Raw genomic sequence first — 57,500 nt, 5'->3', positions numbered from 1 at the left:
GGTGCCGGTGGCGGATGCCCGGGTGAGAGCCAGCGAGATGTCGGTGGACTTCGAGGGGTGGTCCCAGTCCATCGGTGCCGTCGCAGTGGCGCACTGCTGACTCTGGCCGCAGCTCTTCCAGTCGAGAACCTGGTGATAGTAGGGGGCTTCCGCCGCCGGCACCTTCTCGCCGGTGGGCATCGAGCGGTGCTCGACGCTCGGAAAGAGTGTGGTCGTGCACCCCCCGAGAAACAACATCCCGACCGCGATGACGGCAAGGGTCACGGACTTCCTCAACACTGCGGATCCTTCTTCGGCACGGTTCCCCGGACGAAGAATTCGTCGACGGCGTTGTTCACGCAGGAATTGGACTTGTTGTAGGCCGTGTGGCCTTCGCCCTTGTAGGTGACGAGATGGCCATTCTGCAGCTCTTTCGCGAGTGCCTTCGCCCAGACATAGGGGGTCGCCGGGTCGTTCGTGGTGCCAACGACGAGGATGGGCGCCGAACCATCCGCGGCGATCGGACCGCGCTGGCGGGTGGGCTGGAACGGCCAGGACGCACAGGAGGTGTCATACGAGAGCTGCGGCCCCAGGGTGGGGGCGAGGGCGGCCAGCCGTGCGGCATCCGCTCTCAGGCTCGCATCGGTGGTGGACTCGGCTGCGTAGTCGAGGCAGTTGATGCCGATGAAGGCCTCGGTGGAGTTGTCTTTGTACGTGCCCTTGGCCGTGCGGCCGTAATAGCTGTCGGCCAGCTGGAAGGCCACAGTGGGATCGCCCTGCATCACCGAGCTGAACAACTGCGAGAGGTACGGCCAGTTCGTCTTGTTGTAGAGCGGGAAGATGATCGCGTTGAACATCACGCTGCTGGAGAGCTCGCGGCCGTCGTCCGCGCGCAGTGGGCTGGCATTCAGGCTGTCGAGCAGGGAGCGAATGTCGGTCATGGCGCTGCCGACGGACCCGCTGAACGGGCAGTCCTTGCCGGTGAGGCAGTCCTTGATGTAGGCCCGCAGCGCGCTCTCGAAGCCCTGCGCCTGGGTCGCCCCCACCTCGAAACTGGTGGTCGCCGGATCGAGGGCACCGTCGAGCACCAGGTGGCCGGTCTTCTTCGGGTAGAGCTCGGCATAGGTGGCGCCGAGCAGGGTGCCGTAGGAGTAGCCGAGATAGTTGAGCTTCTTGTCGCCGAGCGTGGCGCGCAACAGGTCGAGATCGCGGGCGGCACTGTCGGTGTCGATGAAACCGAGCAGGTCACCGGTGTACTTGAGGCAGGCCGCACCGAACGCGGTATTGCTGGCCCGTTGGTCGGCGATCCAGGCATCGGAGCCGAAGGGATTGGGCGAGACACCGAAGAGGAACTTGTCCATCTCTGCGGGGTCCTGGTAGCACTTGACCGCCGAGGACTTGTTGACCCCGCGCGGGTCGAAGCCCACGATGTCGTAGTTCTGCCGGAGCTTTGCGTCGACCGCGTAGTCGAGGCTGTCGCGGATGAAGTCGTAGCCGGAGCCGCCCGGACCCCCCGGGTTGACCAGGAGCGAACCGATGGCCGTGCCGGTGGCGGTCTTGCGGATGAGCGCGAGATCGATCGACTTGGCCGCCGGATTCTTCCAGTCCATCGGCGCCTTGGCGGTCGCACACTGGAAGTCGCCGCCCTCGCAGGACTTCCACGTCAGCACCTGGCTGTAGAAGGGTTCGAGATCCGTGGCCACGGTCTCGCTGGTGGGAGTGGACTTCGTGGCGGGCGTCTTCGGCAGGAACGACGCGACACAACCACTGAGCGGAAGGATGACGGCGAGCGCAGCCGCAATGAACAGCGTGCGGGTGGTTCTGGTGGTCACGGGAATCCCTCAGCGAGCGGTGGAGATCAGCATGGCTTCGAGGGCGAGGGCCGGGGCCACGTTTCCCTCGATGCGCTTGCGAGCAGTGGCGATGGCGTCCATCGTGGCGAGCGTCTCGGCGGCCGTCGAAGCGGCACTCGCGGTAGTCAGCCGGGAGAGGATCGCCAGGTTGATCGGTTCGGTATCGACTCCCAGCTGCAGCAGCAGGATGTCCCGGTACAGCGAGAGCAGATCGACCATGATGCGGTCGATGCCGTCGCGAAGGCTGCGGGTGGCGCGCCTCTTCTGGTCCTCCTCGAGCGTGCGCAACTGGGCGCGGAGGGCCGGAGGGATCGTGCCGCCCGGCTCGATCCCGAGGGATCGCAGCGCACTTTCGCGCTCCTCGGCATCGCGCTCCTCTGTGATGGCCTTGGCGTCTTGCCCGGCGAGCTCGAGGAGCTTCGCCGCGGCGATCACCGCCCCCGAGACGGTATGGATGCCGAGCGCGATATCGAGGGTCTGCTCGCGACGGCGGCGGGCATCCTCATTGGTGGCGAGGCGGTGGGCCATGCCGATGTGACTCTGCGACTCGCGGGCAGCCCGGGTGGCTGTGGCGATGTCAACGTCGTCGCGCTGGGCGATGAGTTCTGCGACCTCGGCGACATCCGGAACCCGCAGTCGAACGGTGCGCACCCGGGAACGGATGGTCGGGAGCAGGTCTGCTTCACTCGGCGCGCAGAGGATCCACACGGTTCTCGGCGGCGGCTCCTCGAGCGCCTTCAGCAAGACGTTGGAGGTGCGCTCCTGCATGCGATCGGCGTCCTCGATGACGATCACGCGATAGCGGCTCACCGAGGGAGAGAAGTTGGAGCTGGAGACCAGTCGGCGCACATCGTCCATCTTGATGATCACGCCCTCGGTGCTGAGCACCGCGAGGTCGGGGTGAGTGCGGGCGGCGACCTGCCGGCGGGTGGCCTCGTCGCCGTCGCCAGGCTCGACGCCGCCGCCGTTCGCGGGCGGACTGAGCAGGGCGGTCGCGAAGGCGTAGGCCAGGTTCGATCGTCCGGAGCCGGGTGGGCCCGAGATGAGCCAGGAGTGGGTCATCGCCGAGTCGCCGATGGGCGAATCACCCAGCGTCGAGTCGGCTGCGGCAGCGCGGAAGATCGCGATCGCCTCCGACTGGCCGGTCAATTCGTCCCACACGGTCATGGGGCTAAGCCTAAGTGGAGCGGCTGACCGGAGCCGCCCGCGCTAGCGGTGGGAGCCAACGATGGTGAGGGCCAACAGGGGGCACAGCGCGACGGCATCCGTCGCCGCATCCAGGTGTCGGGGCCCGATCGTGACGTCGGACCGGGCTGCCGGCGCACCGGTGATCGCCACCGGATAGCCCCACTTGTCACGAGCGAGAAGCTCCGGCAGCAGTTCGGTGCAGAGACCGCGGCCGTCGCACCGCGTCCAATCGATGTGGAGCGCGGGACCGGGAGGTGGCTCAGCCATCGCTTCTCCGCGACGGCTGCGCGGCACGCAGGCACCTTCCGGTGAGATGGGCATCCACATCGGCCGCAAACACCGACAGCGTGCTCAGCACGAGACCGGCGGTGCCATCGGGATGGTGGCATGAGCCTCGCCCGATCACCGATTCGGTGAGGGCCTCGAGCTGGCGACGAAGGCCGCGCTCGCGATCCCCCGTAGCCAGGCGTTCGAGAATGCTCGCCATCTCCGGCAGGCCGAACAGGCACGGGCCGCACTGCTTCGCCGATTCGCCCGCGAGATAGTGCACGATCGATGCCGAAGCGACAAGGGGGCACTCGTGCCGTCCGAGCACGTACAGGATGCCGGCGCCGGGTCGGGCTCCGAGCGGTGCAAGGCCGCCGGCCGAGAGGTTCGCGGAGAGGTTCGCTCGCGCGATCCAGGCCCCGTGGTATCCCCCGACGAGCACCGCCGCGACGCTATCGAGGGACACACCACAGGACTCGAGGATGTCGGCGATTGACGTGTGGCCCGCGACCTCCATCACCCGCTCCTGCGGCACGAACCCCGACACCGTCACCAACCGGGTCCCGGGGTCTCGCTCGGATCCGAGCGACCGGAACCACGCTGCCCCGAATCGGGCTATGAGCCCCACCTGAGCGAGCGTCTCCACATTGTGCACGAGCGTGGGAAGCCGCCGGAGCCCCGTCGTCGTGAGTCGAACGATCCGATCGGTCGGAAGAGCGATCCCGTTCTCGATGGCATTGACGACCGCGCTCGCTTCACCGGAGATGAAACTGTCTTTCGCTTCGACGAAGGCGATCGACCGGGCATCCTTGCGTTCCCGCGCGGCGGCTCGCGCATAGTCGATCGAACCGGCCGGCGCGTAGAGGTAGAGCTTCGACGCTCCCACCGCGGCACCGGCGGCGAGGAGCCCGTCGATCACCAGGTGTGGAGCGTGTCGCAGGAGAGTCGAATCCTTGATACTCCGCGGCTCCCCCTCCGCTCCGTTCGCGATGACGACCGGGCTGCGAGCCCAGAGTCGGTCGCCCGGACGGGTCACCGCGCCGACCTTGCGTGCGACCGGGAATCCCGCCCCACCCCGCCCCGAGAGCCCGGATCGCGCCAGCTCATCCACCAGCCCCGGTGCGAGGCTGGAGGGCGCCATCGCACCGAATGTTGCGAGGTGCGTGCGATAGTCGGCATCCTGGCCGGCCAGGAAGAGCCGGTTGAGCCCCCCGGGCGGTCGGACCGCCCCCGCCACTGCCGTGCCGCTCATCGGAGTGACCGCGCCCGGGCCGTTGCCGTTTCGAGGAACCGCACCGAGGTGCGCCACATCACCGAGACGATGACGGCGAGGGTGCAGGCGGCCGCGATGATCAGGAACCAGCCGCTCGTGCCATTGGTGCCGTTGCCGATGGCGTGGGCCATCGCGACCGGCCACATCGCATAGGTGAACCAGTGCACGAAGGTGGCGACTCGCACCCCGATCCTCCGACGGAGCAGGCTCGTGACCACGATGGCGATCACCAGATCGAGGGCCACGGTGCCGAGACCCTGCCAGAACGGCTTGAACACCCCACGGAACGGAACGAGGATGTCGACCACCGTCAGCTTCGCGTAGGTGTCGAGCAGCAGCGTGCCCACGTGGAGCACGAGGAAGGTGCTCGCGATCAGCGCGACATTGCGATGGACGAGAGAGATCGAGAATCGCGGCAGACCGGGAAGCGGGCGACCCGACCGCGTGATGATCCCGAGCACGACGGAGGCGGTGAACAGGAGGATCGAGACGACGCCGCTGACCCGCCCGAAGGCCCACAGCAGCTCAGACATCCCCCACTACCACCAGGTGCGCCTGCGACACTTCCGTCGGCCACGAGCCGGTGGTGATGACGCGCCCGGCGCGGTCCACCAGCCTCGCACTCACCCCCGAGCCCTCGAGCCAGGAGACAGCGGCGTGGCCGCGCACTATCGAGGCGGTGCTGTAGGCATTTGCCAGGAGGCAGTCGCCGGCAGCGACGGAGACACTGCGCCAGACCGGCTCCACCGGGAGTCCGGATCGAGGGTCGAGGATGTGGTGACGCAGGTATCCGCCCTGTGCCCAGGTGCGCCTCTGGGTGCTGGAGGTCGCGATCGCCGCGCCCTCGCCGACCGACACCTGCTGGGCGGGGTCCGCGGCGAGGTCCTGCACGAGCACCTGCCATCCGCCCGGAAGGGGAGCGCCAGAGGTCTTGAGGTCGCCGCCGATGTTCACCAGCACGGAGCATCCGAGTCGCGTCGCCACCCTCTCTGCGGCGAGGTCGACAGCGATCGCCTTTGCGGTCGCCCCGAGGTCGAGCGCCAGGTCGGCGGGCACTCTGAGACGCCGCTGTTCGAGCATCACGCGCGTCCAGCCCGGGGTGCGCCGCGTGACCACGGTCACTCGCGGATCGATCTGCTCGCCGGGCACCGCGGTCGGCAGCTCCGACAGGTCGCGGTCGTAGCCGACGGCCCGAAGGGCGCTCCCGAGAGTGGGGTCGACATCCCCCTCGGTGAGCGCGGCAACATCGAGGGCGGACCGCACGAGGCGTGCAAGCAGCTCGCTCACGTCGGCTCCGCCGGGCAGTTGCGAGGCGACGATCGACAGCTCGGAATCGGGACGAAACCGGCTGCACGCCTGGGAGACGTCATCCATGACCTGCCGGACGATGCTTTCTGCGAGCTCGACATCGACGGATGCCGACACCACGACGGAGACATCGCAGCTCCAGTCGCGCCAATCGCGGCGCACGGTCATCAGTTCACGACCCGGATGACTGCGCGTGGGAGCCGCCGCCCTGACCCGGACCGACGGGCGTGACCTGCTGCTGCTGCTGCGTGAATCCCCCGTCGTCGTTGCGTTGGTTCGAGACGTCTGGGCTCTGGTTCGTGCCATCCTGCTCGCTGGTGCTGCCGGGCGAATTGTGGCTCACCGTCTGCTGCCAGAGGGCGATCGACGCGACTCCGGTGACCGCGAGGCTGACGACACCGACACTCGTGGTGACACGCAGGGCTAGCCTCTTGCCCTCTGCCCGAATACTCATGTCACCCTCGCTCTCTTCTCGATCACTTCTCGATCACCGTGCCGCACACGCTCCCACCCGATTCTCTGCACTTGCTTGGATAGTCAGGTGTAGATGCTGACAGCATCCGGAGACATCCCGGATACCCCGAACACCCGCGAACGGTCGGCAGGAGCATGCACCGTCGACGATGCCATCGGCGCCACCAGAATCGTCTAAGACTGCGGTCTGGCTCGGGGGACTCTCAGGACCCGCCCGACTTCGAATGCGGGGGTGGCGGGGGCGCAGGCGCGGGCTGCGCCGGCGCGACCGGGGCTGGCGCCGGGACGACCGGGGCTGGGCGCGGCGCCACCGGGGCCGGGGCGACGACCGCAGGCGCCACCGGGGCCGGGTCGCTCGAGGGCACGATGCGTGGGGAGGGCGTCGCGCTCATCGTCGGCGCGGGAAGAGGCGGTGGAGCAGTGGATTGCGCGGGTGACACCGCCGGCACCAGCGCGGCGGCCACGCGCGCCTTCGCCTTGGCCACCAGAGTGTCCTGCCACAGCACGACCGACCCGGCGGTCGTCGCCACCAGGCTGGTCACGCCCACGACGGTCGTGATTGTCGCGGCGATTCGTCTTCCCCTGCGATGCAGCCCCATCCGGTGCCCTCCCTCTCGGTACGCCAAGGCTCGCAGCATCCTCTGTAAGGAATCGCTAAGAATCGCCGTGCGTGAGTTGCGAGTGAGACCGGTTGCGAGCAGCGGCGCAGGTCAGCCGAGAAGTGCAGTGACCCGATCGCGGATGGCGGCGGCGATCGACTCGATCGAGTCGGTTGCCGGAAGCACGAGGAAGCGCTCCGGGTCGGCCGCCGCGAGCGCGAGGAATCCGGCGCGCACCCGCGCGTGGAACTCGCCATGCTCGGCCTCGAGCCGGTCGTACGCGGTGCGTGCCTGGTCAAGCCGCTGCCGACCGATCGCCTCATCGAGGTCGAGCAGGATGGTCAGGTTCGGCATGAATCCTTCGGTCGCCCAGAGGGAGATGTCCCGCACCTCCGTGGGGTCGAGCACCCGCCCGGCGCCCTGATAGGCCACGGAGGAGTCGAGGTAGCGGTCCTGGATGACGATCTCGCCGCGCTCGACGGCCGGGCGCACCTTCGTGGCGATATTGTGTGCGCGATCTGCCGCATAGATCAGGGCCTCGGCGCGCGGGGCGATATGCCCTCGCCGATGGAGCACGATCTCGCGCAGCTCGAGCCCGAGCTCGGTTCCACCCGGCTCGCGCGAGCGCTCGACCGCGTGACCGGATGCCGTGAGCCAGTCGGCGAGCAGGCTCGCCTGGGTCGATTTGCCCGATCCGTCCCCGCCCTCGAAGGTGATGAACAGGCCGGTTACGCTGCGATCCACCCGGGCGCCTACTGCGCAGACTCGGAGGTGACGGGCGACTTCGCTGCGACCGTCCGCTTCGCTACCGGCTTCTTCGCCGCCGGCTTCGAGGCGACAGCGCTTTTCACGACGGCTTTCTTCACCACGGCCTTTTTCACCACGGGCTTCTTGACGGCGGGCTTCTTCGCTGCCGGCTTCTTGGCAGCGGTCTTCTTGACCGTCGGACCCTTTGCACGCTTGTCGGCCAGCATCTGCACCGCGCGCTCGAAGTCGATCTCCTCGATCGTCTCGCCGCGCGGAATCGTCACATTGGTGACGCCGTCGGTGACGTAGGCGCCGAAACGCCCGTCCTTGATGCGGATCGGCTTGCCGCTCTCGGGATCGGCATCGAACTCCTTGAGCGCACTGGATGCCCGGCGCGCGCCGTACTTCGGCTGCGCGTACAGTTCGATGGCCCCGGGAAGGTCGATCTCGAAGATCTGGTCCTCTTCGGTGAGCGAGCGGGTGTCGGCACCCTTCTTGAGATATGGGCCGAACTTGCCGTTCTGGGCGGTGATCTCCTCGCCGCTCTCGGGGTCCTGGCCGACGATGCGGGGCAGGGAGAGCAGGCGAAGCGCTGTGTCGATATCGACGGTCGCGAGATCCATCGACTTGAAGATGGATGCGGTGCGCGCCTTCACCGCCGCTGCCTTCTTCGGCGCGGCCCGCTTCTTCTTCGGCTCGATGATCTCGCCGGTGGCGGGATCGACGACCGGCTCCGCTGCCGGGGTCTCGACCGCTTCGACGACGGGTTCGGGATCCACCTCGGTGATGTACGGCCCAAAACGACCGTCCTTGGCGACGACGTTCTTGCCGTTCTCGGGGTTGACCCCGATCACCCGGTCCACCACGACCGGTGCATCGATCAGCTCATGGGCCTTCACGATGGTGAGCTCGTCGGGGGCGAGCTCCGGCGGGATGTTCACGCGACGCGGTGTCGCCTCGGGGGCTGCATCCTCATCCACGACTTCGAGGTAGGGACCGTACTTGCCGATGCGCAGCGTGACCTCGTCGTCGAGCTTTATCGAGTTGATGCTCTTCGCGTCGATCTCACCGAGGTTGTCGATGACGCTGCGCAAGCCGCGGTGCTTCTCGCTGCCGAAATAGAAGCTGTTGAGCCAGTCGACCCGGTCTTCCTTGCCATCGGCGATGCGGTCGAGGTCATCCTCCATGCCCGCGGTGAAGTGATACTCCACCAGGTCGGAGAAGAACTCCTCGAGCAGCCGCACGACCGAGAAGGCGATCCAGTTCGGCACCAGCGCTGTGCCGCGTGGCGTGACATACCCGCGGTCGATGATGGTCGAGATGATCGACGCGTAGGTGGACGGGCGCCCGATCCCCAACTCTTCGAGGGTCTTCACGAGGCTCGCCTCGGTGTACCGGGGCGGCGCGCTGGTCTCGTGGCCCTTGGCCTCGACATCCGCGACGGTCAGTTTCTGGCCGACGGTCAGCGGAGGCAGTTTCGCCTCGGCGGGCTCGGCAGTATCGTTGCGCTCCTCATCCCGGCTCTCCTCATAGGCCTGGAGGAATCCGCGGAACGTGATGACCGTGCCACTGGCCGCGAACTCGGCCATCGTCGTGCCCTGCACGGGACCGGCGGTGATGACCACGGACGCGGTCATGCCCTTGGCATCGGCCATCTGCGAGGCGACGGTGCGCTTCCAGATGAGGTCGTAGAGCTTCCAGTCGTTGCCCCGCAGTGTGCCCTCGAGCTGGGACGGAGTGCGGAAGGTATCCCCGGCCGGCCGGATCGCCTCGTGCGCTTCCTGGGCGTTCTTGCTCTTGCTGGCGTAGGTCCGCGGCTTCTCGGAGACGCTCTCCGCGCCGTAGAGGGATGCCGCCTGGCTGCGGGCGGCAGACAACGCCTGCTGCGACAGATTGAGAGAGTCGGTACGCATATAGGTGATGTACCCGTTTTCGTACAGCCCCTGCGCAACACTCATCGTCTGGCGGGCGGAGAAACGCAGCTTGCGCGCGGCCTCCTGCTGCAGGGTGGAGGTGCTGAAGGGCGCCGCCGGGCGACGGGTGTACGGCTTGGAATCGACCGAAGAGACGATCACCGGCACGGCGGGATCGCGCAGCGCCTCGGCGAGTGCGGTCGCGGCCTGCTCGTCGAGCGCGACGGCATCCGCCTTGCCGCTCGTGGATGCCTTGAGCTGGCCCTTGTCGTCGAAGTCGCGGCCGGTGGCGACGCGAACCCCGTCGAGGCGGGCGAGACGGGATTCGAACGGGCTGGAGGAATCGGAGGCTGCGAGCAGCGCCGAGAGGTCCCAGTAGCCGGCCGCGACGAAGGCGAGACGTTCGCGCTCCCGGTCGACGACGAGACGGGTGGCGGCGGACTGCACGCGACCGGCGGAGAGCCCGGGACCGACCTTGCGCCACAGCACCGGCGAGATCTCGTAGCCGTAGAGACGGTCGAGGATGCGCCGGGTCTCCTGCGCGTCGACGAGAGCGGTATCGATGTCGCGGGTGTTGTCGCGGGCACGTTCGATCGCCTCTTTGGTGATCTCGTGGAACACCATGCGCTTGACCGGGACCTTGGGCTTCAGCTCGTCGAGGAGGTGCCACGCGATGGCTTCACCCTCGCGGTCCTCATCAGTTGCGAGGTAGAGCTCGTCGGCACCCTTGAGCGCGCGCTTCAGTTCGGCGACCGTCTTCTTCTTCTGATCAGACACCACGTAGTAGGGGAGGAAGCCGTTCTCGACGTCGATGGAGAACTTGCCGAGAGATCCCTTCTTGAGCTCCGGCGGCAGGTTTTTCGGCTCGATGAGGTCGCGGATGTGACCGACCGAGGCCAGCACCTCGTATCCGTCGCCCAGGTACTGGGCAATCGTCTTCGCCTTCGCGGGCGACTCGACTATGACCAGCTTCTTCGTGCCAGGCACTTGACTCCTTGACTACTGCGACTGCCGCCGCCTCTATGGGTCTCCGGGTGAAACGAAACCTCGCCCAGCCTAGGGCGGCCCCGCTGATGCTCTTCACCGGGCATCGGAGATATCGGTGGTGGTCCCGACACGCACACCATACACACAGAAACCTGACGGCCGCTTCATCCACCACCCCCAGTTAGCCCGGCTCGCTCCGCTATCTCACTGGGCGGACGCCCCGCGGTGGCACGGGCGGACACCACGAAACCGAGCACCGAGGCCGTGACACGCACGGTCGCGGTGGTGTCCTCGACGAGGCATCCGTCCAGTCGTGTCGTGTTCGCGACAGCGACGGTGGATGCCGTCTCACACGGGCTTCCCGAGCGGATGCCCACCGCGACATCCGCCGCGGCGAGCGCCGCCGCATCCGCCGCCCCGGCCGCGCGCTGCTGCACCGAAAACACTGTCACGACCGGCAACAGAAGGGAGAACAGCATCAGCATCGCCGCGACGATTGCGACGGCGAGCACCGATCCGGACCCGCTTTCGCCCTCGATCGCCCACGTCATCAGGGAGCGGTGCATCGAAGAGCGCCGCATCAGAAATCGCCGCATCAGAAATCGCCGCATCAGCGTCCGCCGTCTAGCGCACAGCTCACGGCGCTCACCGTGACCGCACCGATCACCCCCGCGGCGCTGGAACCGGGAGCGGATGCCGTGACGCAGGCGAACTCTCCCCGGTGCTCCACCCGAAGGGTCGCTCCCCGCACGAGACCGCCCGCGGCGCCGACCGGCTCGCCGCGGGCGACCGCGCGCGCTGCCATCGCCGCCACCTGCTGGAGCCTCAGCTGCTGGCTGGAGAGCTGCAGCCCGCCCAGGCAGGCAGCCAGCACCAGCAGCGCAGCCGGGATGACCGTGGCGAACTCCGCCGTCACACTGCCCCGCTCGGCGTCGGCCAACCTGCGCGCCACCTCACCCGGTGAACGTGAGCGCACGATGCACGAGCTCGGTGAGCATCCCCCGCACCTCGTCGCTGCGCAGGATGGCGACGAGCAGCCCCGCGAATCCGACAGCGGCCAGCGTGGCAATTGCGTATTCGGCGGTCGCCGCCCCGTCTTCTTCGTGGAGCCTCGAACGCAGTTTCTTCCCCATCGACCATTCCTTCCGTGAATTGCCCGGCGGGCTGCCGTGCACCATCAGCGTGCAGCCGGAGGCGACTGCCAGGTGTCGGCGCTCGTCCATCGGTGCACCGGCGTCACAACCCGGTCACTGTGGACGAGAGGACGGCGATGAGCAGCGGCGCCACCCCGAGCACCATGAAGGCGGGGAGGATGCACACGCCGAGCGGCAGCATGAGCGTGACCCCGAGCGTCGCGGCCGCCCGCTCCCCCGCGCTCCGGGCGGAACGGCGAGCCTCGACCGCCTCCGCGTGCAACAATGCCGCCGCCGGCACGCCCGCCCTTCGACTGAGTTCGAGCACCTCCGCGATCGCCGCGTCGCTGTCGTCGGGATCGATGCCGCAGACCTCGCGAGCATCCGCGACCGCACGCTCCGCCCGCGACAGTGATGCGCCGCCCGACACCGCGATCGCCATGAGGTCGAGCGCGAGGCCCGGGGTGAGGTTGGTCGGCCGGGCCCCGCGGAGCAGCCGCCGGTTCCACAGCTGGGCCAGCACGATCAGCAGTGTTCCGAGTGCGAGACACACCAGCCCGGGCGGCGTGGCGAAGAGCACGTGGAGCGAGTCGAACCCGAGGGCCAGGCCGAACAGGATTCCCACGAGCGGCAGCACCATCACCATTCGGGCCGTCGCCACCGGACCGGCGAGCGCCGTTTCGACATCCCGCTGGTTCTGGGCGAGTGAACGGAGCGTTGCGGACAGTTCGGAGAGGGTCGGTGCCAGCGGTGCGCCTGCATCGGTGGCGACGAGCCACGCAGCGGCGAGACCGCGCCAGGCCGCACGATCCGCGCGACGCGCTGAGGCGACAGAGACGATCGCGTCAGTGACCGATCCACCGCGGGCCGCGACATCGGCCACTGCTCGGGCTCCGGCGGCGGCGGGGCCCCGGGCGGCTTCCGCGACATACGCCCAGCCCGATGCGGGAGCGACTCCCGCGGCGAGCAGCACTCCGAGGCGCTGCACGACGGCGGCGAGCGGTTCGAGATCGGCCGGGCGGTCACGCCTCGCCATGGGACTCCACCATGCACAGGCGATCGCGCCGATCGAGCGCGAATCGCCCGATCTGCGCCAACCGCCTGGTGTCGCGATCGCGCTCGAGGTGCAACACGGTGCCGATCGCACTCACCGTCTGCCTCGCGATGGCCGTCGCGGTCATCCCGGCGAGCGCACCGAGCGCTTCGATGCGCGCGGGCACATCGTCCAGGGAGTTGGCATGCAGGGTGCCCGCTCCCCCGTCGTGACCGGTGTTGAGCGCCGCGAGCAGCTCCCGGATCTCCGCGCCGCGACACTCACCGAGTACGAGGCGGTCGGGGCGCATCCGCAAGGCCTCCCGCACCAGGCGTTCGAGACCGAGGTGCCCGGCACCCTCCAGATTCGCTTGGCGGGCCTCGAGTGAGACGAAGTGCGGATGCGTCACCCGCAGCTCTCCGACATCCTCGATGGCGATGATCCGATCGCCGGCGTGCGCACTCGAGAGCAACGCCGCGAGCAGTGTGGTCTTGCCGCTTCCGCCCGCTCCGGTGATGAGCAGGTTCTCGCGTCTGGCAACCAACTGCGACACGGTTCCGAGGTCAATCAGCGAGAAGAAGCCGGCCGCGTCGAGGTCAGCGAGCCCGAGTCTTTCCACCCGGGGAAGGCGGATAGAGAGGAGCGTGCCAGCCGGGGAGATCGGGGGAAGAACCGAGTGGATGCGGATGCCGTCGTGCAGTCGCACATCGACACAGGGAGTGGCTTCGTCGATGTGGCGTCCGCCCCGCCCGATCAGACGCACGGCGAGATCGCGCAGCACGCCTTCGTCCCATGCGAAGGGCTCCTGTCGCACGGCGCCGTGGCCGCGGTCGACCCAGACTTCCGTCGGCCCGTTCACGAAGACATCCGTGACCGCCGCGTCGGCGACGAAGTCGGAAAGCGGCCCGAATTCGTCGAGCTCGAAGCCGGCGAGAGTTCGCCGCCGCACGGTCGGTGCGGGCTCCGCCCCCGGCCGGCGTGCGACGAAACGCTCCTTGCCCGAGGCGAGCGATATGGACGGATCGAACGGAGCGGCGGACGGCATGACACGACGGTAGGGCCAACCCCCGGGGCATCCGGTGGCCTCGATCCCCGACCGGGGAGAACTCGCAACAAGGCACGCTGGGGGAGGAAGAGAGAGATGGGCGTTAAAAGAAGAGGGGCGGCGCCTGTTGGGGGGAACCGGCGCCGCCACAGCAACGCTGGATTGGGGGGAATCACTGCGCGTTGCTTATCGAATTTGCATTCAACGCCCCTAGTGTACTCCGGCAGAACCCCGGCGCAAGAGACAAACCCCCGCGATCAGGGGACACTCCCAGAATGGTCGCAACGGAGCGCAACCCGCGAGCGGCTTAGTATCGGATCACTACTCTGCTCGGGCATCGACGCCCGCCGCCTTCGCGAGGGATACCGATGTCCAACACTTCCATTGACAGCTTGCAGCACGAAGAGCGACGCTTCCCGCCCAGCCCGGAATTCCGAGCCGACGCGGTCGCAACCGCGGCCCTGTACAACGACGCCTTCGCCGATCGTCTCGCCTTCTGGGCCGCCCAGTCCCGCGAATTGCTTCACTGGAACAAGGACTTCACCAAGGACCTCGACTGGTCTAACGCCCCCTTCGCCACCTGGTTCGAAGACGGCGAGTTGAACGTCGCGTTCAACTGCCTCGACCGGCATGTGCTCGCCGGAAACGGCGACCGGATCGCCCTCCACTGGGAGGGAGAGCCCGGCGACAGCCGCGACATCAGCTACGCGGAACTCACCGCGGAGGTCAAGCGCGCGGCCAACCTTCTCACCTCCCTCGGCATCGAGAAGGGCGACCGTGTGGCGGTCTACCTTCCGATGATCCCGGAGGCCGTGATCGCGATGCTCGCCGTGGCCCGGATCGGAGCGGTTCACTCGGTGATCTTCGGCGGCTTCAGTGCCGACAGCATCCGTTCCCGCGTCGATGACGCGAGCGCCAAGCTCGTGATCACCGCGGACGGCGGATGGCGCAAGGGCAAGGTCAGCGCCCTGAAGCCCGCGGTGGATGCCGCCCTCGCCAAGGAAGGCGAACACACGGTCGAGAACGTGCTCGTCGTCAAACGCGGCGAGAACGAGATCGGCTGGGTCGAAGGTCGTGACCTCTGGTGGCACGAGGCGATGGCCGGCGTGGAGGCCGAACACGAGGCCGAGGGCTTCCCCGCCGAGACGCCGCTGTTCATCCTCTACACCTCCGGTACCACGGGCAAGCCGAAGGGCATCCTTCACACGAGCGGCGGCTACCTCACCCAGGCGGCGTTCACCCACAAGAACGTGTTCGACCTCAACCCGGCGACGGATGTCTACTGGTGCACCGCCGACGTGGGGTGGATCACCGGCCACAGCTACGTCGTCTACGGACCGCTCGCCAACGGTGCGACCCAGGTGCTCTACGAGGGCACCCCGGATGCGCCGCACGGCGGCCGGTGGTGGGAGATCATCCAGAAATACGGGGTGACCATCTTCTACACGGCACCCACCGCCATCCGCTCGTTCATGAAGCTCGGACGACAGGTGCCGGATGATTTCGACCTCAGCTCGCTGCGCGTGCTCGGCAGCGTGGGAGAGCCGATCAACCCGGAGGCCTGGGTCTGGTACCGCGATGTCATCGGTGGAGGAACGACTCCGATCGTCGACACCTGGTGGCAGACCGAGACCGGCGCGATCATGGTCTCAGCGCTGCCCGGCGTCACGATCCTGAAGCCGGGTTCCGCGCAGGTGGCGCTGCCGGGCATCTCGATCGATGTGCTCGATGAGGCGGGACATCCGGTGCCGGCCGGAGGCGGTGGACTTCTCGTCGTGACCGAGCCCTGGCCGTCGATGCTGCGCGGAATCTGGGGAGACCCGGATCGCTTCGTCGAAACCTACTGGTCGAAGTTCGCGGACGCCCCTGGCGGCCCGCTGTACTTCGCCGGCGACGGCGCCCGTCTCGACGAAGACGGCGACATCTGGCTGCTCGGACGCGTCGACGATGTGATGAACGTCTCCGGTCACCGCCTCTCGACCGCCGAGATCGAGTCGGCCCTCGTGTCGCATCCGATCGTCGCGGAGTCGGCGGTCGTCGGAGCCGCGGATGAGACGACCGGCCAGGCCGTCGTCGCCTTCGTGATCCTGCGCAGCGAACACGCTGAGGCCTACAGCGCGGATGACGCCAGTGCGCTGCTGCGCGGCCACGTCGCCGAGCAGATCGGTGCGATTGCCCGCCCGCGCGAGATCTTCATCGTCGCCGAATTACCGAAGACGCGCTCCGGCAAGATCATGCGGCGGCTGCTGCAGGATGTCGCGGAGGGCCGGGACATCGGCGATACGACCACGCTCGCCGACACGTCGGTCATGCAGATCATCAGCGACCGGCTGAAGTGATCTCGATACGCCCGCTGGGCGGCCTACTCGATCGCCGAATCACGGTGCTCGAGTACCGCCGTCCACGGCGGCTGGTCGAGTAGCGCCGTCTACGGCGCGTATCGAGACCGGCTCAAGCGAACTCGACGATCAACTCCACCTCGACCGGCGAGTCGAGCGGCAACACCGCCACGCCCACCGCGCTCCGGGCGTGCACCCCCCGGTCACCGAAGATCTCCCCGAGCAGTTCGGATGCCCCGTTGATGACGCCAGGCTGGCCGGTGAACGCCGGGTCGGACGACACGAAGCCGACGACCTTCACGACGCGGGTGACCCGATCCAGCGACCCGATCGCGGATTCCACGGCAGCGAGCGCGTTCAGCACACAGGTCGCGGCGTAGGTCTTGGCGTCCTCGGCAGTGACGGCCGCACCGACCTTGCCGGTAGCGGGAAGCGCACCTGCGGTGAAGGGCAGCTGCCCCGACGTGAACACGAGGTTGCCGCTGACGACAGCGGGGATGTAGACCCCGGCGGGAGCGGCGAGCGCGGGCAGTTCGAGCCCGAGCTCAGTCAGACGGTCGGCAATGACAGACATCAGTTCTCCTCGTTCTTGGCACGCTTCAGGTAGGCGACGAGGCCGCCTTCGGGTCCGGTGACCACCTGCACGAGCTCCCAGCCCTCCGAACCCCAGTTGTTCAGAATCGCGGCGGTATTGTGCACGATAAGCGGAGTGGTGACGTATTCCCACGTGGTCATCCCGGCATCCCTTCAGGTTCGACAGGGCGATCATCCCTTACCCTGATTCTATGTCTGCCCAAAAATTGAAGCCGTCCGGCGTGCTCGGAGGTCTGCTCGGCCTCCTCGGCTTCAGCGTTCTCGCCGGCGTTCTGGTCACCGCGATGGTCACCCCTGCCATCGCCGTCACCAGCATGACGGCGCAGGGCTCCATCGACATCTTCGAGAACCTGCCCGACTCGATCAAGATCAGCGCTCCCTCGCAGCAGAACCAGATCTTCGCCATGCGCGGAGGACAGCCCGAGAAGATCGCGACGATTTACAAGCAGAATCGCCAGGTCGTGGGATGGGATGCCGTCTCGCCGTTCCTCAAACAGGGCGCAGTAGACGGTGAAGACCGTCGCTTCTACGATCACGGCGGGGTGGATGTGCCGTCGATCGCGCGCGCCGCCATCACGAACACCCAGGGCGGCCAACAGAGCGGAAGCTCGACCCTCGACATGCAGCTCGTGAAGAACATCCTGGTGCAGGAAGCCTTCACGACGAAGACCGGCAAGGAGCGGGACGCCGCGATCAAGGCGGCGAGCGGATACTCCATCGACCGCAAGCTCAAGGAGATGAAGCTCGCGATCGGCCTCGACAAGGCCTACACGAAGAAGGAGATCCTGCTCGGTTATCTCAACATCGTGGGAATGGGCTCGAACACCTACGGTGTGGAGTCCGCGGCCCAGCTCTATTACGGCGTGTCCGCGAAAGACGTGACGCTTCCGCAGGCCGCCAGCCTGATCGCGATCGTGCAGCAGCCCACCGCTCAGAATCTCCTCGATCCGAAGCGGTATCCGGCGAACAAGTTGCGCCGTGACCAGATCCTCAACGCCATGCTCGCGGAGAAAGACATCACCCAGAAGCAGCACGAGGACGCGATCGCCACCACGATCGAGTCGTACGTCAAGCTCACCCCCCAGTTCAATGGATGCCGCAACGCCATCGAGGTCAACGCGAAGTGGCCCTGCGACTACGTCTCGAAGGTCATCACGGCCGACGCCAAGAAGTTCCCCGGAGCGGCTCCGGTGCTCGAGTCGCTCGGAGCCACTGCCGCCGAACGCCAGGCGAACTGGGATAAGGGCGGCTACAAGATCTACACGTCCATCGACCTCGACCTGCAGGACGCCGCGTCCGCGAGTATCGCGCAGCAGGCCCCACCGAGCGAGGCGCGCTTCCCGCTCGGCGCAGCGGCCGACACCGTCGAGGGCGGCACTGGCCGCATCCTGGTGATGACTCAGAACAAGCTCTTCGACGACGCGCCGGGCGCGGATCCGCAGACCACCACCGCGGTCAACTTCAGCACTGACTTCCCCTACGGCGGATCGCGCGGATTCCCCACCGGGTCCACCTACAAGGTCTTCGACCTCGCCAACTGGCTCCAGACCGGACACGGCCTCAACGACCTGGTCGACGGTCACAGCCCGCAGACCTACAAGTTCTCCAGCTTCAACTGCGGAGGCGTTCCGCTGGCCAACGGTGGTACGTTCCTCCTCAAGAACGACAGCGGCAGCGGCAGTTACATGACCGTCAAGTCCGCCCTGATCGGCTCGGTCAACAACTCGTTCATGCAAATGGCCCAGCGGCAGGACCTCTGCTCGATCCGAGACACCGCCGCGAGTCTCGGTGCGCATCGAGCCGACGGAACTCCGCTGAACACCAATCCGAACACCATCCTCGGCTCCAACGAGCAGGCGCCGCTGACCATCGCCGCGGCCGCCGCAGCCGTCGGAGCAAACGGCAACCACTGCGAGCCGATCATCATCGACAGCGTGGTGGATGCCGCGGGCAAGACCCTGGCGGGCCAGACCAAGACCTGCAACCAGGGCATCTCCGCCGACGTCGCCGCTGGCACGCTCAACGCGATGGCCGGAAGCATGCAGAGTGGCACCAGCTCCCCCGGCAACCCTCGCGACGGGCTGGCGATCGGTGGAAAGACCGGCACGAGCGACACGGCGGATCACGTGTGGATCATGGGAACGACGACCAAGATCGGCACCGCGGTCTGGACCGGCAACATCTCGGGACACACCAGCCTTCGAAAGAACACCAACCCGATCACCCGCCAGAACTACGCCTCCTACGCGCGCTTCAACATCTTCAAGGCCATCATGAAGCCGGCGGACGCCAAGTACGGCGGGGAGAAGTCGTTCCCCGCGGCGTCCGCTGCAATGCTCGGTGGCTCGTCGGCGATCGTGCCGAGCCTCACCGGCCAGACCACGGACCAGGCCCAGAAGCTGCTGACCAGCCTCAAGTTCCAGTACACGGATGGCGGCCCGGAAGCCTCTGGACTGCCCGCCGGTCGTATCACCCGCACCGATCCCGCCGCGGGCTCGAAGGTGCCCTCCGGCGCGAACATCACCGTCTTCACCAGTGATGGCAGCCTGTCCACCACGATGCCGAACGTGACCGGGCTCACCCGCCAGGTCGCGGATGCGGCGATCGCGAGCGCGGGCTTCGACCCGAGCAAGATCAGCTACCAGTGGGCGAAGGGCAATCCGCTGCCCGGCCAGAGCGACAGCGTCTGTATCGTGCAAGCCTCGAACCCCTCGTCGGGATCGCCGGCCACCAAGACCGATCCGGTCACCCTCACGGTGTATGGCAAGCCCGACGGAAGCGACCCGGGCGGGGTCTGCCCCAAGTGAGCAGGGCATCCGAACGGGCGGTCTCGGCTGCCCTGGCTGTCGCTGCGGTCGGACTCGGCAGTCTCGCGTGGGGCGCCCTGGTGGAGCGCAACCGGTTCACGTTGCGCACTCACACCGTGCCGGTGCTGCAGCCGGGGGCGCGTCCCCTCACCGTCTTGCATCTCGCAGACCTTCACATGGCCCCGTGGCAGCGCGACAAGCAGGAGTGGATCCGCGGCCTAGCGGTGTATGAGCCCGACCTCGTGGTCGACACCGGCGACAACCTCGGCCACGAACGGGGGATCGAGGGTGTGGAGTACGCCCTCGAGCCCTTCCGCGGCATCCCTGGCGTGTTCGTGCACGGCTCCAACGACTATTTCGGGCCCGTAGCCAAGAATCCGTTCACCTACTTCACCGCACCGTCGAAGGCGGACCACACGCAGGCCCGCCTGGACAACGGCAGGCTCACCTCCTATCTCGAAGGACTCGGCTGGCTCGACCTCAACAACACCGCCAGGGCGATGAGCATCAAGGGCTCGCGCCTCGAATTCCTCGGGGTGAACGACGCCCACGTCGGGTGGGACAAGCTCGCGAAGCTCCCGGGCGCGATGGACGAGATGCGCGAAAACGTGGGCTGGGCGGATGAATCGGGCGGGCCGAATCCCGTGACCATCGGCCTCACCCACTCGCCGTACCAGCGCGTACTCAACTCCCTCGTCAACTACGGCTCCGAGCTCATCTTCGCCGGCCACACCCACGGCGGGCAGGTCTGCGTGCCCGGCTATGGTGCCCTGGTGACCAACTGCGACATCCCGCGGGACCAGGTGAAGGGCCTCAGCCTCTGGACGCACGCCCGTCGCACCGCGTATCTCAACGTGTCGGCCGGGCTCGGAACATCCATCTACGCGCCGGTCCGCTTCGCCTGCCGGCCAGAGGCGACGCTGTTGACACTCACTGCCCGAGATATCAGCTATTCTTGACAAGGTCCGTTTTGCGGACCGGCTCGTTTCTTGGGCATCGGGGTGTGGCGCAGTTTGGTAGCGCGCTTCGTTCGGGACGAAGAGGTCGCAGGTTCAAATCCTGTTACCCCGACAGTAGTGACACAGCAGGGCCGCACAGTGTGCGGCCCTGCTGTCGTTTGTGCACGCCGCTGCGTCGAGTTGCCCGAATGTGTCGCGATCCCTGGTGGATAGCGACCATTCCGGGCGACTCGGCGACTCGGCCATAAAGCGACCCGGCCACCAAGCGACACGGCGACTACCGCAATCCCGCAGCGGTGACGGCTACTCGAAGTCCATGTCGGGAGCCGACCCGTAGGCGGAATCGGGCTGGTCCACGAGCACTCGCCGTCGACCGCTGCCGAGCAGGCCGTGACTCTCCTCGAGGTAACAGGCTCCGCAGAGGGACTCGTAGGTCACCTCGAGCGCCCCGTCGATGGCCACCTGGTCTCCGTCGAAGATGAACCGGCCGTCGATCTTCCGCGCGTTGAACATGGCCTTGCGACCACACCGGCAGATCGTCTTGAGCTCCTCGAGCGAATGCGCGACCTCGAGCAGGCGCCGGCTTCCCGGAAAGGCGACGGTCTGGAAGTCGGTGCGGATGCCGTACGCCATCACCGGCACCGCCTCCACGATCGCGATGCGCAACAGGTCATCCACCTGCGTCTCGCTCAGAAACTGCGCCTCATCGACGAGGAGGCAACTCACGTTCACCCCGGTCTCCGCGAGCACCCGCGCACGCTCGCGCTCGAACAGGGAGTACACGTCGTCATCCGGGGCGATCACGAAGTCCACCGGGCGCGTGACCCCGAGCCGGGAGACGATATCGCCCTCCCCGCGCGTATCGACGGAGGGCTTCGCCAGCAGCACCTGCTGCCCGCGTTCCTCGTAGTTGTAGGCGGCCTGGAGCATCGCCGTGCTCTTGCCACTGTTCATCGCGCCATAGCGAAAATAGAGCTTTGCCACTACTGGAGGTATCCGTCCTCGGCAGCGCGGCGGATGAGATCCGCCTTCTTGCTCGCCGGTCTGTTTGCTTTGGCGTATTTCTCCCGCACCCGACGCAGGTAGGTCTTCGCGGTCTCGTACTGCACGTTCATCTGGCTGGCGACCTCGGTGGTGCTGAAGCCGACAACGTAAAGCTTAAAGGCCTCCTCCTCGCCGTGGCTCAACTTGGGACGGGACTGGTGCATCGCACCGACAGGCAGCGGACGCCAGTCCTTCTGCAGGTTCTCGCCGGCCTCCACGCCCATCACCTCCCGCGCGCTGTCCATGACCTCCCGCATCGGGATGGCCTTGGAGAGGAAAGCGGATGCCCCGGCATCCAGTGCCCGCTCGCGGGCCTCTCGCGTGTCGAGGCTCGAGAGCACGATCACCTTCGCGCCGGCTGCCCGGCAGGTGCGCACCCGTGCCTCGATGGAGACCGACTCCTTGAGCTGGAAGTCGATGAAGACCAGTTCCGTCGGAAAGTTCTCGCTGTGCACGAGCTGCAGCCAGGTGCCCGCACTCAACACGAGGTCGAAGTCGGGCGCATTGGCGCTGATCCAGCTCGACAGGCTGTCGAGCAGAACCTCGTGGTCGTCGAGGATCGCGAGCCGCACGCGGCGCCCGGTGCGACCGCTGGCCGGGCTAATCGAGGTCATAGGAGAACCTCAGGGTGAGTTCGGGTTGCATGAAATCGACCTCCAGATGAGTGAAAACGGCACGCAGTACCGCCAGGAACGGAGCGAAGGTAGAGCGCAGGACAGAATCGGCGACGGGCAGGTGGGCGGTGATGACGCCGTGACCGCGCCCGCCGTAGTCCGAGAGCACGATTCGCAACTGGTCGCGGGTGAACCCGGGGATATTGGTGAAGGCCACGAGCAGAGCGCGAATCGCGGTGCGCTGGCCGATGCTCATCGCCCCGGCGACGCGACGCGGATCTTCCACCACCACGCCAGCGGCTCCGCGCCTGTTCGTGCTCTCCACCCCGGTGAGCTCCATGAGCGACTCCAACCAGGAGCGGTCCACCTCTTCGACCATCACGCTGCGAATCGAGTCGGCGATCGAGCGCGCGCGCTCGCGGTCCGCATCGGTGATCGTGTCGCTCGCGAGCACCTCCGTGAAGAACGGCAGTACGTCTCGGTTGAGGATGGTCACACGGTCCTGCTGCACCGATCGGGCGATCCCTTCCCGGAACTCGCGCACCAGACTCATGGATGCCGCCTGCGCCCGTTGCTGCCAGCGCTCGATGGAGGCGACGACCCCCTGGGAGAACATCGCCGCCGAGAGGCTGAGCGCGAGCATCGGCGTGACGGCCAGCACGATGAAGGCGAGCGGCGGACCGGGGGTGACGAGCGACGGGACCTCGAAGTAGGTGACAATCCCGATGGAGATCGCCGAGATCAGGCCACCGGCCGCGATCTCCCGGGCGGGACGGTAAGGGCCGAGCGCCACCAGCAGTATCCCCAGCGTGGCCGGCCCCCAGTCGTCGCGGATGTACGCGTTCGATCCGGCCTGGCCGACCGCCTCGCACACGATGGCGGCCATGGCCGTCACGTGCACTGCCGTATGGCTGGCTGCGGTCAGGGGGGCACGGTTGGGGCTCGAGCACGCGATGAGGATCGCTCCGGCGATTGCGAGGAGGGCAAGGGCGAGGATGGCGAACAGCGGGTTGGAGATTTCGGCCCGACCGCCGATCGTCATGAAGACCGCGTAGAGGAATGCCCCGACGGCGAGGAAGATCGCGACCGGGCCTACCCCGGTGGTGCCGGCCGGGTCGAGTTGCTGGCGGGTGCGTTCGACGGTGGTCACGAGGCATCAACCTCCGACGAGCGTTCGGAGGATCGCGCGGGCACGCGGATCATGATCGATGTTCCCCGTCCGGGAGTCGACCAGATCTGCACCGCGCCGCCCACCTCTTCGATGCGCTGGCGCACCGAATGCCGGATGCCGAGCCGGTCGGGTGCGGTCTCAGCCTCGGTGAAGCCGCGACCCGCGTCGATGACCATCACCGAGACATCCGACTCCGAACCGAAGACGGCAACCTCTGCCCGGGTGAGCCCCGAGTGGCGAAGCACATTGACCAGGCACTGTTTCACCGCGAGCCCGAGGGAGACGGAGGTCTCCGCATCGAGGCCGGAGATCGCGTCGAAGTCTCCGGTGGATTCGATGTCGAGTCCGAGGAGACGAGACTCGGCGATCGCGCCGAAGAGGGGGGTCTGCTCCCATCGGCGCCGGAGTGCCGGGTCGACAACGGGCTCCGGCTCGGTAAGCCACTCCTCCCCCACCAGGGTCTCGAGATCACGCTGCACCACGGTGCGCAGATGTGGGTCGAGGCTGTCCCCGACCGAGCCGGCGATAGCGGCAAGGTGGCTCAGGACCGTGTCGTGCAGGAGCGAAGCGGCCTTCACCTCAATGCGATGGCGCATCGCCGCAAGCTGCTCATCCCGAGCCGCTCGATGAAGCATGGGCTGGGTCCGGCGCGAGCTGCGGCGGCTGAGGCTGCCGACGATGAAGATGATCGCCGTGACCGCATAGGCAAGGAAGGTCGTGAGGAAGAACTCCCAGCGCTGTCCCGCGACGACCATCGCCGCGCCCGCCGAGATCTCGGCGGCGAGATAACCGGCGGTGCACCACGCCAGCCTCGGCACGATATGGGGGGCCGAGCCGCCCACCATCACGAGCGCGATCTTGGGGAGAGACAGCGACAGCGCATCGCTTTCGAGGATCGGGGGGCTCTGCGAGTAGAAGGTGAGAACGAACCAGTAGGTGCAGGCCGCCCCCACCACGAGGTAGGCGACCGAATAGAGAGTGTCCCGGGTGCGCGCGCTCAGGTAGAGCAGAATGAGCATCGGGACGATCGCGACCATCGCGGGCCACAGCACCGCCGAGGTGCGGGAGAACTGGAAGGCTGCGACGCTCACGAGAGCGGCGACCAGGCAGGTGTAAGCGACCGCATTGAGAGACCGGCCGAACGATCGGCTCACCGTGCGCGTTGCTAGATGGGACGGCAATCCGAGGGACATGCAGTTCCCTCCGTTGGCCGCCAGAGGTTCAGTATCTCATCGCATCCGCCGCATTTGTACCCCGTTGCGCGGATGATTCTTGCAAATTCCGCCTCGATAAGACGAAAATGTCCCCTCCTGCAGCCCGGGACAGCAAAATGTCCCCAGGTTCAGAAGAGTGTCGGTTGCTCGGCGGGAGACCGTGCGGGTTGGCCGGCGGCCTGCGCATCGATCAGCGAGGACGCACGCCCGAGTGCGGCCGTGCGTCCGGCGGCACTCGACCGGATGGCACCGGTGGCCGGGTCCACCCGACCTCGCTCCAGCCCGTGGGCTCGGATGAGCGGGGAGATCACGTCGGTGAGTCGCCGTCGATACTGCTCCGTCGCGTAAGCGCCGGTTCCGTAGAGCTCCCGGTAGCGCGGCACGAGGTGGGGATGAGCGAGACCAAGCCAGGCCAGGTACCACTCCCGGGCACCCGGCCGCAGATGGAGCGCGGTGAACATCACCGAGGTCGCACCGGCGCCCGCGATGCGAGCAAGCGCCCGGTCCAGCTGCTGCCGGGAATCCGTGAGGAAGGGCAGGATCGGCATCATGAACACCGAGCAGTCGAGCCCGAGTTGCCGCGCGGCGGTCACCGTCGCGAGCCGCGCCTCCGTACTCGGAGTGCCCGGCTCGACGGATTGCTGAAGTTCGTCGTCGAAGATGGCGATCGAGAGCGCGAGATCGACGGGCACCCGCTCATTCGCCTCCGCCAGAATGGCGAGGTCTCGCCGCAGGAGCGTGCCCTTGGTGAGGATGCTGAACGGCGTGCCCGACCGCACGAGGGCCGCGATGATGCCGGGCATCAAGCGATAACGCCCTTCGGCGCGCTGGTAGGGGTCGGTGTTGGTGCCGAGGGCGACCGGATGCCGCAGCCACGTCGGCTTGGCCAGCTCCTTGGCCAACACCTCGGCCACGTTCACCTTGACGATGATCTCGCTGTCGAAATCCTTGCCGGAGTCGAGGTCGAGATACTCGTGTGTGCGGCGAGCGAAGCAGTAGGTGCAGGCATGGCTGCACCCCCGGTAGGGATTGATCGTCCACCCGAAGGGCAGTGCCTTCGTCTCACCGGGAACGCGATTGAGTGCGCTCTTGGCCAACACTTCGTGAAACGTGATGCCGGCGAATTCCGGCGTCTGCACGCTGCGCACCAGGTTGGACAGTCTCACCAGCCCGGGCAAGGCAGTGGGGACCTCCGCTGCCAGTTCTTGACCACTCCATCGCATCGAGTCATTCGAACATATGTTCGAATATGTGTCAACCGTGAACGCTACTGGGCGATCTCGAGCACCTTCTGCGTCGACCCGAGGGTCTTCTTGGCGAGTGTCGGATCATCCGAAAGCAGCGTGCCATAGGTCGGCACCATCTCCCGGAGTTTCGGCGTCCACGCCTCGATTCGGTCCGGGAAGCAGCGTTTCAGCACATCCAGCATGATCGGGACTGCCGTGGATGCTCCGGGCGATGCCCCGAGGAGTCCCGCGATGGAGCCGTCGGCTGAGCTGATCACCTCGGTACCGAACTGCAGCACGCCACCCTTCTCCTTGTCCTTCTTGATCACCTGCACGCGCTGCCCGGCGGTGATGCTGTACCAGTCCTTCGGATCGGCGGTGGGCATGAACTCCTGCAGCTCCTTGAACTTCGCGGACTTCGAGGCGGCGAGCTGGGAGACCAGGTAGCGAACGAGTCCGAGATTCGATGCACCGGCTGCGAGCATCGGAATCAGGTTGTGCGGGCGGATCGTTGCGAAGAGATCGAACCACGAGCCGTTCTTGAGGAACTTGGTATTGAACCCCGCGTACGGCCCGAACATGAGACTGGCCTCGCCGTCGACGACGCGCGTGTCGAGGTGCGGCATCGACATCGGCGGAGCGCCGAGAGCCGGCTTGCCGTAGACCTTCGCCTGGTGGCGTGCCACGACCTCGGGGTTGTCGGTGCGGAGGAACTCCCCGCTGACCGGGAAACCGCCGAACCCGCGGATCTCGGGGATGCCGGACTTCTGGAGCAACTTGAGGGCTCCACCGCCAGCGCCCACGAAGACGAACCGGGCACGCACTTCCTGGGGCGTGCCCCCGACCTCGTGAACGACGTGCAGGCGCCAGAGGCCGTCCTTCTGGCGCGTGATGTTCTTGATGCTGTGTTCGGTGAGCAGCGCGGCGCCGTTGGAGGTGAGGTAGTCCATCAGTCCATTGGTCAGAGCGCCGAAGTCGACATCGGTGCCCGCGTCGATGCGGGTGGCAGCGATGGGCTGGTCCTTGCGGCGTCCCGGGATCATGGCGGGCGCCCAGGAGCGGATCACCGCAGGGTCGTCGCTGAACTCCATGCCGGCGAACAGCGGATGCCCGGCGAGCGCCTCTTGCCGACGGCGCAGGTAGTCGACATTCTCGGCACCCCAGACGAAGCTCATGTGCGGCACGGGGTTGATGAAGGCCTGCGGATCGGGAAGCAGGTCCTTGCCGACGAGGTACGACCAGAACTGGCGCGACACCTGGAACTGCTCGTTCACCTTCACGGCACTCGTGATCTCGATGGTGCCATCCGCCTTCTCTGGCGTGTAGTTGAGCTCACACAGGGCGGAGTGACCGGTGCCCGCGTTATTCCACGGGTTGGAGCTCTCGAGCGCGACATCCCCGAGTCTCTCGAAGATCTGGATGCTCCAGTCGGGCTGGAGCTGCTTGATGAAGGCGCCGAGGGTGGCGCTCATGATGCCGCCGCCAATCAGCGCGACGTCGACGGGTCTGCCTGGTAAAGTCACGCATCCAGTTTACGGTGGCGAATCTGCCCGCTCTCCCTGAGCGGCCACGCGACGGCGTTAAAGCCCCGGATTCTTAACCTCGGCTTCGTGCGGTCGGCACGCGTGCTGCGCCTCAATCGCCCTTGACGGCGTCGCCGAAACCGAGGGCTTCGATGGTGCGGATCTCGGGTGCCGCGGCAAGGAGCGAGCCGGCCCGAGCGAGCAGCGCCGTCACCGCCGGCGCCGCCAGGTGCGCTTCGAGCGCGTCCGGGCTCGCCCAGCGCTCGATCGTCACGATGACCGAGCCATCCGAGTAGAGCGCGTACTGCTCGCATCCCGGCTCCTGTTGCACGAGCGGGGTCGCCTCTTCGAAAGCGGCGGTCAGCTCGGGCAGTTTGCCGTCCTGCGGGGTGATGGTGGCGATGACGACGATAGACATGCTGTTCTCCTTTGAATGATGGCTAGTGACATCTTCCCCCACGTCCCGGGGAGAAGCGCGCGCCGCTGTGGCGCCCGGTCAGAGGCCGAGTTTGTGCAACTCCGACTCCATGCGCTTCGCCATCTGCGCATAACCGGTGTCGTTGGGGTGAAGGCCGTCGCTGGCCATCCATTCCGGGTGGTGCTCGATCCAGTGCGAGGCTCCGGGGATATAGTCCGCGTGGATGGCCGCTGCCGCGTCCTTCACCCAGCCCGAGATCACAGCCAGTGACGCCGGCCGGGCATCCGTGTACCAGAACGGCTCAACGACGATGAAGCGCGCATCGGGCAGCGCAGTCTTGAGCCGCTGGAAATCCGTGGTGATCTGGGCCTCGATGCGGTCGGCGGCGACGTCGTAGGAGAAGTTGTCGTTGAGACCCATGGTGATGAAGACGATTTCGGGCTTCGACGCGATCACCTCGCCGGGTTCGTCGATCGCGCTCGAGCGGTTGTTCACGAAGCCGAGTCCATTCACGCTCGGGTTGAACTCGTTCCAGTTGCGTGCCTTCGAGATCACCGTCGACCAGCGTTTGGCGGGATCGCTCGCCCCGGTGCCGAGGGTATAGGAGTCGCCGTAGAACGAGACTCGAGTGCCCGTTCCGGTGGACTCCGGTCGATCGGACCCGCGCTGACCGGTGCCGGCCGAGATCGCAACGAGAGCCGCAATGAGCAGGACGGCCGCGCACAGGCCGGCGACGAGGAGGGTGATTCGACTCATACCGGTGGTTCGGCGCGGTCGCGACCGCGGCTTGGTACCGCCGGCGGGGCTACCGTGAAACGGGAAGCTGCGCCGCGACGAGTTCCGCGATCTGCACGGCGTTGAGCGCCGCACCCTTGCGCAGGTTGTCGTTGCTGACGAACAGCGCGAGGCCGCGGTTGTTCGGCACTCCTTCGTCCTGGCGGATGCGGCCGACATACGAGGGATCGGTGCCGGCCGCGGCGAGCGGGGTCGGGATGTCGGAGAGCTCGACGCCCGGGGCATCCGCCAGCAGTTGCTTTGCACGCTCCACCGTGAGGGGGTTGCCGAACTCCGCGTTGATCGAGAGCGAGTGGCCGGTGAAGACCGGCACGCGCACGCAGGTGCCGCTCACCAGGAGCTCCGGAAGCTCGAGGATCTTGCGGCTTTCGTTGCGCAGCTTCTTCTCCTCGTCGGTCTCGAAGAGCCCGTCGTCCACGAGATTTCCGGCAAAGGGGATCACGTCGAAGGCGATCGTCTTCGGGAAGGTGGCAGCCGGGGGGAAGTCGATGGATGAACCGTCGTGCACGAGACTGCGCGGATCCTGTTCGATCGCCGCCTTCGCCTGATCGTAGAGTTCTTCGCCACCGACCAGGCCGGCTCCGGACACGGCCTGGTAGGTGGACACGATCAGTCGCTGAAGGCCGGCCTCGGCATCCAGCACCTTGAGGATCGGCATGGCCGCCATGGTCGTGCAGTTCGGGTTGGCGATGATGCCCTTGCCCGCCTCGGCGATCGCGTGCGGGTTGACCTCGCTCACGACGAGGGGCACGTCGGGATCCATGCGGAATCCCGACGAGTTGTCGATGACGGTGACACCGGCCGCGGCGAAGCGGGGCGCCTGCGCCTTGGACGTGGTGGCACCCGCGGAGAAGATGGCGATGTCGATGCCGGACGGATCCGCGGTCGACGCGTCCTCCACGACGATGTCTTCGCCCTTCCAGGGCAGGGTGCTGCCGGCGGAACGCGACGACGCGAAGAAGCGGATTCCCGCCACGGGGAAGTCCCGCTCCTCCAGGAGGCGACGAACCACGGCGCCGACCTGGCCGGTGGCTCCGACAACCGCGATGTTCACTCCGACAGTCATCGTCCCGTTCCTCCGTGAACCTTCGCGACCTCATCGGCGTCGAGGCCGAAGGCGCGGTGCACGACCCGCACGGCCTCATTGATGGTGTCGGCGCGCGTGACGACACTGATACGGATCTCGCTGGTGGAGATCATCTCGATGTTGATCCCTGCTTCGAACAAGGCGGTGAAAAGCCGGGCGGATACGCCGGCATTGGTGCGCATCCCGGCACCGACGAGAGCGAGCTTGCCGATCTGATCGTCGTACTGCAGGGAGTGGAAGCCGGTTTCGCCCTTGCTGTCTTCGAGCGCTTTCAGAACGCGGGCGCCGTCCGACTTGGGAAGGGTGAAGGAGATGTCGGCGAGGCCGGTCGCGGCCGTGGACACGTTCTGCACGATCATGTCGATGTTGGCATCGGTGGCGGCGACGATCGTGAAGATCTGTGCGGCCTTGCCGGGGACATCCGGCACGCCGACGACCGTGATCTTCGCTTCGCTCAGGTCGGCTGCCACCCCGGAGATGATGGGCTCTTCCACGTTTTCGCCTTCTTTCGGATTGACCACGAGCGTGCCCTCGTTGTTGTTGAACGACGACCGCACATGAAGCGTAACCCCGTGCCGTCGGGCATATTCCACTGCGCGAATATAGAGGACTTTCGCCCCGGCGGCGGCGAGTTCGAGCATCTCTTCGCTGGTGATGCGATCGATCTTGCGGGCGGCGGGCACGACCCGGGGGTCCGCGGTGAAGATGCCGTCGACATCCGTGTAGATCTCGCACACATCCGCGTCCAGTGCGGCAGCGAGCGCCACCGCGGTCGTGTCGGATCCCCCACGACCCAGTGTGGTGATGTCGCCGGTACCACGGTTGAAGCCCTGGAATCCGGCGACGATGGCGATGGCCCCGGCATCGAGAGCGGCGCGCACCCGCGTGGGGGCGACATCCACGATTCGAGCGCTGCCGTGTTTGGCATCGGTGCTGAGCCCAGCCTGGCTTCCGGTGTAGGAGCGGGCCTCCTGGCCCATGCTCTTGATCGCCATGGCGAGCAGCGCCATCGAGATGCGCTCCCCCGCCGTGAGCAGCATGTCGAGTTCGCGGCCAGTGGCGAGCGGAGTGACCTCGTTCGCCAGGTCGAGGAGTTCATCGGTGGTGTCGCCCATGGCCGAGACCACGACGACGACCTCGTTGCCCGCCTTGCGGGTTTCGACGATGCGCTTCGCCACTCGCTTGACGCTCTCCGCATCGGCGAGCGACGAGCCGCCGTACTTCTGCACGATCAAGCTCACTGGTACTCCTGGGGATCGGGATGCCGACTGCTGGCCGACTCCCCATCCTAAATGCTGGGCGTGGATGCGGCTGCTCTGTGACGCAGGGGCCCGGTGCTCGTCCGTTCGGTGGGGCTTCGCGGCGCTGGGCGACACCCGCGCGGGGAAGTGGAGGCGCGCGCGTTCGACGACGCGGAGACTAGTTCTCGACGAGCCGACGGCCCTCGAAGGCGCGACCGAGCGTGACCTCGTCGGCGTACTCGAGGTCACCGCCCACGGGGAGTCCGGAGGCGAGCCGGGTGACCCGCAGGTCGAGATGCATCAGCATCCGTGAGAGATAGGTCGCCGTCGCCTCCCCCTCCAGATTGGGGTCGGTGGCGATGATCACCTCGGTGACCACGCCGTCGGCGAGGCGTTGCATCAGCTGGCGGATGCGCAGGTCGTCAGGCCCGATGCCGTCGATGGGACTGATGGCACCGCCGAGCACGTGATAGAGGCCCTTGAACTCGCGGGTGCGCTCGATCGCCACGACATCCTTCGCCTCTTCGACCACACAGATCGTGGCGGGGGAACGGCGCGGATCGCGGCAAATGTTACAGAGCTCCTGCTCGGTGACGTTGCCGCAGATGTCGCAGAAGCGCACCTTCTCCTTCACCGTCATCAACACCTCAGCGAGGTGGGTCACGTCGAAGGTCTCGGTCTGCAAGATGTGGAAGGCGATGCGCTGTGCTGATTTCGGCCCGATGCCGGGCAGGCGCCCGAGTTCGTCGATCAGTTCCTGGACGATTCCGTCGTACACGCCTACTGCTCTCTCGGGGCGACCCGGGGGGTCACGGTCTGTTCTTCGATGAAGCTCGCGCCGAGGATCTCCCGCACGACGGATTCCCCGTAGCGCTGCTTGCCGTCGGCCATCGCGACCGGTGCGGGGCGTTTGGGAGCCGCGGGCTCGGTCTTCTCGACCGGCGCGATCACCGGCTCGGGCATCCGCTTCTTCTCGGCCACAGGCTTCGGCTTGGTCTCGGGCTCCGAGTCGGTGATGACCGCGGTCTCCCAGGTGGCACCGGAGGGAGCGGGTGGCTCGATGTCGGGCTCGGTCTGCTCGGGCGGCTCCTGCGAAGAGGGCGGGCCATCGGCGACCGGCGGTCGCGCTGCGGCAGGCGCGGGCGGGGCTTCCGCACGGGACGGTTCCGCGCGGGAGGTCTCCGCACGGGCGGTCAGCAGCGGACGGAACCCGAGCACGTCGTAGACGGCCTGCTTGAGGTAGTCCGAGATTCCTTCGCCGGGGGTGGTGCGCTGCTTGAGGGCATCGACGTCGGTCTGGCTGGCGAAAGACAGATCGAGGATGTTGCCGTCACGCAGCGCAAGCGGGGTCGCGGTGTAGACGACCATCCAGGCGGTTCGTTTGGCCTTCTCCACGCGCTCGAGGATCTCGGGCCAGCTGTCCTTCACCTGCTGGAAGGTGACGACGCTCGGGATGATCGGGGGCTCCGTTACCGGCTCGGGAGTCTTTGCTGCGGCACCGAAGCCGTAGACGGGGCCGGCCGGCGGTGCAGGCGTCTCGATGCGCTCGCTGGCGCTGGCTACGCGACCAACGGGCGGCCCGGGGGTCTCGACACGCTCGCTGGCGCTGGCTACGCGACCAACGGGCGGCGCGGGGGTCTCGATACGCTCACTCGCGCTCGCTGCGCGACCAACGGGCGATTCCACAGGTAGAGCAGGGCGCTCCTCGCCCGAATCGAGACCGGACGGCTGCGGCGCGGGGGTCTCGATACGCTCGCTGGCGCTCGCCACTCGAGCATCGGGACTGTCCATACCGATGCGTCGTTCCAGACGCTCGACCCGGGCGAGAGCGCCCCGGTTGCTCTCGTCGCTCGCCGGCACGAGCACGCGGGCGATCATGAGCTCCAGGTGAAGACGCGGGGAGGTGGCACCGGTCATCTCGGTGAGAGCCGAGTTGGCGACATCCGCGGCCCGGGAGAGCTCGGCGGTACCGAACCTAGAGGCCTGCTGGCCCATGCGGTCGAGCTCGTCGGGCTGCACACCGCGCAGAACCGCCGCGGCGCCGTCGCCGGTGGCGCTGACGATGATGAGGTCGCGGAGTCGCTCGAGCAGGTCTTCGACGAAGCGACGCGGATCCTGGCCGGTCTGGATGACGCGGTCGATCGCGGCGAACGCGGCCGAGGCATCCCGGGCGCCGAGCGCGTCGACGACCTCGCCGAGCAACGCACCGTGCGTGTAGCCCAGAAGTGCCACAGCGCGCTCGTACTGCACCGACGAGCCTTCGGAGCCGGCGATGAGCTGGTCGAGAAGTGACAGGGTGTCGCGCACGGAACCACCGCCGGCCCGCACGACGAGCGGCAGCACGCCGGCTTCGACATCCACCTTCTCGCTCACGCAGAGCGACTGCACGTACTCGAGCATCTGCGCAGGAGGAACGAGTCGGAATGGATAGTGGTGGGTTCGCGAACGGATAGTTCCGATCACCTTTTCGGGCTCTGTCGTCGCGAAGATGAACTTGACGTGCTCCGGCGGCTCTTCGACGATCTTCAGCAGCGCGTTGAACCCCTGTGGCGTCACCATGTGCGCCTCGTCGAGAATGAAGATCTTGTAGCGATCCCGGGCCGGCGCGAACACGGCGCGCTCCCGCAGGTCGCGCGCGTCGTCGACACCGTTGTGGCTCGCGGCATCGATCTCCACGACATCCATCGATCCGCCGCCGTCTCGGCTCAGCTCGATGCAGCTCGGGCAGACACCGCACGGAGTGTCGGTGGGGCCCTCGACACAGTTGAGGCACCGGGCCAGGATCCGGGCGGATGTCGTCTTGCCGCAGCCGCGCGGTCCGCTGAAGAGATAGGCGTGGTTGACCCGGTCGTTTCGCAGCGCAGTGCGCAGCGGATCGGTCACCTGCGACTGCCCGATCAGCTCGGCGAAAGTCTCTGGCCGATAACGGCGATACAGGGCGGTGACCACCAGCCAAGACTACCGGCAGCCACCGACCGGGCCCCCGGTGTTCGCCATCGGCCGATGGCCGCACGCTGCCCGGGGATCACCGCCTCGTCCCGCTCCCGCCCGCATGACTCCTGCAGCCTGCTGCGGCCCGGATCAGGGTGCCCGGCATCTCGGGGCCCTCCCTGCCCGATCGCACGGAGTGCAGGAATTATGCGGAGGCGTACGGTGGAGGCATGCGCATAGTCATCGCCGGAGGGCACGGAAAGATCGCCCTACTTCTCTGCCGTCAGCTCGCCGATGCCGGACACGAACCGGTCGGCATCATCCGAAAGCCCGACCAGTCCGACGACCTTCGTGCCGTCGGCGCCACTCCACTGCTGCTCGACCTCGAACATTCGACGGTCGACGAACTGGCTGCCGCGCTCACGGGCGCAGATGCCACAGTCTTCGCCGCCGGAGCGGGACCGGACAGCGGCCCGGATCGCAAGCTGACCCTGGATCGCGACGGCGCGATCCTTCTCGCCGATGCCTCCGTGCGGGCCGGGGTGCGCCGAATGATCGTGATCTCATCGATGGGCGCCGATAGCTTCGACGCCTCCTCCGACGATGGATTCCAGGTCTACCTTCGAGCGAAGAGCGAGGCGGATGCCGCGGTTCGCGAGCGTGACCTCGGCTGGACCATCGTGCGCCCGGGCAGCCTCACCGACTCGGATCCCACCGGTGTCGTGACCCTGGGCGAGTCGGTCGGCCGCGGCAGCATCCCCCGAGCGGATGTCGCCGCTCTCCTCGCCGCGCTGCTGGTCGGTGGCACCGCGGTCGGCCGCCAATTCGAAGCCATCTCGGGGCAGACGCCCCTCGACGACGCGCTCGCCGCGCTGTAGCCGGGCGCGCGAAAGCGCTACCGATCGCCCGCAGCGGTGATCGATCCACCGGTCGGTTTCGCGCTAGCGCGTCACCAGCTCTTCGACCTGGCGCGCGATCTCGAGCTCCTCGTTGGTGGGGATCACCAGCACCGCGACGGGGGAACCGTCCGGGGAGATGAAACGCGGCTTCTTCGAGATGAGTTCGTTTCGGTCGTGGTCGATCGAGATGCCGAGGAACTCGAGTCCGGCGAGCGTTCGACGGCGCAGCAGCACATTGTTCTCCCCGACCCCGGCGGTGAACACCAGGGCATCGAGTCCGCCGAGATGCGCGATGTAGGCCCCGATGTACCGGCGAACGCGGTGACGATAGACCGCGAGCGCGGCTTCGGCAGTCGAATCACCCTTCGACGCGGCATCCTGCACGTCACGCATGTCGCTGGTACCGGTGAGTCCGAGAAGGCCGCTCCGGCGATTGAGGAGGGTATCCAGGTCATCGAAGTCGAGGCCGGCGTGCCGGTGCAGGTGGATCAGCACCGCGGCGTCGATGTCCCCGGAGCGCGTGCCCATCACCAGGCCCTCGAGTGGCGTCATCCCCATGCTCGTCTCGACCGAGATCCCCCCGTCGATTGCGGCGACGGATGCCCCGTTGCCGAGGTGAAGCACGATGGTCTTGAGTTCGCCGAGCGGCCGGTCGAGGAACAGCGCGGCCTGCTCGGAGACGTACTTGTGGGATGTGCCGTGGAAGCCGTAGCGCCGCACGTGATGTTCCTCCGCGAGCTCGGCATCGATCGCGTAGGTGTAGGCGGCGGCAGGCAGCGTCTGGTGAAAAGCCGTGTCGAAGACGGCCACCTGCGGCACGTCCGGCAACGCCTTCCGTGCCGCCCGGATGCCCTGGAGGTTCGCCGGGTTGTGGAGCGGCGCGAGGGCGGAGAGCTGGTCGATCTGCGACTCCACCTCGGCAGTCACGACTGTCGCGCGATCGAAAATCGATCCGCCGTGCACCACCCGGTGGCCGACGGCGACGATCTCGTCCGCCGACCCCAGCCTCTCGAGCACCTGCCGCATCCCGGCCTCATGGTCTTCCACTCCGGAACCGGGCTCGCCGATCCGCTCGATGAGGCCGCTGAGGGCCACGTGCTCGGTCTCGACGTCGATGAGCTGGTACTTGATCGAGGACGAGCCGGAGTTGACGACGAAGATCTGGGTCACGCTGTGTCCGTTCGGATGGGGGTCTCGATACGCTCGTCGGAGCTCGCTACTCGACCAGCAGGGTATTCGCGCACTACTCGACCAGTTGGAGCGTCTGGGCCTGGATCGCCGTGATGGCCACCGTGTTCACGATGTCCTGCACGAGCGCGCCTCGCGACAGGTCGTTGATGGGCTTGCGGAGGCCCTGTAGCACGGGACCGATCGCCACCGCGCCGGCGCTGCGCTGAACGGCCTTGTAGGTGTTGTTGCCGGTGTTGAGGTCGGGGAAGATGAATACCGTCGCCCGGCCGGCCACCTGCGAATCCGGCATCTTCGACTTGCCGACAGCGATGTCGACGGCGGCGTCGTACTGGATCGGCCCCTCCACGAGCAGGTCCGGCCGCCGCGAGCGCACCAGCTCCGTGGCCGTGCGCACCTTGTCGACGTCGGCCCCGGCACCGGAGGCTCCGGTGGAATACGACAGCATCGCGATTCGCGGCTCGATCTGGAACTGCTGGGCGGTGGTCGCCGAGGAGATCGCGATGTCGGCGAGCTGGTCGGCATTCGGATCCGGGTTCACCGCACAGTCGCCGTAGACGAGCACTCGGTCTTCGAGACACATCAGGAACACGCTCGAGACGACCGAGACCCCGGGATTGGTCTTGATGATCTCGAAACCGGGCCGGATGGTGTGCGCGGTGGTGTGGGCGGCACCCGAGACCATTCCATCGGCAAGCCCGAGGTGCACCATCATCGTGCCGAAGTAGGAGACGTCGGTGACGGTCTCGCGGGCCTCTTCGAGTCGCATTCCCTTGTGTGCGCGCAGCCGTGCGTATTCCTCGGCGAACCGCTCCCGCAGCTCCGGATCGAACGGGCTCAGGATGGCGGCCTCCGCGATGTCGAGTCCCAGGTCGGTGGCGCGCGCCCGGATCTCCGACTCGTCACCGAGGATCGTGAGGCGAGCGACCCCGCGGCGCAACAGAGTGGAGGCGGCTCGCAGGATGCGGTCGTCGGTGCCCTCCGGCAGCACGATGTGCTGGGGATTCGCGCGCGCCTGGTCGAGCAGGTCGTATTCGAACATGAGCGGCGTCACCACATCGGAGCGACTCACATCGAGCAGGCGCAGCAGAACATCGGCATCGACGTGCTGTTCGAAGAGCGCGAGGGCGGTGTCGTACTTGCGGGGCGATTCGGGGGCGAGGCGCCCCCGGGTCTGCGTGATCCGCAGGGCGGTGTCGTAGGTCCCGAGCGAATTGCGGATGATCGGAAGTGAGTTGTCGAGTCCGTCGATGAGCAGCGCGATCTGGGGCAGCATCTCGAAGCCCCCGTTGAGGATGATCGCGGAGACGGAGGGGAAGGTCTCGGCCGCGTTCGCCATGAGCACCGCCAGCAGTACATCGGCCCGGTCTCCCGGCACCACGACCACTCCGCCTTCGATGAGGCGGGTGAGCACGTTCTCCATCGACATGGCGGCGACGACGACGCCGAGCGATTCCCGGCCCAGGAGCGCGGGGTCGCCCTTGATCAGGGTGCCGTCGACGGCCTCCATGAGCGAGGCGATGCTCGGGGCGATGAGGAAGCGGTCTTCCGGGATGGCCCAGACCGGCAGTCGATCGCTCTCCTCCTCCACCGCCGCGATGATCTCGTCGATCCGCTGCGGATCGGCACGGTTGACCACGATGCCGAGCACGTGGGCGTGGGCGCTGTCCAGCTCCTGACGGGCGAGGGTGAAGACCTGGCGCAGGTCGTCAGGACTGCGACTGCCCGCGGCATCCGATTGCTGTCCGCCGAGGACGAGGAGCACCGGGGCCCCGAGGTTGGCGGCGATGCGCGCATTGAATCCGAGCTCGGTGGGGCTGCCGACATCCGTGTAGTCCGAACCGAGGATGACGACGGCGTCACACTGCCGCTCGACCGCCTTGAAGCGCGACACGATCTCACTGAGGGCCGCCTCCGGGTCGGCGTGCACGTCGTCGTAGCTCACACCGACGCACTCGTCGTAGTCCAGGTCGACGCCGTCGTGAGCGAGCAGCATCTCGAGCACGTAGTCGCGCTCGTCACTCGAGCGGGCGACCGGGCGGAACACACCGACCCGCTCGGTCTCATGGCTGAGGGTGTCGAGCATTCCGAGGGCCACCGTCGACTTGCCGGCATGCCCTTCGATGGAGGTGATGTAGATGCTGCGGGTCACGAGGCCAGCCTAGGCTCCACAGGTGTGCAGTGGCCGTGCCCTTAACTGAAGTGACTCCTCGCGCACCCGCCAGAGCCCGGTTACCCTTGCTACGTTTCCGTCCTGGGGGAGTTGGCCTGGATGGCGCCACGCGAGGAGCCACTGACAGTTTAGCCGGTCAGATCAGACGGCGTGATGTGCGGCCCGAGGTGAGCGTCGCTACCGTATGGGGCCCGCGATCGTCCTCGGCCCCGGTCCGGGTCGGGTACGATATTGCGAGGCCTGAAGCTCGGGCCGCCCAGGAGAATTCGCCTAGTGGCCTATGGCGCACGCTTGGAAAGCGTGTTGGGTGCAAGCCCTCGGGGGTTCGAATCCCCCATTCTCCGCGCAGGACGTGTCACCCCGCCCGACGGGAATCGGACGGAAGTACAGCGCTACTAGGAGCGCTGGAATCGGCATCGCCCTGTCGCTGCGCCAGTGATCGGCGCTTTCGGGGAGATCGCGTGTCGGATGCGAACGACAGTAACGTCGAAGTCTGGCTTCGACCCCGGCGCAGCCTCCTGTGGAGCGGCATCCTGATCTTGATCATCGTGCCGATCCCGATCGTCGCGATGCTCGTCACCCTCGGCCTTCCCAGCGGGTCCTGGCGGGTGTCAGCGATCACCGAGGCTCTCGTCATCGTTCTGTTCTTCGTCGGTCTCTACCTCCTGAGGACGACCTATGTGGTCATCTCTGCCGACCACTTCACCGAACGTGGGTTCTTCCGCCCCGCGGTGGTCACTCCGATTTCTGAGGTGAGGTCGATGGTTCTCGCCCAGACCTTCAGTTCCTCATCGAGCGAGACCCTTCCGCAACTGATTCTGCGCAACGCCCGGGGGGAGCGGATCCTGCGAATGCGCGGAGTCTTCTGGACGGAAGAGTCCATGCGCCAGGCCGCGACCGCGATCGGCACTCCTCTCGAGGAACCGGCCGAGCCGCTCACCTCGAAGCAGTTCTTCGAGCTGTACGCGGGAACCGCCTACTGGTTCGAGAACCGCCGCAGTCTCACCATCGGCGTCATCGTGCTGATCGGCCTGGTCTGCATCGGGATCGTGCTCGGCCTCATGGTGCTGCTCGGTCTGCCCTTCGTCGCCTGAGCCTCTCCCTCGACAGCCTCAGCGGCGCCGCAGCGTGCCGAAGATGCCCTTCACCACCGAGTTCACTATCGACTTGCCGGCGGATGATCCGAGGAAGTCGGTGATCGGATTCTTCTCCGCCCGCGGGGCCGGCGCCCGGCGGCTCGTGGTCGAGGAGGCACGCGGCTGGGACTTCTGGGCGTCGCGCAGCATCCGCTCGTAATCGGCCTGTTGCTGTTTCGCCGCCGCCGCCTGCTCTGCCGCAGTGTTCGCCGCCGCTGCCGTCGCCGCCGCTGCCGCGAGTTTGCGCCCGAGCATCTCCGTGGCCGATTCGTTGTCGATTGCCGTGCCGTATTTGGGCAGAAGAATGGATGACGCGATCGTCGCCTCGATCAGCTCCGGAGCGCTCGGCGACATCGCGCCCTGTGGCGCCCGGAGCCGTGTCCACGCGACCGGTGTCGGTGCGCCCTTCTCGCCCATGACCGTGACGATCGCCTCCCCGGTGGCGAGGGTGGTGAGCACGCTCCCGAGGTCGTAGTCGGAGTTCGGGTAGGTGGAGACCGTCGCCTTGAGAGCCTTAGCGTCATCCGGGGTGAAGGCACGCAATTGGTGCTGGATGCGCGATCCGAGCTGGGCGAGCACGTCGCCGGGCACATCCTTGGGCGTCTGCGTCACGAAGACGATGCCGACTCCCTTCGACCGGATGAGCCGCACCGTCTGGGTGATCGAGTCGAGGAAGTCCTTCGATGCGTTCTTGAAGAGCAGATGGGCCTCGTCGAAGAAGAACACGAGTTTGGGCTTGTCGAGGTCTCCGACCTCCGGCAGGTCGTTGAACAGGTCGGCGAGCAGCCACATCAGGAAGGTGGAGTAGAGCTCGGGCTTGTCCTGCACCCCCGGCACCTCGAGCAGGCTGATGATCCCGCGGCCGTCCGGGTGGGTGCGAAGGAAGTCGGCGGTGTCGATCTCCGGCTCGCCGAAGAATACGTCGGCACCCTGGTCGGCGAAGGTGATCAGCTCCCGCAGGATCACTCCGACCGTTGCGCTCGAGAGCCCGCCGAGACCGGTGAGCTCGCCCTTTCCGTCGGCACTGGTGAGATAGCTGAGCACGGCCCGGAGATCGGAGAGATCGACGAGCGGCAGTCCGGCCTGGGCCGCGTAGTGGAACACCAGCCCCAGAGAGGACTCCTGGGTGCCGTTGAGACCGAGCACCTTCGAGAGCAGCAAGGGGCCGAAACCCGAGACTGTTGCGCGGACGGGCACCCCCTTGCCCACCCCTCCGAGGGCGAAATACTCGGTGGGGAAGGATGCTCCGGTCCAGTGCTGACCGATGCCGTTGGTGCGATCGATGAGCTTGGGATTCTCCGCGCCGGCCGTCGCCACCCCGGACAGGTCACCCTTGATGTCCGCCGCGAAGACGGGCACTCCCGCCGCAGCGAGCTGCTCGGCGAGCACCTGCAGCGTGCGGGTCTTGCCGGTGCCGGTGGCTCCCGCGACGAGGCCGTGCCGATTGAGCATCGCGATCGGGATGCGCACTTGCACCCGCGGCTGCGCATCCCCGTTGACGAGGGCGCCGATCTCCAGCACGGTGCCGCTGAAGGCGTAGCCGGAACGGATCACTTCGACGGCGGCCGCATCGAGGGGTCCGGCGGGTGAGTGGGACGCGGTGGGGGGACTCGCTGGCGCGGCGGCTGCCTCGGGAGGGTTGGCGGTCGCGGCGGCAGGCTGCGCGGGCGCGGCGGCCGCCTCGGGAGGGTTGGCGGGCGCGGCGGCCGGCTGCGCGGGCGTCGCTGGCGACGCTTCTGGGGGCGTCGAAACTGGAGGCTGCGCTGCTGCGGCGGGCGGCTGTGCAGCTGCGGCTGGCGGCTGTGCAGCGGCAACCGGAGCGCTTGCTCTTTCCGCAGCGAGGGCCGCCTCGGCATCCGCAAGGGCCTTCTTCGCAGCTTCGACCAGGGCAGCAGCATCCGTCATGTCGCCAGCATACTGACCCACCCCGTCAGGCTCTACAGTTGCCGGGCGTGCGCGGACAGTCATACTCAACCGTCACAAACGGCTCCCTCATAGCGCCGAACGGGCAGATTGCGACGGACCGAACGCCGCTTCACTCCCACCTCCAGGGGCCGTGGCCGCCCACCCGTCACAAACCGCTCCCCCACAGCGCCCACCGAGCAACCTGTGACGGATCGGCGAGGCGCCCCGCGCACTGCTCCCGCGCAGACTCGCGGGTGCTGCACAGCGCCCACCGAGCAACCTGTCACGGATCGGCGAGGTACCCCGCGCACTGCTCACGCGCAGACTCGCGGGTGCTGCCACAGCGCCAACACCAGCCCACCCGTCACAAACTGCTCCCCCAGAACGCCCAACGAGCAAACTGTGACGGATGGGCGGGCTAGTCCCCCGCTCAGCCCGCGCGCAGCACCTCGACCGGTCGCTGTGCCCAGGCTCCGAGCAGCTCTTCTCGCACCGTCACTCCGCTCCCCGGACCGGTCGGCACGGTGAGCCGACCGTCGTGGAGCACGAACGGCTCGGTGAGGTCCTCAGCGAAGTAGCGGTCGGATGCCGAGGTGTCGCCCGGCAGCGTGAATCCGGGCAGCGCGGCGAGGGCGACATTCGCGGCACGGCCCACCCCGGTCTCCAGCATCCCTCCACACCAGACCGGAACGCCCTGCTCGACGCACGCATCGTGCAGAGCGAGCGCCTCGAGGTAGCCGCCCATGCGACCCGCTTTGATGTTGATGATGCTGGTGGCCCCACGATCGATCGCGTCGAGCGCGAGCTCGGTGTTGACGATCGACTCGTCGAGGCACACCGGAGTGGAGATGGCCCCGGCCAGAGAGACGTGCGAGCGGATGTCGTCCTCCACGAACGGCTGCTCGATGAGCAGCAGGTTGTACTCGTCGAGCCGCCGGAGATGATCGAGGTCGAGCAGCGTGTAGGCGGTGTTCGCGTCGACCTGGAGCAGGGCATCCGTGCCCAGCAGATCGCGCACTGCGGCAACCGGTTCGAGGTCCCACCCCGGTTTGATCTTGAGCTTGATCCGACGGTATCCCTGCGACACATACAGCGATACCTCGTCGAGCAGCGCCGGGATGGTCGGCGAGATGCCCACCGAGACACCGCAGTCCACCTCGGTACGTTCGGCGCCGAAGTAGCTCGCGAAACTGGTATCGACGGCGCGCAATTGGGCGTCGAGCACCGCTGTCTCCACGGCAGCCTTCGCCATGCGATGTCCGATGACGAAGGCGAAGAGTGCCGCGACACCCTCCGCCGTGACATCATCGGCCGCGAGCATTGCCGGGCCGAGATAGTGACGGATCACGTCTTCGCATCCGTCGACGTACTCGCTCGAGTACACCGGATCCGTTCCCGCGACGCACTCGCCCCAGCCGTCTCCGACATCGGTCCGCACGCGAACCATCAGCACCTGACGCCCGGTCTGGCGACCGAACGAGGTCTCGAACGGACGCACCAGCGGGACGGCCAGACGGTGAAGTTCCAGCGATCGGACTCTCACACCGCCACGGTGCGGTCGTCGAGGCCCCATTCCTGGCCGTATCCGTCATCCGCTTCGGGGCGAGCCATCAGCTCGAGAAACGGCTCGGCGTCGAACGCCTCCGGGCCGAGAACACCGGTGCCCGACCAGGCTCCGGAGGCGAGTAGTTCCAGCGCGATCACCGGGTTCAGCGCGGTCTGCCAGACCACGCACTGAGCCTCGTATTCGGCCATCGTCCACTCGTTGTCAGCCACGTGATACAGGTACACGGCCTTCGGCGCCCCATCGAGCCCGCGTCCGGTCACCCACAGTCCGGCGCAGGTCTTGCCGCTCATCCGTGGCCCGAGGGTTGCCGGATCGGGCAGTCCGGCCGCGACCACATCGCGCGGGGCAACCTCGACCGGGCCGTTGCCGGAGCGCACGCGCACCGGCGCTGTCTTGTCCAGCCCGAGCTGATGCAGCGTCTTGAGGATGCCGATGAATTCGTTGCCGAGACCGTACTTGAAGGTCGCGCGCTTGGCGTCGACCCACCGCGGCATGAGCAGCACCTCCTCGTGCTCCACGTTCACGCACTCGACGGGGCCGATGCCGCCGGGGAAGTCGAAGACCTCCGGCTCGCTGAATGGCTCGGTGGTGTACCACCCGCGATCCTTCTCCCAGATCACCGGGGGGTTCAGGCACTCCTCGATCGTGGTCCAGATGCTGAAGGAGGGCGCGAAGATCTCGTTGCCGAGATCGTCACGCACCACGAGGTTCGCGCCATCGCGCACTCCGAGTTCGTCGATCTCGGTGAACAGGTGGTCGGCGGCATAGCGGGCGAACACGTCGCTCAGCCCCGGCTCGACTCCCATGCCCACGAGGGCGAGGCGACCGGCGGTCTCCCAGTCGGGTGCCTGCGCGAACTGGTCGTCGCCGAGCTTAACGCCGGTCTCGGAATACGGTTCGGTGGGATGCGGCTCGGACAGGCTCATCGCCATGTCGAGGTAGTCCGCTCCGGCGGCGAGGGCGCCCGCGAAGATCGTCGGCACGAACTTCGGCTCCACGGCGTTCATCACGTGGCTGATGCTGTGCGCTGTCGCCACCGCCGCCACGTCATCCGGGTCGGAGGCATCGATCTTTGCGGCGACGAAACGGTCCCCCTGTGGGCCGTGCTTTGCCTCGATCCAGGCGATCGTCGCCTCGGCGCGGGCGAGGTCGTAGTCGCACACGACCATGGTCTCGAAAAAGGTTCGGCGGGCGGCGATCTTCGCGATCGCATTGCCGACGCCTCCGGCGCCGACGAGGAGGATTCTCATGCCATAACGCTAGCGGGTGGTTGCCGGTTCGGTCTCGGTCGGTTTGACGGGCCCGATGCGCCGCTCCCGCTCGATGAGCAGCCGATGGGCGAGGGGCGCCCAGACGATCACGGCGACGGCGCTGCCGAGCACGAGACCGCCGATGGTGTCGCTCAGCCAGTGCGCGCCGAGGTAGGTGCGGCTGAGCAACATGATGACCGTATAGACGGTGCCCGCGGCCCAGATCCAGACCCGACGGAGCACGAGCGCGAGCACCACCGCCATCGTCGCCGCGTTCGCGGTATGCCCGGAGGGGAATGAACCGGGATCCGCGGTGACCAGGATGTCTTGCGGACGCGGTCGATCGAAGGTGCTCTTGAGAAGCTGCACGAGGCCCGCGCTCACGATCGTCGCGATCAGGAAGTAGAGAGCGGCCCACTTCATCCGGAACAGCAGGAAGAGCAGCGAGATGGCGATCGGCACGATGAAGACGCCGATGATTCCAGCGCCGATGTTGTTCATCACCAGTGCCGGCACGGTCCAGAACGGCGAGCGGTGTTCCACCAGCTCACCGAGGAAGGCGAGATCGAAGGAGAACGGGAGATTGTTGTCGCGGTAAGCGATGATCGCGCCGAGAGCAGCGACGAGCAGCACCGCCATGCCGCCGCTCACCAGCGGCCAGCGGCGGCTGACGCGCGCAGCCTGTTGCTCGGGAGCGGACGCGGGTCGAACGACTTCAGCCATACGGTAACGCTACAGAACAACCCGGAAATGGATCGAGGGCTTGCTTTCTCAGTGTCCGAGTGCGGGTACGGTGCGCGGGCGCACGACGAACCAGAGTGCGAGCACGGAGATCGCAGCCGTCGACGCCATGACAGTTCCCATCGGCACCGCGTTGTGGATGCCGAACAGGCCGACGATCGGCGAGATCAGCCCGGCGAGCCCGAAGTTCACGGCTCCGAGAACGGATGCCGCGGTCGCGGCCTCCCCCGCGTGATTGACCAGTCCGAGCACCTGCACGAGCGGGAAGCCGAAACCGCAGGCGGCGATGAAGAACCACAGGGGGATGAGGATGCCGAGCAGCCCGACATGCAGCGAGTCGAGCACCACGATCGTCAGCGACGAGACGAGCAGCACGGCCGTCGAACAGGCGAGGATCCACTGCGGACCGATCCGGCGGGCCAGCCGCGAACTGATCTGCACGCCCGCGACGACGCCGAGCGAATTGATGGCGAACAGCAGCCCGAACTGCTGGGCGGAGAGCCCGTAGACGTCCTGGAACAGGAACGATGACGCGGAGAGGTAGGCGAAGAGCCCCGAGAAGCTCATCGCCCCGATGATGGCCACACCGACGAAGACCCGGTCGCTGAAGATCGCCCCGTACCTCTCGCGGGCCGTGCTGTGCCCGCGGTCGGCGCGTCGATCCCGTGGCAGGGTCTCGACGATGAAGAACACCGCGGCGATCACCACCAGCACGCCGTAGGCCGTGAGGAAGACGAAGATGCCCCGCCAGTCGACGAAGCGCAACAGCTGAGAGCCGATCACCGGCGCGAGGATGGGCGCGAGTCCGCTCACGAGGGCGAGCCTCGACAGCATCCGCACGAGGGGCACCCCGCCGAACAGGTCTCGCACCAGAGCCATCGCCACCACTCCTCCGGCCGCAGCGCCCATCCCCTGCAACACCCGGAAGAGTCCCAGCCAGACGATGTCGGGTGAGAGGGCAGCGCCGAGGCTGGCGAGCACGTGAACCGAGCTCGCCACGATGAGCGGGATCCGTCGGCCCACCTTGTCACTCCACGGACCGACGAGCAGCTGGCCGACACCGAAACCGAGGGTCGTTGCCGTGAGCGTCAGTTGGATGAGTGCCTTCGATACCCCGAGATCGCTCTGGAGGTCCGGGAATGCGGGAAGGTACAGATCCACGGTGAACGGCCCGAGTGCGGTGAGCGCTCCGAGCACGAGCACGTAGACGAGGCGCTGGCGCCGGGACAGGGAGTCGCCGGGGTGCAGGGTCGTGGTCACTTAGAGGGACAACCGGCTCGGCCGCGGACTATTCCCAAAGCCACAGAGAGCTCGGGTCGGCGACAAGGGCCGAGTCGCCGGAGAGGATCACGGATCACCCCTACCTCCGGGTGAGCGAACCACCGGCCCTCACCCGGGACACTGCATCGATCGTCGCGGCGAGGATGAGCACGCCTCCCGTGACGAGGAAGTTGACGCCGCCGGGAAGATTGAGAAGTCCGAGCCCATTGGTGATGACCGCGATCACCAGAGCGCCGATCGCGCCGTGGATGAGTCGTCCGCGACCGCCGAAGAGGCTGACCCCGCCGACCACCGCCGCGGCTACTCCGCTGAGCACGATGTCCCGGCCGAACGCTGCATCCACCGATCCGACCTTGCTCGCGCTGAAGACCCCCGATATCACCGCAAGGGTCGAGCAGACGGCGAAGGCAGCCCACTTGATGCCGACCACCTTGATACCGGAGCGACGAGCGGCCTCGGGATTGCCGCCGACGGCGTAGAGGTAGCGACCGAACTTGGTGCGGTCGAGCACGAAAGTACCGATCCAGAGGATTAACAGGGTGATGGGCACCACTATCGGCACCCCAGAGACGGCCAGGAATCCGGTGCCTCGATTTTGGCTGAGGAGGGCGATGACCACCCCGCCGATGACAGCGATCACGGCGAGACGGATCCACAGCAACGAGATCGTGCGGTTGGCAACGCCCGCGCGCGTTCGTCGACGTCGATCGAGGAGCGTCGTCACCAGGGAGATCGCGAGGATGACGGCGAGCATCATCCATCCTCCCCACACCGGAAGATTGCTGTTCTGGATCGCGAGGATCTCCGGCTGCTGAATGCGGTAGAGCCCCCCGTCACCGATGATGATCAGCTGGAGCCCCTGGAACCCGAGGAACAAGCCGAGAGTCACGACGAATGAGGGAATCCCGACCCGCGCGACGAAGAACCCGATGAACAGGCCGATCGCCAATCCGGTGGCCAGGGAGATCAGCAGGGCGAGGATCCAGTTCATCGCAATGCCGCCGGGGTTCGACAGAACCACGAAGAGGGACATCGCCACGCCCGACGTGACTCCCGCAGAAAGGTCGATCTCTCCCAGCAGGATAACGAAGACCAGAGCCATCGCGAGCATCACCAGTGTCGCCGCCTGGGTGAGCAGGTTGGCGAAGTTCCGTTCGGTCAGGAAGTACGGGCTGAGCGCGGTGAAGAGCACGCACAGCACGACGAATCCGGCGACCGCGGGGAGCGCGCCCATCTCGCCGCTGCGGATGCGTTGCACGTACGCGGTCGCCTGGTCGCGGAGCCCACCATCCTGTCCGCTACCGATCGGGCCCGGCGCGCTCGCCTCGGCCACCCGGGAATCGGACGAGGGGAGCGAGCTCATGCCGGCACCCCCGTGTAGGTCTTGCTTCCGGTGATGTATCCGACGACATCGTCGCTGGTCGTCTGCGAGGTCTCCACCGAAGCCACCATCTGACCCAGATAGAGCACGTTGATGTAGTCGGCGACGTGGAAGACATCGACGAGATTGTGGCTGATCATGAGCACTCCGACGCCACGCTCGGCCAACCTCGTGACCAGAGCAAGCACCTGTTCCGTCTGCGCCACCCCCAAGGCGGCCGTCGGTTCGTCGAGGATGACAACCTTCGCCGACTTGAGGACAGAGCGGGCGATTGCGACCGTTTGACGCTGCCCTCCCGACAATGACGACACCTTCTGACGCACGGATTTGACGGTGCGAACTGCGAGGGACTGGAGCGTCTCTGACGCCTCGCGTTCCATCTTCCCCTCATCGAAGGTGCCGAACTCCGTCTCTTCGCGACCGAGGAACATGTTCTGGACGATGTCGAGGTTGTCGCACAGCGCGAGGTCCTGGTACACGACTTCGATGCCGAGATGAGTGGCCTCGCGAGGATTGTGGAGGGCTACCTCAACCCCCTCGAACCGCACTTCGCCCTCGTCGTAGGGCTGAACACCGGCCAGCCCCTTGATGAGAGTGGATTTCCCCGCCCCGTTGTCACCGACCAGGGCGGTGATTTTGCCCGGGTAGACCTTCAGCGAGACCCCTTTGAGCACACTCACCGGCCCGAAGCTCTTCTTGACATTGGTCAATTCGATGATCGGCTCATCCATGACAGTTCCTTTCCGTTGACACCGCTGACGTCGGTGCTGCGGCGATGCGATGGTCATCGCATCGCCGCAGCACCAGAAAGACCCCGCGCCGTGAACCACACGAACCCGGCGCGGAGCTTCCTGTTGGGCGACCCCCTGAGGGGTCGGTGGTTGGCCTACTTCACGCCGTTCTTCGTGCATGCAGCAGCCACATCAGCGGTGCAGATGTCGGACGCCTTCGCGTCTCCCGCGTCGACGACGCTCTGCACCTTGTCGGCGGTCACCAGGATCGGAGTGACAGCGATGAACGGCTTGCCGTAGAGCTGGGTGGCGGCAGCCGGCTTCTTGCCCTTCAGCAGCTGGATCGCCAGGTCAGAAGCTGCACTCGCCTCCAGCTTGAACGGCTTGTACACCGTCGCAGCCTGCTTGCCGAGCAGCACGTTCTGCAAACCGGCGACCGATGCATCCTGTCCGGAAACCGGCACGGTGAGACCGTTCTTGTCGAGGATGGTGATGACACCGGCGGCGTTGGTGTCGTTGGCAACCCACACCGCATCGACCTTGCCGCCGAGCGAGGTCAGTGCCTGTTCGAAGTTGGTCGCCGACTTGTCGCCGTCCCAGACTCCGACCGGTTCCGCCGCTGGCTTGATCCCGGCATCGCCCATCACCTTGGCGGCGCCATCGTGGAACAGCTTCGCGTTACCGTCCGTGGGGTCACCACCCATGTACACCACCACCGCGCTCGCGGAGTCCTTGCCTGCCGCCTTGAGGCCGTCGACGATCGACTGCCCCTCGAGGGCACCGACCTTCTCGTTGTCGAAGGAGACGTAGTAATCGGCGAGCATCGAGGGCGAGTCCTTCGACCCTGTAGTGATGGGTCGGTCGTAGGCGATCACCGGGATGCCCTGCTTCTGGGCTTTCTGCGTCACGGCGACGGCCGCGCCGTTGTAGTCGACGAGGATCATCACGCCGCAGCCTTTGGTGAGCTCCTGATCGGCGAGAGTGGCGTACTTGTTGGTGTCACCCTGTGCGTTCTGGATGTCGGCGGTGAATCCCGCATCGGTGAAAGCCTTGTCGAGGGCCGGGCGGTCGCCGTTCTCCCAGCGGGGCGACGAAGACGAATCCGGAAGAATGACGCACGCCCGCTTGGCGGTATCGGAACCACCGCTGCTGTTTCCGCTCGAGGCACATCCGCTGAGCAACAGTGCTGAGGCGGATACGACGACGGCGACAGAGATCCATGAAGAAGACTTCATTTCGCTCCCTTTCTGGTCGGAAGGAATGCACTCCTCAGTGTCCACACTCTGCATTGAGCGATGGCAGATGAAGTGTGAAGCAATATCGCGCCTATCGCAACATATTCCGCTGTAACGTTTTGATAACCGATTTCGACCGGGCAGAAGACCGAGCGTGATCCCGTGCTCGATGAAACGAGTAGGTTGTGGGAATGAGCCTCGCGGAGCATCCGGCGGGAACCCGTGGGAACAGCAACGACCACGTGCGTCGACACAACCTCTCGACCATTCTGGGACTGGTTCACCGCACCCGGGGGTTGAGCCGCTCCCAGCTCACTCAGGCGATGGGTCTCAACCGATCTACCATCGCCGCACTCGTCTCCGAACTGGTCGAGCACGATCTGGTGCGCGAGGAGAGCGCGGAATCCACAAACCAGGTCGGGCGCCCCAGCCCGATGGTCAGACCGAGTTCCACCCCCGTCGGAATCGCCGTGAACCCCGAGATCGACGCCATAACCGTCGGCGTAGTCGGTCTCGGCGGCAAGGTCCTGCGCACGGAGAGGCACCAGCTCGCCAGCCCACCGACCGCGTCCGACGCCGTGCGGGTGACGGCTGAGATCCTGGAGAGACTGCGGCCCGAGCTCACCCTCGAGCATCGCATCGCCGGAGTCGGAGTGGCCGTGCCCGGGCTCGTTCGTGAGACCGATGGGCTGGTGCGCCTCGCGCCACACCTCGGCTGGCGGGGCGCACCATTCGCCGAGATGTTGCAACAGGCCACGGGCCTCCCTGTCTGGGCCGCGAACGACGCTCATCTCGGCGCGCTGGCGGAAAGCTCTTTCGGGAGCGGCAGATCGGTCTCCGATCTCATCTACGTCAACGGCGGGGCAAGCGGCATCGGTGGAGGCATCATCACCGGTGGAGTGCCACTGTTGGGCACCGCCGGATATGCGGGCGAGCTCGGCCACACCATGGTGAATCCCACCGGGATCGCCTGCCACTGTGGCGCATTCGGATGCCTGGAGACCGAGGTGCGTCGTGACCGCCTGCTCGAGGTCACGGGCCTCTCGTCGCAATCCGTCGGCCGGTTAGCCGCCGCACTCGCCTCGAGCACAGACCCGCGGGTGGCCGCCGAGGTCACGCGGCAACTCGACATGCTCATCGTCGCGCTGCGCAATGTGGTCAATCTGCTCAACCCCAAGCTCATCGTGCTCGGGGGATTCCTTGCTGCGCTTCAGTCGGCCCAGCCGGAGCGACTGCAGGATTTCGGCCGAAACAGCGCACTCGCCGCCTCATTCGACTGCGTGCAGATCATCCATTCGGAGCTCGCGGATGACCTCCTCATGATCGGCGCCGGCGAACTCGCTTTCGAATCGCTGTTGGCGGATCCGGCTGGATTTCCCCTGCGCACAGCGCCGTAGGCATCCGGCTCCGTGTGGGGGCCTCGGGAAAGCCGAGCCGCGACGGGAGCGCCGCCGACATTGCGCGGGACGAGGAATTCAGTAATATGTTCACAGATCCAACAAATCACCACCGACGTTGAAGGATAGCGATCATGACGAGCACCCCCACCCGCGACGACAAGTTCTCCTTCGGCCTGTGGACGGTGGGATACAACGGATCCGACCCCTTCGGCGGCCCCACCCGTCCCCCGCTCGACGTGGTCGAAGCCGTCACCCGCCTCGCTGAACTCGGCGCCTACGGCCTCACCTTCCACGACGACGACCTGTTCCCTTTCGGATCGTCGGATGCCGAGCGCCAGAAGCAGATCGACCGCCTCAAGCAGGCACTCTCCGACACCGGGATGATCATCCCGATGGTCACCACCAACCTGTTCAGTGCGCCCGTCTTCAAGGACGGTGGCTTCACCTCGAACGATCGCGGCGTGCGGCGCTTCGCGATGCGCAAGGCGATGCGGCAGCTCGAGCTCGGCGTCGAACTCGGCGCGAAGACCTTCGTGATGTGGGGTGGACGCGAGGGCGCGGAATACGACTCGGCCAAAGACATCCGTGGCGCGCTCGAGCGATACCGCGAGGCCGTGAATGTCTTTGCGCAGTACGTGACCGACAAGGGGTACGACATCCGGTTCGCGATCGAGCCGAAGCCCAACGAGCCGCGCGGGGACATCCTGCTGCCCACCGTCGGTCACGCCATCGCGTTCATCGAGACCCTCGAGCGTCCGGAGCTCTTCGGCGTCAACCCGGAGGTCGGACACGAGCAGATGGCCGGCCTCAACTTCACCTCGGGAATCGCGCAGGCGCTCTACCAGGGCAAACTCTTCCACATCGACCTCAATGGCCAGAAGGGCATCAAATACGACCAGGACCTGGTCTTCGGCCACGGCGACCTGGCCAATGCCTTCGCCCTCGTCGATCTGCTCGAGAATGGCGGAGCGAATGGGGGGCCGTCTTACGACGGACCACGCCATTTCGACTACAAGCCTTCTCGCACCGAGGACATCACCGGAGTCTGGGATTCCGCTGCCGCGAACATGCGCACCTACCTCCTGCTCAAGGAGCGCGCGGCGGCGTTCCGGGCGGACCCCGAGGTGCAGGATGCCCTCGCGGCATCGCGCGTCGCGCAGGTGCAGGAGACGACCCTCTCCGCCGGGGAGACCTACGACGAGCTGCTCGCCGACCGCGCCTCGTTCGAGGACTTCGACACCGATTCGTATTTCGGCGGCAAGGGCTTCGGCTTCGTGCGCCTCAACCAGCTGGCGATCGAACACCTGCTCGGCGCCCGCTGACCCCGGATCTTCATCATTCAGGAACCTGTGGGACAGATGGCGCTGGTGGGGCGCGTGGGAGAACTCCTGTCACACCGGTGCCTCCTTCACCACGGGTTCCTGAATAATGCACCTATACGAGCGGAGTAGACAGGCATGACACTGGTCGCCGGGGTCGATTCGTCGACCCAGAGCTGCAAGGTGGTGATTCGCGACGCCGGCACCGGTGAGGTGGTCCGCTCCGGCCGAGCCACCCATCCCGCCGGCACAGAGGTGGATCCCGCGGCCTGGTGGGATGCGCTGCTCGCGGCGATCGACGACGCTGGCGGCCTCTCCGACGTCGCCGCTGTCTCCATCGCGGGCCAGCAGCACGGCATGGTCGTGCTGGATGTCGAGGGCCGCGTCATCCGCCCCGCCCTGCTTTGGAACGACACCCGCTCCGCTCGCGCCGCGACGGATCTCATCGCCGAGGTCGGCGCCGAGGACTATGCGCAGCGCACCGGTCTCGTTCCCGTCGCGAGCTTCACGGCGACCAAACTCCGGTGGCTGCGCGACAACGAGCCCGAGAACGCGGCCCGGGTCGAGGCGGTGGTGCTTCCCCACGACTGGCTCACCTGGCGACTGCGCGGCTTCGGACCCGCCGATGAGACCGTCGGCGGACCGCGGCTCGAAGAGCTGATCACCGACCGTTCCGATGCGAGCGGCACCGGGTATTGGAATCCGAACACCGGGCGGTACGACCGCGAGCTGCTCGAGCTCGCTCTGGGGCATGCGGCGATGCTCCCGCGCGTGATGAAGCCCGGGGCGCGCGGTGGCGAGACCGCCGCGCTGCCCGCCCACGGCATCCGCGGCGGGCGGGTCATCGGGGTGGGCGCCGGCGACAACGCTGGCGCCGCACTCGGGCTCGGTGCGGGCCCCGGCGATGTCATCGTCTCGATCGGCACGAGCGGCACGGTCTTCGCCGTCACCGAGACCGTGTCGACTGACTCCTCCGGCACCGTGGCCGGTTTCGCGGATGCCAGCGGCGCATTCCTTCCGCTGGTCGCCACCCTGAACGCTGCACGCGTGCTCGACGCGGTCGCCGGGTTGCTCGGGGTGGACCACGCAGAACTCGGGATGCTCGCCCTGCAGGCGCAGCCCGGGGCGGGCGGCGTGGTGTTGCAGCCCTATTTCGAGGGCGAGCGCACCCCCAACCTGCCCGATGCCACGGCGACGCTCTTCGGTCTCACCCTCACATCGGCCACCCGCTCCGACCTCGCCAGATCCGCCATCGAGGGGATGCTGTGTGGGCTCGCCGACGGGCTCGACGCGATCCGAGCGCAGGGCGTCGACGCCCGGCGCATCCTCCTCATCGGCGGCGCGGCGCAGAACGAAGCGGTCTCGACGATCGCCGCCCAGGTGTTCGACATCCCCGTCGAGGTGCCCACCCCGGGGGAGTACGTGGCTCTCGGTGCCGCGCTCCAGGCCGCGTGGGCCCTCAGCGGCACGCGTCCGGATTGGCCGCTCCAGTTCTCAGCGCGCCCGGCCCACGACACCCTCGCGATCATCCGCGAGCAGTACGCCGCGCGGCGCTGATCGGCTGGACTTCGTCAGGTGAGTCGTCGCAGCAGCACGACCCGAACCTCGTGCCCGATGTCTTTGCCGAGCTTCTTGCGCAACGGTGCGCTGACGGACAGCATGAGTTCGCCCGACCCTGTGGGCATCAGCCCGATGTCCTCCACGAGCACTCCATCGACCGTTGCGTCGACGCGCACCGACCGCAGGCTGCCGAACACGTCCCTGCTGCCGGGAATCTCCACCGCAGACCAGATCTCCCCCTTGACGGGTACGCCGATCGCGCCCGAGAAGGCGTAGTCGAGGGAGACGGGTTGATCCAGCCGGCCGCTCATGCGATCACTCTAGGCCTCACCCCGGGCGTCCCGCTCACCCCACAACCTCGTCCTTCCCCCGCGCGCCACGGAGCCCTACTGTAAAGAGATGAATACTCGACTTGGCGCCGGATTCGCCGCGCTGCTTGCGGGCACTGCACTCCTCGCCGGCTGCAGCAGCACAGCCGGCGGCGACACCCCTTCGTCGATCAAGCCGCTAGAGTTCCGTCTCGTCACGTCATCGGTGGACGGACCCTGCGATGCTCCGGCTCTCACCACCGCTGGCGCGGGGAGGGCGTGCGACACGGCCGACACGATGACCTACGAGTTGGGCAGGTCGCTGGGTACGGTCACCCCGACCTCCGTCACCTCCCCCACGGACCAGGGATCGGCGCACTCGGTCATCCTCGAGCTGAGCACCGCCGACAGCAGCACGCTCGGCACGGTATCCGGCGGTGCCATCGGCAAGAATCTGGCGATCCTCCTCGACGGCCGGGTGCTCTCCGCGCCACTTGTCGCAGCACCGATCACCACCAGCCCGCTCGCACTCGCCTTCGGAAGCGCCTCCCAGGCCGAGCAGACCGCTGCAGCGATCAAGGGAGCGGGGACTCCCTGATCCGACGGTGACTCGGGCGCAGCTGAGTTGCACCGAGGCTAGCCCTGGCGTCACCGAATGAGGTGCCGGTCTTCCCCGTGGACGGATGTCATGGCCGGGCAGTTCGGATCAGCTCCAGCACCTGATTCACGGGGCCGCGCGCAAACGGTAGCCGCGCGAGGGGGAGGACCGTGCCGATTAACCGGGCGACTCCCTTCGCCAGGGCCCGGCTCTTGGCCTGCCCCTCGGAGGTGTCGTAGACCCAGTACAGGGTGAGCCCCATGTAGGCGAGCCAGAGCAATTCGGGCAGCTGTCGCTTGAGGTCGACGGGAATTGCATTCGTCGAGCCATCGACGACCTCCTGGAAGACCTCGATGGCCATAGCGCGAGGTCCAGCCGAGTCGGCTCCGAACGGACTGACCGCGGAGGTCGGAGAGATCGCCGCCGCGAGGAATCCCGCGGCCGAGTCGTGGTACGGACCGGTTGCATCCATACCGCACAGAAGCGCGACCTCGAGTCGTTTGGCGATATCGGTCGAGGCGCCGAACTCCGCGTGAACTCGCTCGAGGTGGTCTCCCTGCACCCGCAGGTAGAGCTCCTGCACGAGGTGGTTCTTCGTGGGGAAGTAGTAGTACGCGTTCCCGACCGAGATACCAGCCTCCTCTGCAATCAAGCGGATGGTCGTCTGGTCGTAGCCGCGCTCGCGGAATGACTCGATCGCGGTCTCCGTGATCTTCGCCCGAGTGTCATCGCTTTTGGACATCGGTCCATCTCCCCGCTCACGGCGTCGAATCCGCGTCTCAGTCAATCTCAACTCTAGTCGTTTCGAACTCGTTCAAAAACTTATTGAACATGTTCGAAAACTGCGCCATACTGATCCCATCACCGGGCAATTCCGGCTCGGCGTGACACCCCACCCCGGGGCCTCAGCGGCAACAAGAGAGTAGGGACCGGATCATGCGCATCGCAATCACAGGCGGAACCGGATTCGTGGGCAGACACCTCGCAGCGCGGCTCGACCCTGTGCACACAGTCGTCATCTCCCGCCGGACAGGCGTCGACCTGGAGAACGTCGAAGCACTCGCTCGAGCCTTCACCGGCTGCGATGCCATCGTGCACGCCGCGGGGATCAACCGGGAAATGGGCAACCAGACCTTCCAGCGCGTGCATGTCGATGGCACACGCGCCGTCGTGGAGGCGGCGACGCTCGCCGGCGTGAAACGAATCGTAATGGTCAGCTTCCTGCGAGCCCGTGCCGACTGCGGGTCTGGCTATCACGAGACCAAGTGGGCTGCGGAGGAACTGATCCGGCAGTCGGGGATCGCCCACACCATCCTCAAGGCATCCATGATCTACGGACCGGGCGACCACATGGTCGACCACGTCAGCCGCGCGGTGAAGACGTGGCCGATCTTTGCGACTGTCGGCTTTCGCGATCGAACCGTGCGCCCGATCCCCATCGACGACTTCGTGGCGGTGATGCTGGCCGCGCTGCAGGGTCGGATCCCCGAGCCAACGGTGGCCGTGATGGGCGCCGAGGAACTGCCGCTCAGTGACGCTGTGCGACGGATCGCGCAGGTCGTCGGGCGCCGTCCGCTCTTCGTCGCGGTGCCGGTCTGGTCGATCCGCACGCTCGCACAGGTGACCGAGTGGCTGATGACTGTGCCGCTGGTCGCGAAGTCGCAGGCGAGGATGCTGGCAGAGGGCGTTAGCCGGCCCGTGCCGTGGGCTCCGGAAGCTCCGGTCGGCATCCGGCCGTCGCAGCTCTTCACCGACGAGAGCATCCGGGCCGCACTGCCAGAGGCCGGACCATTCGGATGGAACGACCTCAGGTTCGCTCGAGCGCTCTCGCGTCGAACGCTGCCCGTTCCCCGAGCCGCGGAGACGGTGAAGTGAACGACCCCATCTACGTCGAGATCGAGGTGAGGAGCCCGATCGATCGGGTTTGGCTGCTCACCCAAGATCCGGTGCAGCATTCGCGGTGGGATCTGAGATTCAGCTCCATCACACCGACCGCAGGGCGTGCCGATGGCGGGTATCAGTTCCGGTACGAGCGGCGCCTGCCTCTCCACACGATCATCGGCACCGGCATTTCGCTGGGAGAGCGCGGCGGGCCGGACGGCACCCGCACCTCCGCCCTGCGCTTCGCGACCGACGATCGACTCTCGCCTCTGGCCGGTGGCCGCGGATACTGGCGTTATCGTCCGACTCCGGATGGAGTCACCTTCATCACCGGCTACGACTACACACCGGGCTGGGGCAGCACGCTCGATCGGCTTGTCCTGCGGCCATTCATCGGATGGATGACCGCCTGGAGTTTCGACCGTCTGCGAATCTGGGCTGAAACGGATGTGCCGCCCGAAGCGTGGCCACTCGCGTCGGTTGTGATGTTCTGGAGACCCGACCGGCCGCGCGCATCCCGGTGCCGGAGGAAGCCGCGCCGAGGTCACGCGATGGACGATTCCCCGGAAACCCTCGACCGTCTCGAAGCGTCATGACCTCGATCTTCGAAGGCGCGCTCGGAGACGATTTCGCTCGGTTGTCCCCCATGATGCAGAAACGATTCGGTGTCGGGCTCGACTCCGGCTACGCCTGCGTCGGCACCGGAGTCATGTCGAGCATCCGCCGGGGACCGTGGTGGGTGGTGCCCTTCCTCTACATCGGCATGCTCCGCAACATCCTCATTCCCCATGTCGGCGCGAACGTCCCTTTCACGATCGAGAACTATCCGTACCGCGACCCCTTCGGGCGCGAAACGGTGACCTTCGTGCGCGAGTACAGCGTGCGGAGAAAGCCGAGCCGTTTCGACGCGACCATGATCCTCAGCGACGGACGCGTGCTCGATTATCTCGGTACACACCAGCATCTCGCCGTCGACCTGAATCTCACCGTCGGCGACGATGGCTCTCTGCGACTCACGTCGGACGCGCAACGGTTCTATGAGAGACGTTTCGTCGGCTTCCGATTCCCGCTGCTGTTCAGCGGGCGCGCTCAGTTGCACGAATGCTTCGATGATGACGCGGGCGTCTACCGGATCCGCATGGAGGTGAACAACAGGGTGTTCGGCTTCCTGTTCGGATACGAGGG

The 57,500-nt window shown here is 66.7% G+C and carries 54 protein-coding genes, 2 tRNA genes and 1 other RNA gene (2 of these 57 cut by a window edge); 14 read left to right on the top strand and 43 right to left on the bottom strand.

What is annotated here, in order from left to right; translation table 11 throughout:
* The 16 genes from VLI63_RS13750 to VLI63_RS13675 form a co-directional block, all read right to left on the bottom strand.
* Positions 1-279, bottom strand: the start of a protein-coding gene (locus VLI63_RS13750; RefSeq protein ID WP_409157428.1) for an alpha/beta hydrolase. 1,251 nt of this gene lie to the left of the window's left edge; only the first 279 of its 1,530 coding nucleotides appear in the window; the start codon lies at positions 277-279; the stop codon falls past the left edge of the window.
* Positions 273-1,811: an alpha/beta hydrolase gene (locus VLI63_RS13745; RefSeq protein WP_409157427.1), complete on the bottom strand. Its 1,539-nt coding sequence runs from the start codon at positions 1,809-1,811 to the stop codon at positions 273-275. Before VLI63_RS13745 ends, VLI63_RS13750 begins: the two co-directional genes overlap by 7 nt.
* Positions 1,812-1,820: 9 nt before the next feature.
* Entirely contained in the window at positions 1,821-2,999 is a 1,179-nt protein-coding gene (locus VLI63_RS13740) for a DNA polymerase III subunit delta' (RefSeq protein ID WP_409157425.1), read from the bottom strand.
* Between the two features lie 42 nt (positions 3,000-3,041).
* Complete coding sequence (locus VLI63_RS13735; protein WP_409157424.1) at positions 3,042-3,287, bottom strand: ferredoxin; 246 nt, start codon at positions 3,285-3,287, stop codon at positions 3,042-3,044.
* Entirely contained in the window at positions 3,280-4,539 is a 1,260-nt protein-coding gene (locus VLI63_RS13730) for an NADH-ubiquinone oxidoreductase-F iron-sulfur binding region domain-containing protein (protein WP_409157423.1), read from the bottom strand. The genes VLI63_RS13735 and VLI63_RS13730 overlap by 8 nt, the downstream gene beginning before the upstream one ends.
* Positions 4,536-5,093 (bottom strand): ferric reductase-like transmembrane domain-containing protein, encoded by a 558-nt coding sequence (locus VLI63_RS13725; RefSeq protein WP_409157422.1) that lies wholly within the window; start codon positions 5,091-5,093, stop codon positions 4,536-4,538. The genes VLI63_RS13730 and VLI63_RS13725 overlap by 4 nt, the downstream gene beginning before the upstream one ends.
* On the bottom strand, positions 5,086-6,036 hold the full coding sequence (locus VLI63_RS13720; RefSeq protein ID WP_409157421.1) for an FAD:protein FMN transferase: 951 nt from the start codon (positions 6,034-6,036) through the stop codon (positions 5,086-5,088). The genes VLI63_RS13725 and VLI63_RS13720 overlap by 8 nt, the downstream gene beginning before the upstream one ends.
* Before the next feature lie 4 nt (positions 6,037-6,040).
* On the bottom strand, positions 6,041-6,322 hold the full coding sequence (locus tag VLI63_RS13715; RefSeq protein ID WP_409157420.1) for a hypothetical protein: 282 nt from the start codon (positions 6,320-6,322) through the stop codon (positions 6,041-6,043).
* Positions 6,323-6,545: 223 nt separating this feature from the next.
* A complete protein-coding gene (locus VLI63_RS13710) occupies positions 6,546-6,941 on the bottom strand; it encodes a hypothetical protein (protein WP_409157419.1) in 396 nt (131 codons plus the stop codon).
* A 111-nt stretch (positions 6,942-7,052) separates the two neighbouring features.
* The gene (tmk, locus tag VLI63_RS13705; RefSeq protein WP_409157418.1) at positions 7,053-7,685 is read right to left on the bottom strand and encodes a dTMP kinase; all 633 of its coding nucleotides are present in this window, start codon (positions 7,683-7,685) and stop codon (positions 7,053-7,055) included.
* A gap of 8 nt (positions 7,686-7,693) precedes the next feature.
* Positions 7,694-10,588 (bottom strand): type I DNA topoisomerase, encoded by a 2,895-nt coding sequence (topA, locus tag VLI63_RS13700; RefSeq protein ID WP_409157417.1) that lies wholly within the window; start codon positions 10,586-10,588, stop codon positions 7,694-7,696.
* A gap of 164 nt (positions 10,589-10,752) precedes the next feature.
* Positions 10,753-11,154: an Rv3654c family TadE-like protein gene (locus VLI63_RS13695; protein WP_409157416.1), complete on the bottom strand. Its 402-nt coding sequence runs from the start codon at positions 11,152-11,154 to the stop codon at positions 10,753-10,755.
* Between the two features lie 44 nt (positions 11,155-11,198).
* Positions 11,199-11,528 carry a TadE/TadG family type IV pilus assembly protein gene (locus VLI63_RS13690; RefSeq protein WP_409157415.1) on the bottom strand — a complete coding sequence of 110 codons (330 nt, stop codon included), beginning with the start codon at positions 11,526-11,528 and terminating at the stop codon, positions 11,199-11,201.
* Positions 11,529-11,541: 13 nt separating this feature from the next.
* The gene (locus tag VLI63_RS13685; protein WP_409157414.1) at positions 11,542-11,811 is read right to left on the bottom strand and encodes a DUF4244 domain-containing protein; all 270 of its coding nucleotides are present in this window, start codon (positions 11,809-11,811) and stop codon (positions 11,542-11,544) included.
* Positions 11,812-11,824: 13 nt separating this feature from the next.
* Positions 11,825-12,757, bottom strand: coding sequence for a type II secretion system F family protein (locus VLI63_RS13680; RefSeq protein ID WP_409157413.1), 933 nt, complete (start codon positions 12,755-12,757; stop codon positions 11,825-11,827).
* A complete protein-coding gene (locus VLI63_RS13675; RefSeq protein ID WP_409157412.1) occupies positions 12,744-13,799 on the bottom strand; it encodes a TadA family conjugal transfer-associated ATPase in 1,056 nt (351 codons plus the stop codon). Before VLI63_RS13675 ends, VLI63_RS13680 begins: the two co-directional genes overlap by 14 nt.
* Positions 13,800-14,167: 368 nt before the next feature.
* Between VLI63_RS13675 and acs the strand changes: the two genes are divergently transcribed.
* Entirely contained in the window at positions 14,168-16,138 is a 1,971-nt protein-coding gene (gene acs / locus VLI63_RS13670) for an acetate--CoA ligase (protein WP_409157411.1), read from the top strand.
* A 112-nt stretch (positions 16,139-16,250) separates the two neighbouring features.
* Here acs and VLI63_RS13665 read toward each other — a convergent pair whose 3' ends face one another.
* Entirely contained in the window at positions 16,251-16,712 is a 462-nt protein-coding gene (locus VLI63_RS13665) for a RidA family protein (protein WP_409157410.1), read from the bottom strand.
* On the bottom strand, positions 16,712-16,873 hold the full coding sequence (locus tag VLI63_RS13660) for a hypothetical protein (protein WP_185202409.1): 162 nt from the start codon (positions 16,871-16,873) through the stop codon (positions 16,712-16,714). The genes VLI63_RS13665 and VLI63_RS13660 overlap by 1 nt, the downstream gene beginning before the upstream one ends.
* Positions 16,874-16,923: 50 nt before the next feature.
* On the opposite strand from VLI63_RS13660, the gene VLI63_RS13655 reads away from it, so the two are divergent.
* The 3 genes from VLI63_RS13655 to VLI63_RS13645 all read left to right on the top strand — a co-directional run bounded on the left by VLI63_RS13655 (position 16,924) and on the right by VLI63_RS13645 (position 20,610).
* Entirely contained in the window at positions 16,924-19,539 is a 2,616-nt protein-coding gene (locus tag VLI63_RS13655; RefSeq protein WP_409157409.1) for a transglycosylase domain-containing protein, read from the top strand.
* Complete coding sequence (locus VLI63_RS13650) at positions 19,536-20,498, top strand: metallophosphoesterase (protein ID WP_409157408.1); 963 nt, start codon at positions 19,536-19,538, stop codon at positions 20,496-20,498. The genes VLI63_RS13655 and VLI63_RS13650 overlap by 4 nt, the downstream gene beginning before the upstream one ends.
* Before the next feature lie 38 nt (positions 20,499-20,536).
* A tRNA-Pro gene (locus VLI63_RS13645) sits at positions 20,537-20,610 on the top strand.
* A 191-nt stretch (positions 20,611-20,801) separates the two neighbouring features.
* Here VLI63_RS13645 and VLI63_RS13640 read toward each other — a convergent pair.
* The 12 genes from VLI63_RS13640 to VLI63_RS13585 all read right to left on the bottom strand — a co-directional run bounded on the left by VLI63_RS13640 (position 20,802) and on the right by VLI63_RS13585 (position 33,780).
* Positions 20,802-21,482 carry a thymidine kinase gene (locus VLI63_RS13640; protein ID WP_409157407.1) on the bottom strand — a complete coding sequence of 227 codons (681 nt, stop codon included), beginning with the start codon at positions 21,480-21,482 and terminating at the stop codon, positions 20,802-20,804.
* Entirely contained in the window at positions 21,482-22,156 is a 675-nt protein-coding gene (locus tag VLI63_RS13635) for a DNA-binding response regulator (RefSeq protein WP_409157406.1), read from the bottom strand. Before VLI63_RS13635 ends, VLI63_RS13640 begins: the two co-directional genes overlap by 1 nt.
* Positions 22,143-23,306: a hypothetical protein gene (locus tag VLI63_RS13630; RefSeq protein ID WP_409157405.1), complete on the bottom strand. Its 1,164-nt coding sequence runs from the start codon at positions 23,304-23,306 to the stop codon at positions 22,143-22,145. Before VLI63_RS13630 ends, VLI63_RS13635 begins: the two co-directional genes overlap by 14 nt.
* Entirely contained in the window at positions 23,303-24,481 is a 1,179-nt protein-coding gene (locus VLI63_RS13625) for a sensor histidine kinase (protein ID WP_409157404.1), read from the bottom strand. Before VLI63_RS13625 ends, VLI63_RS13630 begins: the two co-directional genes overlap by 4 nt.
* 188 nt (positions 24,482-24,669) lie before the next feature.
* Positions 24,670-25,764, bottom strand: a complete 1,095-nt coding sequence (locus VLI63_RS13620; RefSeq protein ID WP_409157403.1) for an Rv2578c family radical SAM protein — start codon at positions 25,762-25,764, stop codon at positions 24,670-24,672.
* Between the two features lie 44 nt (positions 25,765-25,808).
* Positions 25,809-27,290, bottom strand: a complete 1,482-nt coding sequence (locus VLI63_RS13615; RefSeq protein ID WP_409157402.1) for a malate:quinone oxidoreductase — start codon at positions 27,288-27,290, stop codon at positions 25,809-25,811.
* Between the two features lie 112 nt (positions 27,291-27,402).
* Positions 27,403-27,708: a putative quinol monooxygenase gene (locus VLI63_RS13610; RefSeq protein ID WP_409157401.1), complete on the bottom strand. Its 306-nt coding sequence runs from the start codon at positions 27,706-27,708 to the stop codon at positions 27,403-27,405.
* A 78-nt stretch (positions 27,709-27,786) separates the two neighbouring features.
* Positions 27,787-28,464, bottom strand: a complete 678-nt coding sequence (locus VLI63_RS13605; RefSeq protein ID WP_409157400.1) for an SGNH/GDSL hydrolase family protein — start codon at positions 28,462-28,464, stop codon at positions 27,787-27,789.
* Between the two features lie 49 nt (positions 28,465-28,513).
* The gene (locus tag VLI63_RS13600; protein ID WP_409157399.1) at positions 28,514-29,569 is read right to left on the bottom strand and encodes an aspartate-semialdehyde dehydrogenase; all 1,056 of its coding nucleotides are present in this window, start codon (positions 29,567-29,569) and stop codon (positions 28,514-28,516) included.
* The gene (locus VLI63_RS13595; RefSeq protein WP_409157398.1) at positions 29,566-30,831 is read right to left on the bottom strand and encodes an aspartate kinase; all 1,266 of its coding nucleotides are present in this window, start codon (positions 30,829-30,831) and stop codon (positions 29,566-29,568) included. Before VLI63_RS13595 ends, VLI63_RS13600 begins: the two co-directional genes overlap by 4 nt.
* A gap of 178 nt (positions 30,832-31,009) precedes the next feature.
* Positions 31,010-31,609 carry a recombination mediator RecR gene (recR, locus tag VLI63_RS13590; RefSeq protein ID WP_185202393.1) on the bottom strand — a complete coding sequence of 200 codons (600 nt, stop codon included), beginning with the start codon at positions 31,607-31,609 and terminating at the stop codon, positions 31,010-31,012.
* A 2-nt stretch (positions 31,610-31,611) separates the two neighbouring features.
* On the bottom strand, positions 31,612-33,780 hold the full coding sequence (locus VLI63_RS13585; RefSeq protein WP_409157397.1) for a DNA polymerase III subunit gamma and tau: 2,169 nt from the start codon (positions 33,778-33,780) through the stop codon (positions 31,612-31,614).
* A gap of 212 nt (positions 33,781-33,992) precedes the next feature.
* Between VLI63_RS13585 and VLI63_RS13580 the strand changes: the two genes are divergently transcribed.
* A complete protein-coding gene (locus VLI63_RS13580) occupies positions 33,993-34,640 on the top strand; it encodes an SDR family oxidoreductase (protein WP_409157396.1) in 648 nt (215 codons plus the stop codon).
* Between the two features lie 63 nt (positions 34,641-34,703).
* On the opposite strand, the gene VLI63_RS13575 is transcribed toward VLI63_RS13580, so the two are convergent.
* From VLI63_RS13575 to ffs, 3 genes are all read right to left on the bottom strand, one after another.
* Positions 34,704-35,831, bottom strand: a complete 1,128-nt coding sequence (locus VLI63_RS13575) for an acetate/propionate family kinase (protein ID WP_409157395.1) — start codon at positions 35,829-35,831, stop codon at positions 34,704-34,706.
* Between the two features lie 73 nt (positions 35,832-35,904).
* A complete protein-coding gene (gene pta / locus VLI63_RS13570; RefSeq protein WP_409157394.1) occupies positions 35,905-38,001 on the bottom strand; it encodes a phosphate acetyltransferase in 2,097 nt (698 codons plus the stop codon).
* A gap of 46 nt (positions 38,002-38,047) precedes the next feature.
* An RNA gene (gene ffs, locus VLI63_RS13565) (signal recognition particle sRNA small type) lies at positions 38,048-38,144 on the bottom strand.
* A gap of 137 nt (positions 38,145-38,281) precedes the next feature.
* Between ffs and VLI63_RS13560 the strand changes: the two genes are divergently transcribed.
* Positions 38,282-38,366 (top strand) — tRNA-Ser (locus tag VLI63_RS13560).
* A 117-nt stretch (positions 38,367-38,483) separates the two neighbouring features.
* Positions 38,484-39,116: a hypothetical protein gene (locus VLI63_RS13555; RefSeq protein ID WP_409157393.1), complete on the top strand. Its 633-nt coding sequence runs from the start codon at positions 38,484-38,486 to the stop codon at positions 39,114-39,116.
* A gap of 18 nt (positions 39,117-39,134) precedes the next feature.
* Here VLI63_RS13555 and VLI63_RS13550 read toward each other — a convergent pair whose 3' ends face one another.
* The 8 genes from VLI63_RS13550 to VLI63_RS13515 form a co-directional block, all read right to left on the bottom strand.
* Positions 39,135-41,063, bottom strand: coding sequence for a helicase HerA-like domain-containing protein (locus VLI63_RS13550; RefSeq protein ID WP_409157392.1), 1,929 nt, complete (start codon positions 41,061-41,063; stop codon positions 39,135-39,137).
* A 430-nt stretch (positions 41,064-41,493) separates the two neighbouring features.
* Positions 41,494-42,606, bottom strand: a complete 1,113-nt coding sequence (gene menC / locus VLI63_RS13545; RefSeq protein ID WP_409157390.1) for an o-succinylbenzoate synthase — start codon at positions 42,604-42,606, stop codon at positions 41,494-41,496.
* A complete protein-coding gene (locus tag VLI63_RS13540; protein WP_409157388.1) occupies positions 42,603-43,880 on the bottom strand; it encodes a saccharopine dehydrogenase family protein in 1,278 nt (425 codons plus the stop codon). Before VLI63_RS13540 ends, menC begins: the two co-directional genes overlap by 4 nt.
* Positions 43,881-43,889: 9 nt before the next feature.
* Positions 43,890-44,603 carry a phosphatase PAP2 family protein gene (locus VLI63_RS13535; protein WP_409157386.1) on the bottom strand — a complete coding sequence of 238 codons (714 nt, stop codon included), beginning with the start codon at positions 44,601-44,603 and terminating at the stop codon, positions 43,890-43,892.
* 48 nt (positions 44,604-44,651) lie between these two features.
* Entirely contained in the window at positions 44,652-45,881 is a 1,230-nt protein-coding gene (locus VLI63_RS13530) for a multidrug effflux MFS transporter (protein WP_409157385.1), read from the bottom strand.
* 100 nt (positions 45,882-45,981) lie between these two features.
* The gene (locus VLI63_RS13525) at positions 45,982-47,265 is read right to left on the bottom strand and encodes a sugar ABC transporter permease (RefSeq protein ID WP_409157383.1); all 1,284 of its coding nucleotides are present in this window, start codon (positions 47,263-47,265) and stop codon (positions 45,982-45,984) included.
* Positions 47,262-48,014: an ATP-binding cassette domain-containing protein gene (locus tag VLI63_RS13520; RefSeq protein ID WP_409157382.1), complete on the bottom strand. Its 753-nt coding sequence runs from the start codon at positions 48,012-48,014 to the stop codon at positions 47,262-47,264. Before VLI63_RS13520 ends, VLI63_RS13525 begins: the two co-directional genes overlap by 4 nt.
* Before the next feature lie 155 nt (positions 48,015-48,169).
* A complete protein-coding gene (locus tag VLI63_RS13515; protein ID WP_409157380.1) occupies positions 48,170-49,249 on the bottom strand; it encodes a sugar ABC transporter substrate-binding protein in 1,080 nt (359 codons plus the stop codon).
* 191 nt (positions 49,250-49,440) lie between these two features.
* Between VLI63_RS13515 and VLI63_RS13510 the strand changes: the two genes are divergently transcribed.
* From VLI63_RS13510 to xylB, 3 genes are all read left to right on the top strand, one after another.
* Entirely contained in the window at positions 49,441-50,646 is a 1,206-nt protein-coding gene (locus VLI63_RS13510; RefSeq protein ID WP_409157379.1) for an ROK family protein, read from the top strand.
* A 134-nt stretch (positions 50,647-50,780) separates the two neighbouring features.
* Positions 50,781-51,971, top strand: a complete 1,191-nt coding sequence (xylA, locus tag VLI63_RS13505) for a xylose isomerase (protein WP_409157378.1) — start codon at positions 50,781-50,783, stop codon at positions 51,969-51,971.
* 135 nt (positions 51,972-52,106) lie between these two features.
* Positions 52,107-53,525, top strand: a complete 1,419-nt coding sequence (gene xylB / locus VLI63_RS13500) for a xylulokinase (RefSeq protein WP_409157376.1) — start codon at positions 52,107-52,109, stop codon at positions 53,523-53,525.
* A gap of 14 nt (positions 53,526-53,539) precedes the next feature.
* Here the strand turns inward: xylB and VLI63_RS13495 are convergent, their stop codons facing one another.
* Entirely contained in the window at positions 53,540-53,839 is a 300-nt protein-coding gene (locus tag VLI63_RS13495) for a DUF1905 domain-containing protein (RefSeq protein ID WP_409157374.1), read from the bottom strand.
* An 88-nt stretch (positions 53,840-53,927) separates the two neighbouring features.
* Here VLI63_RS13495 and VLI63_RS13490 point away from each other — a divergent pair, with 88 nt between their 5' ends.
* Entirely contained in the window at positions 53,928-54,434 is a 507-nt protein-coding gene (locus tag VLI63_RS13490) for a SecDF P1 head subdomain-containing protein (protein ID WP_409157372.1), read from the top strand.
* Between the two features lie 88 nt (positions 54,435-54,522).
* On the opposite strand, the gene VLI63_RS13485 is transcribed toward VLI63_RS13490, so the two are convergent.
* Positions 54,523-55,176: a TetR family transcriptional regulator gene (locus tag VLI63_RS13485; protein WP_409157371.1), complete on the bottom strand. Its 654-nt coding sequence runs from the start codon at positions 55,174-55,176 to the stop codon at positions 54,523-54,525.
* Positions 55,177-55,370: 194 nt separating this feature from the next.
* Between VLI63_RS13485 and VLI63_RS13480 the strand changes: the two genes are divergently transcribed.
* The 3 genes in view from VLI63_RS13480 to VLI63_RS13470 are tightly spaced (each overlapping or abutting the next) and all read left to right on the top strand, a layout consistent with a single transcriptional unit that may run on beyond the window.
* Positions 55,371-56,309 (top strand): NAD(P)H-binding protein, encoded by a 939-nt coding sequence (locus VLI63_RS13480; RefSeq protein ID WP_409157369.1) that lies wholly within the window; start codon positions 55,371-55,373, stop codon positions 56,307-56,309.
* Positions 56,306-56,911: an SRPBCC family protein gene (locus tag VLI63_RS13475; protein ID WP_409157368.1), complete on the top strand. Its 606-nt coding sequence runs from the start codon at positions 56,306-56,308 to the stop codon at positions 56,909-56,911. Before VLI63_RS13480 ends, VLI63_RS13475 begins: the two co-directional genes overlap by 4 nt.
* On the top strand, positions 56,908-57,500 hold the 5' portion of the coding sequence (locus tag VLI63_RS13470; protein WP_409157367.1) for a DUF4166 domain-containing protein. Its footprint extends 79 nt past the window's final position; the window shows 593 of its 672 coding nt (coding positions 1-593); it begins with the start codon at positions 56,908-56,910; its stop codon lies beyond the right edge, outside the window. Before VLI63_RS13475 ends, VLI63_RS13470 begins: the two co-directional genes overlap by 4 nt.

This window comes from Lacisediminihabitans sp. H27-G8, assembly GCF_046156175.1.
Lineage (GTDB): Bacteria > Actinomycetota > Actinomycetes > Actinomycetales > Microbacteriaceae > Lacisediminihabitans.
Note: the sequence above shows the minus strand (reverse complement) of the source record. Positions and strands in the feature narration are given on the sequence as shown.

Bases quoted from the DNA above. Each gene is read 5' to 3' on its own strand.
- VLI63_RS13655 (WP_409157409.1), top strand. From the start codon at position 16,924: ATGTCTGCCCAAAAATTGAAGCCGTCCGGCGTGCTCGGAGGTCTGCTC.
- VLI63_RS13495 (WP_409157374.1), bottom strand. From the start codon at position 53,839: ATGAGCGGCCGGCTGGATCAACCCGTCTCCCTCGACTACGCCTTCTCG.
- VLI63_RS13525 (WP_409157383.1), bottom strand. From the start codon at position 47,265: ATGAGCTCGCTCCCCTCGTCCGATTCCCGGGTGGCCGAGGCGAGCGCG.
- xylA (WP_409157378.1), top strand. From the start codon at position 50,781: ATGACGAGCACCCCCACCCGCGACGACAAGTTCTCCTTCGGCCTGTGG.
- VLI63_RS13520 (WP_409157382.1), bottom strand. From the start codon at position 48,014: ATGGATGAGCCGATCATCGAATTGACCAATGTCAAGAAGAGCTTCGGG.
- VLI63_RS13610 (WP_409157401.1), bottom strand. From the start codon at position 27,708: ATGTCTATCGTCGTCATCGCCACCATCACCCCGCAGGACGGCAAACTG.
- VLI63_RS13715 (WP_409157420.1), bottom strand. From the start codon at position 6,322: ATGAGTATTCGGGCAGAGGGCAAGAGGCTAGCCCTGCGTGTCACCACG.
- VLI63_RS13580 (WP_409157396.1), top strand. From the start codon at position 33,993: ATGCGCATAGTCATCGCCGGAGGGCACGGAAAGATCGCCCTACTTCTC.
- VLI63_RS13725 (WP_409157422.1), bottom strand. From the start codon at position 5,093: ATGTCTGAGCTGCTGTGGGCCTTCGGGCGGGTCAGCGGCGTCGTCTCG.
- acs (WP_409157411.1), top strand. From the start codon at position 14,168: ATGTCCAACACTTCCATTGACAGCTTGCAGCACGAAGAGCGACGCTTC.
- VLI63_RS13550 (WP_409157392.1), bottom strand. From the start codon at position 41,063: ATGACGGATGCTGCTGCCCTGGTCGAAGCTGCGAAGAAGGCCCTTGCG.
- VLI63_RS13535 (WP_409157386.1), bottom strand. From the start codon at position 44,603: ATGGCTGAAGTCGTTCGACCCGCGTCCGCTCCCGAGCAACAGGCTGCG.
- VLI63_RS13480 (WP_409157369.1), top strand. From the start codon at position 55,371: ATGCGCATCGCAATCACAGGCGGAACCGGATTCGTGGGCAGACACCTC.
- VLI63_RS13680 (WP_409157413.1), bottom strand. From the start codon at position 12,757: ATGGCGAGGCGTGACCGCCCGGCCGATCTCGAACCGCTCGCCGCCGTC.
- VLI63_RS13485 (WP_409157371.1), bottom strand. From the start codon at position 55,176: ATGTCCAAAAGCGATGACACTCGGGCGAAGATCACGGAGACCGCGATC.
- VLI63_RS13605 (WP_409157400.1), bottom strand. From the start codon at position 28,464: ATGAGTCGAATCACCCTCCTCGTCGCCGGCCTGTGCGCGGCCGTCCTG.
- VLI63_RS13685 (WP_409157414.1), bottom strand. From the start codon at position 11,811: ATGGACGAGCGCCGACACCTGGCAGTCGCCTCCGGCTGCACGCTGATG.
- VLI63_RS13635 (WP_409157406.1), bottom strand. From the start codon at position 22,156: ATGACCTCGATTAGCCCGGCCAGCGGTCGCACCGGGCGCCGCGTGCGG.
- VLI63_RS13675 (WP_409157412.1), bottom strand. From the start codon at position 13,799: ATGCCGTCCGCCGCTCCGTTCGATCCGTCCATATCGCTCGCCTCGGGC.
- VLI63_RS13735 (WP_409157424.1), bottom strand. From the start codon at position 3,287: ATGGCTGAGCCACCTCCCGGTCCCGCGCTCCACATCGATTGGACGCGG.
- VLI63_RS13510 (WP_409157379.1), top strand. From the start codon at position 49,441: ATGAGCCTCGCGGAGCATCCGGCGGGAACCCGTGGGAACAGCAACGAC.
- VLI63_RS13540 (WP_409157388.1), bottom strand. From the start codon at position 43,880: ATGAGAATCCTCCTCGTCGGCGCCGGAGGCGTCGGCAATGCGATCGCG.
- VLI63_RS13515 (WP_409157380.1), bottom strand. From the start codon at position 49,249: ATGAAGTCTTCTTCATGGATCTCTGTCGCCGTCGTCGTATCCGCCTCA.
- VLI63_RS13490 (WP_409157372.1), top strand. From the start codon at position 53,928: ATGAATACTCGACTTGGCGCCGGATTCGCCGCGCTGCTTGCGGGCACT.
- VLI63_RS13620 (WP_409157403.1), bottom strand. From the start codon at position 25,764: ATGCGATGGAGTGGTCAAGAACTGGCAGCGGAGGTCCCCACTGCCTTG.
- VLI63_RS13740 (WP_409157425.1), bottom strand. From the start codon at position 2,999: ATGACCGTGTGGGACGAATTGACCGGCCAGTCGGAGGCGATCGCGATC.
- VLI63_RS13695 (WP_409157416.1), bottom strand. From the start codon at position 11,154: ATGCACCGCTCCCTGATGACGTGGGCGATCGAGGGCGAAAGCGGGTCC.
- VLI63_RS13720 (WP_409157421.1), bottom strand. From the start codon at position 6,036: ATGACCGTGCGCCGCGATTGGCGCGACTGGAGCTGCGATGTCTCCGTC.
- VLI63_RS13710 (WP_409157419.1), bottom strand. From the start codon at position 6,941: ATGGGGCTGCATCGCAGGGGAAGACGAATCGCCGCGACAATCACGACC.
- VLI63_RS13600 (WP_409157399.1), bottom strand. From the start codon at position 29,569: ATGACTGTCGGAGTGAACATCGCGGTTGTCGGAGCCACCGGCCAGGTC.
- xylB (WP_409157376.1), top strand. From the start codon at position 52,107: ATGACACTGGTCGCCGGGGTCGATTCGTCGACCCAGAGCTGCAAGGTG.
- VLI63_RS13730 (WP_409157423.1), bottom strand. From the start codon at position 4,539: ATGAGCGGCACGGCAGTGGCGGGGGCGGTCCGACCGCCCGGGGGGCTC.
- VLI63_RS13665 (WP_409157410.1), bottom strand. From the start codon at position 16,712: ATGTCTGTCATTGCCGACCGTCTGACTGAGCTCGGGCTCGAACTGCCC.
- VLI63_RS13660 (WP_185202409.1), bottom strand. From the start codon at position 16,873: ATGACCACGTGGGAATACGTCACCACTCCGCTTATCGTGCACAATACC.